This is a genomic window from Nocardioides humi (genome assembly GCF_006494775.1).
Lineage (GTDB): Bacteria > Actinomycetota > Actinomycetes > Propionibacteriales > Nocardioidaceae > Nocardioides > Nocardioides humi.
In genome coordinates this window covers 4616345-4674015 of the sequence record NZ_CP041146.1, presented here as the reverse complement: position 1 = coordinate 4674015, position 57671 = coordinate 4616345, and the positions used below count along the sequence as shown (strand labels likewise).

Below are 57671 nucleotides of genomic sequence, written 5' to 3'. Positions count from 1 at the left end.
TGCCCGGGGCCGGCGCCCGGCCCGGAGCGGTCCAGGGAGGAGTCCAGCCGCGCCATGTGCAGCGGGGCGACCGTGCCGAGCAGTGGGGGCGCGGGCGCATCGGGGACCGGTGCGGACGGCCGGGCCAGCGGCAGCTCCGCCGGAAAGTCGGGCGGGAGGTCGGGCGGGAGGTCGGGCGGGAGGTCGGGCGGGAGGTCGGGCGGGAGGTCGGGCGGGAGGTCCGGCGGGAGGTCCGGCGAGAGGTCCGGCGAGAGGTTGGGCGAGAGGTTGGGCGGCGGGGTGGTTGCGGGCGCGACCTCCGGGGCTGTCGTCGCCCGGCGCTGCAGCGGCAGGCTGCTGGGCCGGGACGGCACCACCACCTCGGTGAACCCGTCGGCGCCGGGGCGCTCCCGCGCCGGGGCCGGCGGCATACCCACGGCGCTGGCCGGTACCCCCGGCAGCGGCGGTCCCAGGCCGATCCGTGGCCGGCCGGCGCCGGGCGCTGCGACGGGCGCTGCGGCGGGCGCTGCGACGGCGCGCTGGACCGGCATCGGGACCGGCACCGGGTCGGACGCCGTGGTCGAGAGGGTGGTCGAGAGGGTGGTCGAGAGGGCGGCGGAGGGGGCGGCCGACGAGGCCAGTGTCGCGGTCTCCGTGGGCTCCTCGCCCGGCGGGGACTCGGCAGGCACCTCGGGTGGGGGCGCGCCCGGGCCGAGGGTCGGCGTGGGCGGCGGGTGGGCGGCGGGGTGGGCGGCGGTGCCGCCGAGCGCTCGGGGGCGACGGCGGCGCGCTGCACCAGCGGCAGCGCCGCCGTGCCGGCGGTGGTGAGCGGGCGGGGTCCGGGCGCGGCCGGCAGCGGCGCGGGGCCGAGGACCCGCAGCGGCACGACCTCCACGGCCACCGACCGCTCGACGCCGGGCTCCCGGGCCGGCTCGGCCTCCACCGGCTCCGGCGGCACCACGGCCAGCCCCGACAGCCCCGACAGCACCGGCGGCACCGACAGCACCGGCGGCTCCTCCTCCGTCGCCGCGCGCTGCACGGAGCGCTGGGCCACCGGCCGGGCGGAGGGTCGCCGCGGCGGCAGGGGCAGCTCGGGGAACGGGCGGGTGTCGAGGAAGGGCGTGCCGAGGCCGGCGCCGTCGGCATCGATCAGCCCGCCGGGCGCGGTGTCGGTGACGGCGTGGGTCATCGCCCCGGTGAAGCCCGGGGAGGACCAGCTGCCCGGCGCGAAGTCGCGGCTCAGGGTCGGCATCGCGGTGGCGACCTGGCGTTGGATCGGCGGCAGGAAGGCCCACCCCATCGGGGCGGGCGCCGGCGGGGAGGCGGGAGCCGCCGCGCCGGCGGCCGGCGGCGACGCGGCGCCGGGCCCGCGGCGCCAGGGCCAGGACCAGCCCATGGGTCAGCGCTCCTCGTTCAGCCGGTCGTTGATCGCGCCGATCTCGTGGACGAAGCGCAGCCGCTGTCCGTGCTCCAGGTCGAGGATCGCGTCCGGCGGCCAGTGGAAGTGGTAGGCGACGTACGAGACCTCGGCGTAGATGCGGTCGGCCCCGTACGTCACGATTCCCCCAGGCGCCCACCTGCGAGGTCGACCGCGAACCGGTGGTCGCAGGACGGGCACGTCACGGCCGCGCGGGTGTGACCCTCGGCGTTGATCCGCCGGTAGAAGTCCTGCAGGAACGCCACGTCGCTGGCGAACATGCTCTCCACGACCTGGGCGTTGACGACGGGCACCGAGCCGAGCCGGGTGATCACCCGGCCGAGCAGGACGACGGTCGTGAACGCGGCGTTCTCCTGCACCCGGGCGTCGTAGAGCGGCAGCAGCTCGTCGCGGGCGGTCGCCAGCCGCATCGTGCCCTGGCGGTGGGTGACGCCCTCCGCGTCGACGTACCCCCGGGGCAGCTCGAACTCGAACTCCGTGCGCAGCACCGGTTCGTGCGTACGTCGCGCGGCCGCCGCCTCCCCTTCGGGGTCGGCGAGTGCGGGGCCGCGCTGCATCAGGACACCGTCACTTCGTCGAAGCAGACCGTGAACTTCTCGGTCGCCTGCTCGGCGGCACCGGCCTTGAGCTCGTTGACCTCGACGCTGCGCACCCAGCAGTTGGTGAAGCTGTAGGTCTTGATCGGCGAGCCCTGGTAGTCGGTCACCACGACGGACGCGGTCTTGCGGGAGCCGGCGACGTCGCCCTCGGACACGGTCTTGAGCCAGTCCGTGACGGTCTTGGAGTCCGTCAGGCCGCGGGTGACGGTGAACTCGCCCGGCTTGGCCCGGCCGATGAGCTGGCGGACGACGTACTTGCCGTCGCTGGTCTGCTGCTTGAGCTCGATCTTGTCGACCTCCTGCTTGAGGCCGCTGACCTGGTTGACCTTGGGGATCTGGATCCCGTCGATGGTGACGATGAAGCCGTTGGCGGCCGCACTGTCGAGGCTGTCTGCGAGGGCCATGCTGGTTTCCTACCTACTCTGCTACGAGGCTGGTGCCACCGGAGAACTGGGACAGCTGGAAGACGACGAACTCCGCCGGCTTCACGGGCGCGACGCCGATCTGGCAGACCACCTGGCCGGCGTCGATGCCCTCCGCGGGGTTGGTCTCGTCGTCGCACTTGACGAAGAAGGCCTCGTCCGGCGTGGTGCCGAACAGGGCGCCCTTGCGCCACTCGTTGACGAGGAAGGCGCTGATCGTGCGCCGGATCCGGGCCCAGAGCTGGTGGTCGTTCGGCTCGAACACCACCCACTGCGTCCCCATCAGGATCGACTCCTCGAGGTAGTTGAAGAGCCTGCGGACGTTGAGGTAGCGCCATTCGGCGTCGCTGGACAGGGTCCGTGCGCCCCAGACCCGGACGCCGCGGCCCGGGAAGGAGCGGACGCAGTTGATGCCCACCGGGTTGAGCAGGTCGTGCTCGGCCTTGGTGATCGTGGTCTGCAGTCGCAGCGCACCGCGGACGACCTCGTTGGCGGGCGCCTTGTGCACGCCGCGGCTGTCGTCGTTGCGGGCCCAGATGCCGGCCATGTGCCCCGACGGCGGGATGAACCGGTTGGACCCGGCCGTGGGGTCGAAGACCTCGACCCACGGCCAGTACATGGTGGCGAACTTGGAGTCGAAGCCGGCCTGGTTGACCCGCCAGTCGTGGACGCCCTGGGCGTTGAGCCCCGGCGGCGTGTCGAGGATGGCGACCCGGTCGCCCATCAGCTCGCAGTGGGCGATCATGCCGAGCTGCACGGCCTTGAAGGTGTCGAGGTCGATCGCGCCCTGCTCGAGCGCGGCCGCCAGGTCCGGGGCGGCGACCATGGTGATCTCGTCGACCGCCTCCAGCCCGCCGAACCCGGTCCGCTGGGCGACGTCCCCGATGTAGTCGGACCCACCGAGGTTCTCCGTCGTCGGCGGCACCGGCTCGGGCTCGGGCGCGACCAGCTCGAGGCTGCCCTGCCCGATCGGCGTCAGCGCGCTGCCCTGGGAGGTCTCGGTGAGGTTGATGACCTTCGAGGCCGTGTTGACCTTGGTCGCGACGTTGTTGTCCGCGCCCTTGGTGGTGACGTTGTCGTAGGTCTCGGTCGGCTTGCCGTCGAGCTTGACCACGAGCTTGAACTCGTCGTCGGGCGGGCTGTCGCCGCCCGCGGGCTCGACCGACAGCTCGATCCGCTTCTCGGCCTGCGCGCCCTTGGCGATCGCGGTGACCTGGTAGCCGCCGAGCTCGGCCTGCTTGGGCGGGGTGATCGCCTTCGGCGCGGTCCCGTTGCCCTTCGAGCTGTTCGGCGCGATCCGTACGACGAAGCAGTTGCCGCCGCCGTTGAGGAACCAGCCGTAGACGGAGTGGGCGAGGTACGAGCTCTCGACGAACTCACCGAACGCGTCGGTGAATTGCGACCAGTTGGACACGAGGACCGGCTCGTTGACCGGCCCCTTGGCGGCCAGACCCACGAAGGCGGCGACCGATGTCCCCACACCCTCGATGGGCCGGGTGCCCGCCGGCATCTCCTCGACGTAGACGCCGGGAGAGAGGTAGTTCGGCATGCTGCCTCCTGAGCAGTTGGACTGCTCCCAGCCTCGTCACCTCGCTGTGGTGGCGACAGGTCTGCGAGGTCGCCCCCGGAGGAAGTCTCCGGTGCCCGATCGTGCAGGGACGGGCAGGAGCGCGGTCAGTCCGGGAGCTCCTCTTCTTCTTCGGCCGCCTCCCGCTGCACCGGCGCCGGGGCGCCCATCACGGCCTCGGCGTTCGCGGACGCCTCCCGCTCGAACCGGTCGGACGGGTCGCTGACCGAGACCCCGCCGCCGACCGGCGTTCCCTCGACCGGCCCGTTGCGCTGCTGGACGACGTGGGTGAGCTCGTGCGCGAGCAGGGTCCTGCCCGCCGTGGAGGACGGATCGTAGGCGCCGCGCTGGAAGACGATGTCCGAGCCGACCGTGTACGCATGCGCGCTGACCGAGCGGGCCGAGCTGTCCGCCGCGGCGTCGGTGTGGACCCGGACGTCGGAGAAGTCCTGGCCCATCCGCGCCTCCATGTCCGCGCGCACCTCGGTGTCGAGCGCGCTGCCTCCGCCGCCGACCACCTCCTGGACCGGTGGGGCGTCGTCCTCCATCAGCTGCGCGGTGGCCGCGTTGCCGGCCGTCCGCTGGAGACCGATCACGCCGCGTGGGCCGGCGACGTCGAGCCGTCCGGCCGCGGCGGCCTTGGCCAGCAGCGGATCGGGCTCGGGCTGTCGGGTACGGGCGGATGCGTCGAGCTCGGGTTCGGCGTCGGCATGGGCGTGGTCCATCATGACGACCTCCCTGGGTGTGGTCCTGCCACCCTGCCGGGCGCCCGGGGCACCTGCCAGAGCCCGCAGCGCACCCGCACGGACCGATCGTCTGCCCGATCGGGCAGAGCTCACTGCTCGCCCGTCCGCATGAGCACCCTAGGCGGCCGGGCCGGCCTGCCCGCACCGTGGGGACCATGACCAGGCGCCGCCATGCACCGGAGGACGACCTGCAGGCCGACCCGCCCCTGCAGGCCATCCCGCTGACCACGCGCGGGCACGCGCACACACCGGACAATCTGCACGGGCTCGGTGCCCTCGCGGGCAACCGGGCCATCTCCACGCTGCTGGGCGGGCGGGCCGCAGGCCCCGTCCTGCAGCGTGCCGGGGAGGTCGACTCCATCGCCAACGAGGGCGCGATGGAGCTGTCCAAGACGAACTGGCCCACCAAGGTGGAGCTCCAGATCGGCAACGACCGCGACATGTCGATCGCCGAGTCGCTGCTCAGGCAACTGCGCGAGGACCAGCCGAAGATCGTCAAGGGCGTGGCGGCCGCCTCCATCCACCAGGACTTCAGCGTGTCCAACCTCGGCAACCGGCTGGTGGGCCGGGACAACCCCCTGGCGATGGCGATCCCCATGGAGGCGGTCGGCATCAACGCGTCGCTGATCACGGATCTCGAGCTGTACCTCGCCCATGCGGGTCCCCAGAACACCGCGCTGTCCAACTTCAAGGGCCACTACTCGAGCCTGATGTTCCAGGAGGCCCGCCTGGAGGCCGTGGCGCAGCAGTTCGCCGGCACGAGCCTGAAGGACGTGACCGACGAGGCGGGAACGGCCGGGGTGGTCGAGAACGCCGTGGGCGCGAGCGGGAACGCGACGGAGGACCTGCGCCAGACCTACGAGCAGCTCCAGTCCGACCCCCGCGTCGCGGACGCGCAGCGGGCGCTGCAGGCCGCGACCGGCAAGTACGAGGCCCTGGCGCCGGCGCTGGCCGGCGCGTCGGCGAGCCGGACGAAGACGGCCACCACGCGCAACACGGCGGCGGTCACCACCCGCAACACCAAGACGGCCGTCGAGGCGATGCAGGCCAAGGCCAAGTTCGAGGCGGCGAAGAAGAAGCTCGACGAGGTCGACAAGGCGGCCGAGGCCCTCGCCGGGATCGGCGGGGCGGGCTCCGAGGCGGCGGTCAAGGCGCTGGGCGGGCCGGAGGCGGCCGCCGGGGTGATCGGAGGCCTGACCGAGCTGGGCCTCGGAAAGGGCGGGGATCCCCTGAAGGACCTGTCCAGCGATCAGCTGAAGCTGCTCGGCGTCGGCGCCAAGGGCGTCAAGGCCGCCATCACCGGCGCCGGGAAGGGAGGCCCCCACGGCGCGGTCGTCGAGGTGGTCAAGACGCTGGTCGTCGAGCCGGCCAAGGAGGCCGGCAAGGACATCCTCGCGAAGATGAACGCCGCCTACGGCTACGTCGACGAGGCCACCCAGGCCGAGCAGGACGCCAAGGCCCAGGGAGCGGTCCAGGAGGCGGGCACGCTGGACGCGTACAAGGCCGCTCTGAACACCGAGCGGAACGCGACGACCGCCTACGTCGACGCGAACAACAACTACTGCGAGCAGCTGCTGTCGGTCGCCGGGACGAAGGCGGCCGCCACCGAGGCCTTCACGATGCTGTCCGACGCGATCATGGCGGCGGCCGCCGCTCGCGGCAAGGGCGGGCAGGGGAAGGCGCTCACCGAGATGCTCTCGTTCCTGCGCGAGGTGGAGGCGTTCGTCGTCCAGGCGAACCTGGTGATCGAGACCGGCGAGCGCGAGCTCACCGAGCACCCGGAGCAGGCGGCGGCGTCGGGCGAGGAGGATCCGAGCGGGATGACCGCCGAGCGGAAGGCGCTGCAGAAGTGGGACGGCCGCTACCACTACGTCGTGCACGAGTTCCAGGCCACCAACTACAAGGGCGAGCGGCAGACCCACTACGGCGCCCAGCAGGTCTGGTTCTCCATCCGCTCCTTCGACATGGGCATGACCGAGGCCGAGGCGAGCGGGATCGGCTCGGTCGACCGCGGTCCCAACTCGGTCCGCTCGGTCGTGCCCGACATCCTCACCAAGGTCCGCGTCCAGCGGGCCCGCGCGGAGTCACTGCGGGCCCAGATCATGACCCGGGTGTTCGGCGGCTGAGCCGCTCGCGCGATCGGCGCAGCTAGGGCGCCTCCTGCACCAGCGACCAGTAAGGCCCGAACTCCGACTCCAGGCAGAGCCGGCCGAGCTTGCGGTACTCGCGGTGCACGGCGCCGATGACGTGCGCCATGGCGATCACACCGGCGTCCGCGGCGGCGAGGTAGGCGGCGGTGACCGATGCGGCGCGGATCGAGCCGCCGGCGAGCTCGAAGGCGCGGGCCAGGAACTCGAGGTCGAGGTCGGGGTCGCGGCGTACGGCGCGGCCCAGGCAGGCGTCCCACAGCGCCCGGCGGCCGGCCTCGTCGGGGAGCGGGAAGTCGACGGCGATGTCGAGGCGGCGGGTGAAGGCGTCGTCGATATTGGCCCGGAGGTTGGTGGCGAGGATGATCAGGCCGTCGAAGGACTCCATCCGCTGCAGCAGGTAGGCGCTCTCGACGTTCGCGTAGCGGTCGTGGGCGTCCTTGACCTCCGAGCGCTTGCCGAAGACGGCGTCGGCCTCGTCGAAGAGGAGGACGGCGTTGACGCCGGCCGCCGCGGTGAAGATCCGCTCGAGGTTCTTCTCGGTCTCCCCGACGTACTTGTCGACGACGGTGGCCAGGTCGACGACGTACAGCTCCAGCCCGAGGTCGTGGGCGATCACCTCGGTGGCCATGGTCTTGCCGGTGCCGGAGTCGCCGGCGAAGAGGGCGGCGACGCCGATCCCCCGCCCGCCGCCGGGACGCATCCGCCACTCGCCGAGGACCCGCTCGCGGTGGCGGGCGCGCAGCGCCACCTCCTCCAGCGAGCGCAGCACCGGCGGCGGTACGACGAGGTCGGCCCAGGTGACGGCCGGGTCCACCCGGCGCGCGAGCCGGTCGAGGGCGGCGCCGTTCTCCGAGCGGGCGCCACGGATGACATGGGTCGCGGTCAGGCGTCCGCCGTCGGCGGCGGCCTGGAGGCGCGCGGAGCGGGCGGCGCGCAGGACGTCCTCGGGACGCAGCCGGAACTGGTCGGCGGCCGCGAGGACGTCGCCGCCGACGCCCCCGCCGAGCGCGAACCGCCACATCTCCCGGCGCTCGGCGGTCGTGCTCTCGGGGACCCGCAGCTGCAGCACCGGCTGGGGTGCGCACGCGGGGTCCCAGGGCCGGTCGCCCACCACGACGAGGGGGCGGGGCTCGGCGGCGAGGTGGCGCAGGACCTGCGGGTGGTCGGGCAGCACGGCGGCCGGGCCGACGACCAGCCCGGCGCCGGAGAGCCGGGCCTCCCGGGCGGCCACCCGGGCGAGCCGCCCGGGGTCCGGCTGCCGCGCCAGCATCCTCAGGTCGAGGTGGAGCGCCCGGTGGCCGGTCAGCCGCAGCGCCTCGGCCGCCAGCGCCCGGCCGGACCCGGTGGGCGGCTCGCGCAGGTAGACGAGGACGGCGTCCGCCTCCAGCGCCCGGGTCAGCGGCGCGGGGTCGCCCCAGGGCACGTCGGTCCCGTCCATCAGCACGGGCGCGAGCGCGGCGTCGACCGCGTCGTCGCCGAGGAGATGGGCGACCACCCGGTCCGGCACCCGCACCGCGCGACCGCCGAAGGGCCGGTCCGGGTCCTCCAGCTCCACCAGGGAGCCCGTCACGAGCGGGCCGTGGAGCAGCCGGGCATGGCCCTCGGGCGTCCCCAGGGGCACGCCCGCGAGCTCCAGCGCCAGCGCCGCCGACGGGCGACGGCGGCTGACGTCGTCGTTGAGGTAGCCGAAGAGGCCCTCGAACCGCGGGTCGACGTCGGCGGCCATCGCGACGAGCAGCAGCTCGACGTCCACCTCGTCCAGGCCGAAGACCGCGGCCAGGTCGCGCAGCCGCAGCGCCACCCCGGCCTCCTCGGCGGCGTCGGCCGCGGCCTCGACGGCGGCCGCCCGCTCCGAGTCCTGGTCGGGCAGTCCGGGGCGCGAGCCCGCCAGGAGCCGGTCGACGGCGGCGTCGTCGAGGTAGAGCCCGCGGAACGGGTCGTCCGGCGCCGGGTCCCCGGCCCGGCGCAGTCGCACCAGCGCACGCACCCGCTCCTCGACGACCGCGAGCCGGCCGAGGACGTGCGCGACGCTCTGGCGCGGCGTCGACCGGGACGTCGACCGGGACGTCGACCGGGGTGGGGACATCGGGGCCTCGGCGCTCATCGGCCGCGGACCCGGGGCCGGCCCTGGGCGGTGAGCCGCCTCGCGGCCTCGGCGGTGGGAGGCGGCGGCACGTGCCGCTGTCGCTGCGTGTCGGCGCCCCCGCCGACCAGGTCGGTCGCGTCGACGACGATGCCCTCCTGCACCGGCGGTCCGGCCGGGAAGGCCCGGCCGGTCCAGGTCGGGGCCAGGACGACCAGGTCCAGGGAGGGCTTGAGCTCCCCGCCCAGCGCCGACCACACGTCGGCGAAGGCCCGGTCCTCCGGCGGCGGCAGGCCCACCGTGACCCGGACCGACTCCCCGGGCTCGGCGAGCGGGCCGACGACGAGCTCGTCGGGCAGCGCGTCGTACCTCAGGAAGGTCGCGAGCAGCGTGTCGAGCAGACGGTGCTCGTCCTCGGGGCGCTGGGTCCACGCGGTGACCAGGTAGCTGAGCTTGAAGAAGCGGGGAGCCGGCTTGCGCACGGTGACCGCGCCGGAGTCGGGATCGCGCTCCTCGAGGTAGCCGGCGGGCCGACGCTTGAGGTCCTCGCGGATGTCGTACAGGTAGAGGTTGACCGTGGGCGTGTTGCGGCGGGCGGCCCAGTCCTTGGTGGGCGCGTCGAGCACCACGTCGATGTCGGGGCCGATGGCGCCGCCGCGCACGATCGACCGGACGGCCTCGTCGACCTCGGAGATCATCTCAGCCCCGTCCGACGAGGTCGGGCGGCGCGAACGAGCGGAGTACGACGAGCAGCCCGCCCTCGACGGGGGTGAACTCGTCGGTCTCGCTGGTGGCCGTCAGCAGCCGCTCCCCCAGCTGGTCGCGCCGGACGATGAACACCGGCAGCCGGACGGTGCCGTCGGCGGCGACGGTCAGCGAGCCCTGGTCCAACGCGATCCCCGCGCTCCAGGCGAGCGTCACCTTGGTGCCGGGCGGCAGCCGCTCGCCGTACACGAGGACGGCCTGGCCGGGACGGGCGACCGCCGGGACCACCCGCACCGTCGGCTGCAGCACCGGCAGCTCCACCCTGGCGCGGTTGTTGGCGAGGTTCGGGTCGCGGGTCGTGGAGGTGACCTCGGCACGGATCCTGCCGGTGTCCTCGGTCGGCGTCCCGACCGTCACCCGGAACCGCAGGTCCGTCCCCGGTGCCAGGTCGCCGAGCAGACACAGCGTGCCGGTGACGACGCAGAGCGGGGTCGGGGTCTCGCCGGGCTCCACGGCAGGGACGGTGGGCTCGACGTGGCCGGGCCAGGTGACCGTGAGCCGGACGCCCTCGGCGGTGTGGGCGGCCAGGTTGAGCACCCGGACCACCGCCGTCCGGTGCCCGCCGACGTAGCCGGTGGCGGCGTCGAGGACGATCTGGACCTGCAGGTCGGGGGTGGCGCCGACGGCGTACGGCGCCCGGGCGGTGTTGTTCGACAGGTCCGGGTCCACCGACACGCTCGCGACGGTCGCGGTGACCACGCCGGCGGTCACCGGGTCGGGATGCCGGAAGCCGACCACGTAGGTGCGCACCTCGCCCGGCGCCAGCTCGGCGAAGGCGCATCCGGAGCCGTCGGCCGCACAGCCGCTCGGCGGGCTCGTCGCCGTCGCCGTCGCGCCGGCGGAGAGGGTCGTGGCCAGGGTGACCGCGCGGGCGACGGCGGGCCCGTGGTTGGTCACGGTGACCGTGGCGGTCAGCGGCGCGCCGGTCTCGCCGGGCGTCCCGGCGACGGTGACGGCGACGCCGACGTCCGCCGCGCCGTAGGGAGGGTTGTACGCCGGCTCGGTGTCGGGTCCGCGGCTGTCGGTGACCTGGCGCCACGCGTCTCCCTCGGGCGTGATGGCGTAGATCGTGCGGTGGTCCGGCTGGCCGACCGGCTGGCCAGCGAAGGCGATCTCGCTGCCGTCGGGCGACCAGGCGGGATCCTCGGCGGACTCCAGCTCGTAGCGGCTCGGCGTGGGTGCGCCGTCGTCGAAGCCGGTGACGACGTGGAAGTCCTCGGGGACCCAGGTCGGGTCGTCGCCGGCCAGGTCGGGACCCGCGGGATCGAGCCGCAGGGTGCGGAGGCTGCCGCGGTCGACGTAGGCGATGGTCCGGCCGTCCGGCGACCACGCGGGCGAGCGGCCGTCGACCCAGCAGCCGTCGAAGCAGGTGTCGAGCGCGACGCCGTCCCCGCCGGGGTCGAGCGGATCGAGGATCCACAGGATCGGCGCCGCCGGATCGAGCGGGCCGCCCTGGCGGCGGGCGCCGTCGAGCGGCTGGTCGTCGAACCAGCTGGCCGACCGGCCGACCATGATCCAGCGGCCGTCCGGGGACCAGGTGGGGTGCCGGTCGATGCTCTCCTCGCCGCTGACCCGGACCAGGGCGCCGGTGGCGACGTCGAGGACCCAGACCTTGGCCGCGCTGCCGCCGCCGGCGCGGACGAACGCGATCCGCCGCCCGTCCGGGGACCACACGGGGCTGCTCACCGTGGTGGCGTCCTGGGCGGGCAGGAGCACGTCGGCGCCCGTGCCGTCGGCGGCGGCGACCATCAGCTCCCGGCTCCCGCGCACGTACACGAGCCGCTGCCCGTCGGGCGAGTACGACGGACTCGACTCGTCGTACGGCACGCCGTCGTCGCGGTACTCGTCGACCAGGACCCTGCGGTCGGCGCCGTCGAGGGCCAGCACGTCGCTGACCTCGCCGCCGCGCAGGCCGTAGGACTCCACGGGATTGGGCACGTAGAGACCCTCGCCGCGGACCGTGACCACGACCGCGCGGCGCGGATCGTCCTCGGTGGCGAACGGGTCGGTCCAGGCGGCGTGGCTCTCGGCCACGCCAGGGGCGCCGGCGACCACCTGGATGTCGTCGGGCGAGCCGACCCGGGGTCCGTCGGGGAGGTCCGCGTCGGCGAGATCGGCCACCCAGACGTCGCCGTACGGGTCCGTCATCGTGGTGGTGAACGCGATCGCGTCGGCGTCCACCCGCGACGACCAGGCGGGCTCGCTGCCCTGCGGCCGGACGATCCCGGCGTCCGCGGCGAACAGGTCGCGCACCGGGCCCACCACGCCGCCCGGGGCGATGCCGACGACGGCGATCGACCCGTCCTCCCGGAACCGGGTGGTGGTGAAGGCGACCCAGTTCATCTCGTCGTCGGCGACCACCATCGCGGCCGGCTGCGTCTCGGCGACGTCGGGCGTCGGGTCGAGCAGGACCGGGTCGCCGACGTCGACGGTGGTCGAGCCGTCGTCCGGGTCGCGCTGCCACTCCGCCGCCACCATGGCCAGGTCCGGCAGCTCACCGGGCTCGGCGCTGCTGAAGACCAGGTCGCCGTCCGCCAGCCAGGTCGGCCACTGCTCGTCCCGGTCGGGGGTCTGGGTGATGTTGATCGTCCGCCAGGTCGCCGCACAGGTCGTCGGGGCCGCGGCCGCGACCGGGCCGCTCGCCCAGCCGGGGGCCGGCCGGTTGACGCCGCCGCCCGACGAGACCGGAGGGGAGACGGCGACGTAGATGTCCCAGCTGCCCTCGGCGTCGGAGGCGAAGGCCACCGCGGAGGCGGTGTAGGTGCCCGTGTCGCTCACCAGCGCCAGCACCTTGCTGACCGGGTGGGTCTCGACCGCCGAGTCGCCGGGCGTGTCGCAGGTGACCCGCTGCGGCGGGCCTGTGGCGGCGTGGATGTAGACGTCGCCGTCCGCGGACTCGCGGGTGCTGACGTAGGTGGTCCCGAGGCCGCCGACCGAGGCCTCGCCCTCGTGCGCCACGGTCGAGAACGGCGGCGGCGGGCAGGGCGAGCAGCCGTCGCTGGTGCCGCCGGGCTGGTCGAAGGACACCTCGTCGAGCGCGTCGCGCTCGTCGGTGAAGCCGATGCGTACGTCGGGCTCCGGCGCGGCCAGCGCGGCCAGCGCGGCCGGCGCGGCGGCGGGAGCGGCGGATGCGCTCGGCGGGGCGATGGGCGCGGCGGGCGCCGCGCCCGGCACGAGCGCGGGGAGCAGGACGAGCTGGGCGAGCGCGACCGCGAGCACCAGCGCCGGTGCGCGTCTCCTGGCCTGGATCAAGGCCACCTCCTCGTCGTACTGACTCGATCCTCACCGCGTGCCGGAGCGGACCGGGGCGGCGCAGGGGTCACCGATCGGGCAGCGGGTCCCGACCGATCGGGCAGGCGCACGGCTCAGCCGGCTCAGATGAAGCCCTGCCGCAGCGCGTAGGCCACGGCGTGGGAGCGGTTGCGCAGCTGCAGCCGCGTGGTGACGTCGTGCAGGACGTTCTTCACGGTCCGCTCCGAGTAGGCGAGCTGGGAGGCGATCTCGGTGGTGTCGCATCCGTCGGCGACCAGCCGGAGCACCTCGATCTCGCGGGCGGCCAGGCCGTTGAACGCGATCCCGCGCGGGCCGAGCACGCCGCGCTGCAGCGCGCCGACCTGGTCGAGCAGCCGGCCGAGCAGGTCGGGCGGGACGGTCCCCTCGTTGCGGTCGGCGGACAGGATCGCGGCGACCAGGCGGTCGGCGCTGGCCTCGGGCCGGCGCAGCACGCCGACCACCCCGGCCTCGACGACATTGACCAGGTCGGCGTTGTCGAGGTCGCCGACGACCAGCACGGTCCCGCACGGGACGTCGTCGCGGCGCAGGCGGCGCAGCAGCCGCACGGTCTCGTCGTCGACCCGGTCCGCCACGACGACGGCGACGGCGACCGGCTCGGGGTCCTCGGGCGGGACGATGCGGACTTCGGGACGGGGGCGGAGGTGGCTGACCACCCCGGCCCGCAGAATGGGGTCGACGGCATGGACCTGGACCCTGACGTGGCGGCTCATCGATCACTCCTGGGGGCTGGTTCGAAGGCCGCGGGAGCAGCGACCGGGGCCAGCCCATCAGGGCGCACTCTCCGGGCACTCAACGCCGACTCAACGGGCAGGGCCGGTTGCCCGGAAGTCCACCCGTCCGCCCTCGGGACGGGCGCGTCGCGGCCCTAGCGTCGCAAGGGTGACGACGACTGCCAGCCTCGACTCCCCCACCATCCGGCTCGACCCGGGCGCCGAAGCCGTGATCCCGATCCAGATCAGGAACAACGGCTCCGTGGTCGAGGGGTACGACATCACCGTGGTCGGCTCCCCGGGCGCCTGGGCGACCGTCGAGCCCGCCCAGGTGTCGCTGTACCCGGGCACCACGACGACGGCGACCGTGACGTTCAAGCCGCCCCGCTCGGCGGCGACACCCGCAGGCGAGCAGCGGTTCGGCGTCGTGGTGACGCCCCGGGACAACCCGGCCGAGGCCGTCGTACCCGAGGGCACGATCGAGATCCTGCCGTACCTGGAGACCACCGCCGAGCTCGTGCCGCGCACCTCCCAGGGCCGGCGCGGCCGCCACCAGGTCGCGATCGACAACCGGGGCAACGTGCCGGTCAACGTGCTCGTGCGCGCCCACTCCGACGGCGAGAAGCTGCGGTTCCGGGTCGACCCCACCGGCCTCGCCATCCCACCCGGCGAGGCGCACTTCGCCAAGGTCCGGGCCCGGGCCCGGCGCCGGATCTGGCGCGGCCAGCCGGTGACCCACCCGTTCGTCGTCGAGGTCGCCCCGGAGCACAGCACGCCCGTCGAGCTCGACGGCACCTACGTCCAGACCCCGGTGATCCCGAAGTGGCTGATCTGGCTGCTCCTGGGCCTGCTCGCGCTGCTGACCGCCCTGGTGCTGCTGTGGTTCACCGTGCTCAAGCCGGTCATCGAGTCCCAGGCCCGGGAGGCCGCGGAGGAGGCGGCCGCGGCCGCCGAGCAGGCGGCCGGCGAGGCGGCGAAGAACGCCGAGGCGGCCAACGGCGCCGCCACCGACGCCCAGAGGTCGGCCGACCGGGCCGACGAGGTCGCCGGCCAGGACCCGCCGCCGCGCCAGCTGGTCACCAACGAGACCCGGCGGCTCCACGTGATCACCGGCGGGTCCGATGCGGACACCTTCCCCCTCACCTCCGACGGCGTCTTCCGGGTGAGCGACGTCGTGCTGAGCAACCCGCAGGGCGACTTCGGGCGTGCCCAGCTGGTCGTCGACGGGGTGGTCCAGATGGACGTCGCCCTGGAGAACTTCCGCGACCTGGACTTCCACTTCGTCTCCCCCGTCGTGGCCACCGAGGAGATCGCGCTGCGCGTCACCTGCCGTACGCCGGGCACCCCGCCCGACGCACCCCCCGCCGCGACCTGCGACGTCTCCACGCTGGTCGGCGGCGAGCTGTCCGTCCCCGCGCCCCAGTAGCGACGGGGCAGGTGGTGGGGGCGCTGTAGGAATCACCACTTCAGCGGTGAAACTGGCACTTCTTGCCCGTTGCAACGGGCAAGAAGTGAGGGAATCGCCACTGAAGCGGCGATTCCCGCACCCTCACCGACTCCGCGAGCGGAGCAACTCAGCGCTTTCGCCGACGACACCGAGGGAGGCGAGCACGGCGCGGTAGGCGCGCCAGGCGCGCTCGGCGGCGGCGAGGTCGCCGGTGGCCTCGTAGGCGCGGATCAGCAGCCGCCAGGACGCGTCGCGGCAGGGCTCGATCTCCAGGCTGCGCTGGAGGGCGGCGGCGGCCTCCTCGGGGCGGCCGGCGTGGAGGTGCAGGTCGCCGAGCAGCGCGGCGGCCTCGCAGGCGCGCACCTTGAAGCGGTCGCGCACGGCCACCGCCCACTCGGCGGGCCCGTCCTCGGGGAGCACGTCGCCGGCGTACAGCTCCAGGGCGCGCTCCAGCGCCGCGACCGCGGCGTCGGACTCGCCCGCGGCGCGGCTCTCCTCGGCGACCCGGACGTGGTGGGTGAAGTCGACGAGGTCGGCGGTGGAGCCGGGCGGCAGCAGCAGCGCGTAGCGGTCGCCGTCGCGCACCAGGAACCGGCTGGCGCCGCGGCCGACGCCGGGCTCCAGGGCGGTGCGCAGGCTCGAGATCGACACGTGCAGGTTGTGGGTGCCGGAGCCGTAGTCGAGCTGCGGCCACAGCGCGTCGATGATCAGCTCGCGGTGGACCTGGCTGCCGGCGTCCAGGGCGAGCATCCGCAGCAGCTCGCGCGCCCGGGGCCGGACGCCGCGGAAGGTGGGGACAGCGCCGTCGACCCGGACCGAGAAGCCGCCGAAGCAGCGCACCTCCAGCGGCGCGACCCGCTCCTCCGCCACGACCGCCGGCCGCGGTACGGCGCCGGCGCGGAGCCCGTCCCAGGGGGCGAGGTCGAAGCCGGCCGCGGCGGCCTGCGCGGCGGCGTCCGCCACGAGGCCGGCGTCGTCGCGCAGCGTGCCCAGCACGCCCCAGGCGGCGGCCAGCGCCCCGGGCACCTGTGCGGAGTGGGCGAACGCCACGGCCATCTCGGCGTCGCGCAGCGCCTCGGGGAGGTCCGCGCGGGCGGAGGCCACCGCGAGAGCGGTGCGCGCCCACGCCTCGAGGGCGGGTACGTCGAGCGCCCGGCAGCGGCCGGCGAGGTCCTCGCACTCCGCCACGGCGTCGCGCTGCGCGACCAGTCCGCGCAGCACCCGGACGCCGGCGAGGAGGAGGGCGCCCCAGGGGTCGGCGGTGGCGTCGGCCTCGCGGATCCGGCGGTCGACGGACGCCGGGTCGGCCAGCCCGCCGGCGACCCGCACCAGCCAGGGCACCCCGGCCCGCTCGGCCTCGTCGACCAGCCGGTCGGCCCGGGACGCGTCGGGGTCCAGGAGGGTGTCGAGCAGCCGCAGCACCAGGCCGCTGCGCCCCTCGGACCCGTCGCCGCACAGCTGCCGGGCGGTGACCAGGTCGCCCGCGACGGCCGCGGCCACCGCGTGCAGCACCTGGCCGTCGGCCCTGCGGCCACCGCGCGCCGGGTCCGGGCTGCGGAGGACGGCCCGGAGCTGCTCGAACCAGCAGTCGCCGGGCTGGACGTCGCCGGCGGTCCACACCCGCAGCACGTGCTGCAGCCGAGCGACGAGCCGGGCGCTGCCGTCGGGGAGCTGCGGCGTGGCCGGGTCCGCGACGGCCCCGCCGCCCTCGGCGAGCTCGCGCGCGGCGTCCTCGAAGCGGCCCTCCCGCACGCCGCGGACCGCCCGGGCCCGGCGGGACCAGCGCTCGCACAGGCCCCAGGCGTCGGCCCAGGACAGGTCGGGGTCGAGCAGGACGTCGGCGCCGTCGGTGGCGAGCACCGCCTCGGCGGCGGCCAGGTCCCCGGCCAGCACGAACGCCCGGACGGCGGCCGCGGGCCGGCCGTCCGCGAGGTTCGCGCGGGCGCAGCGGCGCACGTGCTCGACGAAGGGGCCCTCCCCCAGGACGTCGCGCAGCTCCTCGAGCAGATGACGCCGGATCACCTTGGGCAGGACGTAGCCGCCGGCGACCGGGCGCAGCGTGCCGTGGCGGGCGAGATCGCGCAGGGTGCCGCCGCACGGCCTCCCGGTCAGGTCGGCGCACCGTCCCGGGGTGAGCACCTCGAGCGGCGAGGCGAGCCGGAGCAGCTCCACGTCCGCGGAGGTGTGCTCGCCGAGGGCCTCGGCCACGACCGACGCCATGGCGAGGTCGACCTGGGCGCCGACGTGGTGCAGCGCCTCGCGGCGCGCGGCCGGGCCGGCGTTGCGCGTGGCCTGGTGGAACAGGTGCACCGCCGCGGCGAGTCCGTCGGTCCGCTGGGCGAGCGACCAGGCGTCGTACCCGCTCAACGGCTCCTGGTAGACGTCTGCGAACAGCCGCTCGATCTCGGGGGTGCGCAGCCGCAGGTCCTCCGGGCCGACGAGCAGGCTGGGGAACTCCGAGCGGGCCAGGTGCAGGCCCGGCTCGCGTCGGGCGGCCACCACGACCCGGGCGGTGCTCGCGTCGAGGAGGTCGTCGACCAGGGCGGCGACCTCGGGGGTGTCGAGGTGGTGGAAGTCGTCGACGATGACGTACGGCGTGCCGTCGTACTGCGCGAACCGGGTGATCAGCGTGTCCCGGTCGCCGGCCCGTGGCCGGCTCGGGTCGAGGACGTGGAGCGCGCCGGCGAGTCCCCGCACCGTCGCGTCGAGGGGGTCCTCGGGCCGGGACGCCACACGCAGCCAGGCCACGTCGAGGCCGGCGTCGCGGGCCCAGTGCGCCAGTGCCGTCGTCTTCCCCGTGCCGGTCGGCGCCACGACGGCGCTGATCCGGTGCTCGGCGAACGCGGCGAAGACCCGGTTCAGCCGGTCCCGGACGAGGCCGGGCGCGATCGGCGTGCCGACGACCTCGCGGCGCACCGCGGGCCGGGGCGCGCGGCCCGGCAGCACCACGCGGTCGGCGCGGTCCGGGGCGCGTGGGACCGGGACCACGGCGCCCGGCGGCGCCGTCTCCGGTCTGCGGTCGGTTCGAGTGTCGGGCACCCGAAGCCCTCCTCGTGCAGGTCTGGACGACCGGTCGGCACCAGCGACCGGTCCGGCTCCCCGAGCGTGACACCTTTCGGGGGCGAGCGATACAGGGGTACCCCTACTGTTCGTGGCGGGGTGGCCCGCACCGGCCCGTCGCGGCTCAGACCGCGCACGGCGCGGCGAACTTCAGTCCCGGCACGTAGCGCTCCCACTCGGCCGTCGTCAACGGCGTGCCGGCGTACCCGCACAGCCGTACGGCGACGGCGACCGGGTCGGTGTCCCACACGTATCCGATCGCCCCTCCCCCGCCCGCGATGAGGACGTCGGCCACCGGCGACGCGGCGACCGCCTGCACCGAGCCGGGTCCCGGCCGCAGGGTCGCGGTGAGGGTCGGCGTGGCCGGCTCGGTCACGTCCCACAGCCACACGGCGCCGTCCGCGGCCGCGGCCACGCTCCGCCCGTCGCGGGTGAACGCGACGGAGTTGACGTACCCGTGCGGCCCCCGCAGCGGCCGGCCGATCCGGCGCGGGTCGGCGGGGTCGCGCAGGTCGTAGAGGCGGATGGTCTCGTCGTCGCTGCCGATCGCGACGGTCCGGCCGTCGGGCGCGAACCCGATCGCGTGCACGAAGTTCTCGAAGTCGTCGATCTCGGCGGTCAGCCGCGGCGCGGCCGGCGCTCGGACGTCATAGAGGTACGCCGACCGGTCGCCGCTCGCGGCGATCAGGGTCGCGCCGTCGGGGCCGAAGGCGACGTCGAGGACCCGGTCGGCGGCGTCGGCCAGGGTGGCCAGCAGCCGGGGTGAGCCGGGGTCGGCGACATCCCACAGGGTGAGCGTCGCGTCGTCGCCGGCGACCGCGAGCAGGGTGTTCCCGGGCGCCCAGGCGACGCTCTGGATGAGCGTGTCCGAGGCGGTGAACCGGGCCAGCAGGTGGGCCGCCGCGGGCTCCGCGACGGCCCACAGCTGCACCTCGCCGGTCCCGGTGCCGATCGCGACCAGGCTGCCGTCGTCGCTCAGGTCGGCGCGGCTGTTGAGCAGGACCTCCTCGTCGGGCGAGGCGATGCCGCCCAGCAGCACCGGCGCCTCCCGGTCCGCGACGTCCCAGACCTGCGCGCCGCCGCCGTACCCGACCAGGAGCCGGCGGCCGGCGGCGGCGTGGTCGAGGGTGCCGATGGTGCCGTCCACCGGCGGGAGCGACGGGCCCGGGCGGCGCCACAGCCGGAGGTAGCCGTCGGGCGAGCCGAACAGCACCTGGTGGCTGTCGCCGACGTAGAACAGCGAGGTGACGGGGGTGGTGTTGTCGAGCAGCGCGACCTCGGTGCGGGTGGCGAGGTCGAAGACGCGCACCGTCGCGTCCGAGCTGCCGGCGCCGATCTCGGTCCCGTCGGCGCTGAACTCGACGTGGTTGATCTGGGCGTCGAAGTCGCCGAACGGCTCGCCGTCCGGCCGCAGCCCGTCCGGGCCGACCCGGAACAGGTGCACCATGCCGTCCTTGGCGCCGACGGCGAGGGTCCGCCCGTCGGGGCTGAAGTCGACGGCGGGTACGGCGTTCGCGGTCGTGCCGCCCGGACCCAGGATGCCGACGGAGACCTGGTGGGCCGGACGGTCCGTGGCCTGGGGCGCGGTGGCGTCCCAGAGCCGGACCAGCCCGTCGCTGCTCGAGGTGGCGATCAGGGTGCCGTCGGGGCTGAAGTCGGACCAGTGCAGGTAGCCGCCGAACCCGCTGATCGGGCCGAGCGCGGTGGCGGTGCCGTCCGGGGCCAGCCGCCAGCGGTAGGCGATGTCGTCCTTGGTGCTCGCGACCAGCTGGCTGCCGTCGGGGCTGAACCGCATGCCCTCGACGCCGGGCGCCTCCAGCGCCTGGTCCAGCAGCCGCGGACTCGCCGGGTCGCCGATGTCGACCAGCCGCACGCTGTCGCCGGTGCCCCCGATCGCGACCAGCCGGTCGTCGGGGCTGATCGCGACGCCGTACAGCTGCTCCTCGGCGTCGACGACGACCGAGCCGAGCTCGGGGGTCGACCCGTCCGGGCGGACGGCGAACAGGCGCAGCCGCCCGTCCACGTTGCCGGTGGCGATCAGGGTGCCGTCGCCGGAGATCGCCAGCGACGCGGGCCCGGTGGGGACGGCGATCCGGGTCACCGGCGCCCGGGTGGAGACGTCGAGCAGGACGGAGCGGGCCTCGACGGTGGGCGCGATCCGGTAGCTCGCCAGCGCCAGCTGCTGGGCGAGCGCCGGGTCGACCGTGGTGAGCGCCCGCGCCTGGATCGCGACCTGACGGGACTCGGCGGCGGCCCGCTCGCGCTCTGCGGCGCGGGCCGCGTCGTTGGCGTGGCCCCGGCTGATCACGGCGAGCAGGGTGGCGCCGAGGGCCAGCACGGCGAGCACGGCGACGGCGACGAGGAGCTGCTGGAGCCGGCGGGTACGCCGCAGCAGGCCGGCCGCCTCGGCCTCGGTCGCCGCCTGGCTGGCGGCCAGGAACTCCCGCTCGAGGGCGTTGAGCGACTTCGGCCGGTCCGGGTCCGCGGCCCAGGTCCTCGCGGCCTCCAGCCGCGCGCCGCGCCACAGGATGCCCGGGTCGCGGCCGGCCTGCTCCCACGCCTGCGAGGAGTCGGTCAGCTGCCGGTGCAGCCGCAGCCCCTCGCGGTCGCGGTCGATCCACTTCTGGATCCGCGGCCAGGCGGTGAGCAGCGCCTCGTGGCTGACCTCGACGGTGTCGGCGTCGGCGGTGACCAGCCGGGCGGCGACGAAGCGCTCGAGCACCTCGGCCGCGAGGTCGTCGTCGGCCTGCGGGTCGACCAGCTCGTCCCAGCCCACCCGCCGTCGTACCGTGAACCCGCCCTCGTCGGCGGTCAGCCGGAGGAAGAGCGAGCGGGCGACGCCCTTCTCCTCCGGGGTGAGCCCGTCGTGGATCTCGTCCGCCGACTGGGCCACCGCGCCGCTGATCCCGCCGGCCGCCTCGTAGTCGGCCAGGGTGACCTGACTGCGCCGACTGCGCTCCCAGGTCGCCCGCAGCGCGTGCGAGAGCAGCGGGAGGGCTCCCGGGTCGTGCGCGCCGAGGTCGTGCTGGCGCGGGGCGACGTCGCCGAGCAGCCGGACGACCAGGTCGGGGTCGAGCGTCACGCCGGCCTGCCGGGCGGGCGCGGTCACCGCCTGGCGCAGCTGGTCGGGGCTCATCGGCCCGACCACGACCTGCGCGTCCTGCAGCACCGGCACCAGCGCGGGGACCCGGGCCGCGGCGGCGTAGAAGTCGGCCCGCAGGCCGAGCACGACCAGGACCCCCGGCGGCGGCGTGGTCAGCAGGTCGACGAAGGCGTGCCGCTCCGCCTCGTCGCGGCACAGGGTGAACAGCTCCTCGAGCTGGTCGACGACCACGAGGACCTGCCCGCCGCCGGCCAGCGCGCGCGCCAGGGCCGGGCGATCGCCGGGCGTGACCAGGACGAACCGCCATTTCCCCGGAAGCCCGCCGCCCATGACCGCGGGGATCACGCCGGCTCGCAGCACCGAGGACTTGCCGGAGCCGGACGGGCCGACCACGGCGACCGTGCCGCCCGTCGCGATCCGGCTGCCGAGTGCCCCGACGATCTCCGTGGTGAGGTCGTCGCGGCCGAAGAACCAGGCGGCGTCCTCGGGCTGGTAACTGTCCAGGCCCTTGTACGGCGCGTCCTGGCCGGCCGCGCGCAGCGACGGCGTCCAGCGCAGCCGCTCGATCGCCTCCTGCCACGACTGGTGGTCCTCGATGCCCAGCGCGGTCAGCACCGCCTGGAAGGGCCCGAGGTGGGTCAGGTTCGGCAGGTGCCGGCCGCTGAAGTATCCGCCGACGGTGCCGGTGGGGACCTCGGCCGCCCGGGCGACCTCCCGGACCGTCATCCGAGCGCGCTGGCGAGCCGCCGTCAGCGCCTCGGCGAGGTCGGTCCGGGTGGCGATCCGGGTCGGGTCGGGCGCGGCGTCGTACACGGGGCCTATCGCATCGTGCCCGGCGCGATCAGGCAACCGATCCCGGGCGCTCGGGCTGTACGGACCCTGTTCGGACCCTCGCCGAACGCTTCCGCACCGCGCCCGGGCACGGTGTGCTGGGACGGCCATGACCGCGACCGCAGACTCCCCCGACCTCGCCCGGTCCGACGCCGCCGACCTGGTCGCCGCGCTCTCCGCGCGGGAGGCGGACGTCCTCGCCCTGCTCGCGAACGGGTACTCCAACCGCGGCATCGGCGCCGCCCTCGCCCTGTCCGAGCGCACCGTCGAGGCGTACCTGACCACGATCTTCCAGAAGTTCCGGATCGAGCACGCCCCCGGGACCAACCGCCGGGTGCTGGCCGCCCTCGTCTACCTCGACTATCTCGACGGATCACTGGGGGTGTAGGACTGGGGCATGAGCACCGCGCCCAGCGAGGAACCGTACGACGTCGTCCTGCTCGTCGAGCAGGCACTGACCGCCGCCGATGCCGCCCAGGTGCGCGGCCTGCACCAGGAGCTGGACGACGATCCGACGATCGAGGTCCGCTACCACGTGCTGCTGCCGATGGCCGACGCGGCGGCCGCGGTCGAGGCCTCCCTCGGGGTCATCGGGGGCGCCGACCTGATCGCCCCACCGATCACCCCGTCGCCCGACGAGATCGAGCGGCTGCGCTCGGAGTACCGCGACCAGGCCGACCGCGACCTGGCGACGACCCGCGAGATGCTCGTGGCCGCGGGCGCGATCATCGGCGGTGTCGCGATCGTGACGGAGCCGCCGGTCGACGCCCTCATCGGCAAGGTCCGGGAGGTCGACGGCCGGGAGGCGATCATCCTCACCCGGCCGCACCTGGTCGCGGAGTTCTTCCACGTCGACTGGACCTCGCGCGCCCGCCGCAAGCTCGGCGTGCCGATCCTGCACCTGCTCGAGCACGAGGAGGGGTAGCGCCGGGCGTACGGACCTTGTTCGGACCCCGCCCGTGCTCTTCCACGGGGTCTACCGCTGCGCTTCAGTTGCCCCTGGGTGGCTCCCACACGCCTGCTCCCCCGAAGAGGAGCGGAAACGACATCCGTAGGGTGCCCCACCAGCCGACGCACGAGGGGGAACCCGATGGGACCGTACAAGAGAACCGGCCGGCGCATGGCCGCGGCGCTGGCCGCGCTCGGGATCGGGCTCGCCTCGGGCTCCATCGTGACCTCGCCCGCAGCCCGCGGCGCCGAGACGCCCCCGCCGCTCGTCGGCGCCTGGGGGACCGAGGGCACCGGCCCCGGACAGTTCGCCGGTCCCGTGGGGGTGGCGGTGGACGACGCCCAGAACGTCTACGTCACCGACCCGGGCAATCATCGCGTCCAGAAATTCACCGCCAGCGGTCAGCTCATCACCTCCTGGGGAACCAATGGCACCGGCCCCGGACAGTTCGCCAGCCCGATAGGGGTGGTCGTGGACGACGCCCACAACGTCTACGTCACCGAGCTGGGCAATCATCGCGTCCAGAAATTCACCACCGACGGCCAGCTCATCACGTCCTGGGGAGCCAACGGCACCGGCCCCGGACAGTTCGAGTCGGCCCGCGGCATCGCCGCCGACGCGAACGGCAACGTCTACGTCGCCGACACCAACAACGATCGGGTCCAGAAGTTCACCGCCGACGGCCAGTACCTGACCTCATGGGTCGTCGCTGGAGCGAGCGGGATCGCCGTCGACCCGAAGGGCAACAACCTCTACATCGCCGACTGGGACAACAGCCGGATCCACAAGTTCACCACTCTCGGTCAGCCGGTCGGAGTCTGGGGCGGCGGTGGCACCGGACCCGGACAGTTCGCCGAGCCGTTCGGGGTCACCGTCGACATCGACGGCGACGTCTACGTCAGCGACTACGGCAACGGGCGTATCCAGAAGCTCACCGCGGACGGTCAGCATCTCGCCTCGTGGGGAACCAGCGGCAGTGGCCCCGGACAGTTCGACGAACCTGAGGGGGTCGCGGTCGACCGGCTGGGCTACCTCTACGTCGCAGACGCGGGCAACCGCCGGATCCAGCGGTTCAAGACGGCCGAGACCGGCATCTGCCGCGGCGTCGAGGCACTCGTGATCCGGGGCACCGCGGGCAAGGACAAACTGGTCGGGACCCCCTACGCCGACATCCTGATCGGCGGCAAGGGCAACGACGTCCTCAAAGGCAAGGGCGGAAACGACTGCCTCTACGGCGGCCCCGGCAACGACAAGCTCGTCGGCGGACCCGGCAACGACCTCCTCGTCGGCGGCAAGGGCAACGACGTACTCAAGGGCGGACCCGGCCGCGACCTCCTGAAGGGCGGCAAGGGCAACGACAGGCTGATCGGTGGCAAGGGCAAGGACAAGCTCAAACCCGGCCCCGGCCGCGACACCGTCCGCCAGTAGCGGACCGACGGATCGACGCTGCGAGGTCCTGGGTCAGGTCCCCTCGACCCGGTTGCCCTGCTCGTCCCAGTGCTCGGCGACCTTCTTGCTCGGCTGCACCCGGGGCGGCTCGCCCGGCATCTTGGGGTAGTCCGGCGGGTAGTTGAGCTCGCCCTCGCCGTCGGCGACCTGCTGGTCCCACAGGTCGAGCAGCGGCTGGAGTGAGTACGACCTGTCGTCGATGCCCGCCCAGGGGTCGCCGTCGGCCATCCGGTCGGGACGGTGAAGAGGTTGAAGTCCCGGGGGTCGGTCACGCCGGCGAGCTCCGACCACGTCATCGGCGTGGAGACGGGGGCGCCGGGCTGGGGCCGCAGGGAGTACGCCGAGGCGATGGTGCGGTCGCGGTTGTTCTGGTTGTAGTCGATGAAGATCCGCTCCCCCCGCTCCTCCTTCCACCAGGCAGTGGTGACCTGGTCGTCGCGGCGGGCGAGCTCGCGGCCGAAGGCGATGGCGGCGTGCCGCACGTCGGTGAACTCCCAGCGCGGCTCGATCCGCACGTAGACGTGCACGCCGCGGTTGCCGGAGGTCTTCGGGTGGCCCACCATGCCGAGCTCCTCGAGCAGCTCGCGCGCCACGCCCGCGACCCGGACGGCGTCGGCGAAGGTGGTGCCGGGCTGGGGGTCGAAGTCGATGCGCAGCTCGTCGGGGTGGTCGACGTCGGGCCGCCGGACCGGCCAGGGATGGAAGGTGAGCGTGCCCATCTGGGCGCACCAGACCGGCACCGCGATCTCGGTCGGGCAGATCTCCTCGGCGGTGCGGCCCGAGGGAAAGGTGATCTCGACGGCCTCGAGGTAGTCGGGCGCGCCCTTCGGGACGCGCTTCTGGTAGAAGCCTTCGGCGTCGTTGTCGCGCGGCCCGGTCGCCAGCCGGAAGCCCTCCCGGACCCCCGACGGCCACCGCTCGAGCGCCGTGGGTCGCTCGCCCAGGGCCCGCATCAGGCCGTCGCCGACCGCGACGACGTACTCGGCCACCATCAGCTTGGTGACCTCGGGCGTGCGCTCGGTGGCCTCGTAGATCACCCGGTCCGGGCTCGACACCCGGACCTCACGGTCGCCTGCCTGGACCATCGCCGCCGGGGTCTTCGCCATGGCACGACCCTATGCGGGGTCAGGCCCCGTCGGCGGGCTCCAGGCTGAGGCTGATCGAGTTGATGCAGTAGCGGTCGCCGGTGGGCGTGCCGTACCCGTCGGGGAAGACGTGGCCGAGGTGCGAGCCGCAGTTGGCGCAGCGCACCTCGACCCGCTTCATGCCGTGGGAGTCGTCCTCGAGGTACTCGATCGTGTCGCTGATCGGCTGGTAGAAGCTCGGCCAGCCGCAGCCGGAGTGGAACTTCGTGTCGGACTCGAACAGCTTGGCCTGGCAGGCCTTGCAGCGGTAGACACCGGTGGTCTCGGTGTCGGTGTACTCGCCGGTGAAGGCCCGCTCGGTGCCGGCCTGGCGGAGCACCTGGTACTCCTCGGGAGTGAGCTCGGCGCGCCACTCCTCGTCCGTCTTCTCGACCTCGTATGCCATGTCTCCGAGCGTACTCAGCGTGTCACGCGGCGAGGCCCGCGACCGGCATCCCGGCGCCCCGCCAGGCCGCGAAGCCGCCGACCACGTCGGTGGCCCGGTGGATCCCCAGCTGCCGCAGGGAGTCGGCGGCCAGCGACGAGGTGTAGCCCTCCTGGCACAGCACGATCACCCGGCGGTCGTACGACGCCTCCGGGAGCCGCGCGTCGCTGCGCGGGTCGAAGCGCCACTCGAGCACGTTGCGCTCGACCACGAGGGCCGGGAGCCAGCGGGCGACCTCGCCCTCCCGGGCGCGCTGGGCGGCCGGGCGGATGTCGACGAGCACCGCGCCGAGGGCGATCAGCTCCTGGAAGGCGGCGCGGGCGGTGATCCGGTCGAGCCGGGAGCGGGCGGCAGCGAGCATGGCGTCGATCCCGTCGTACCGAACGGGGGCGAGGGTGCTCACCACTCCTCCCCCGCGCGCTCGACGCCGAGCGCCTCGAGCCGGTCGCCGCGGAACCGGAACCGGGTCATCGTGGTGAGCCGCGGCGAGTAGGCGTGCAGGGACAGCGCCGGCCGCTCGGTGGCATTGCGTACGTCGTGCGCGTACCCCGCCCCGAACGCCTTGCCGTCGCCGACGCCGAGGTCGACCAGCTGCAGGCCGCCGTCGAAGGTGTGCTCGGTGAGCCGGCCCTCGAGGACGGTGAAAGCGCCGGACGACGAGCCGTGGTCGTGCCAGTCGGTGGCGGCGCCGGCGGGCCAGGAGATCAGCCAGAGCTCGTAGTCGTCGGTGGTGAGCAGACGGATCCACGACCGCTCGAACGGGTCGTGGTCGAGGAGGTGGAGGAGGTCGGGGTCGGCGGCGTGGTCGCGCACGACCTCGAGCAGGGGCAGGACGGCGAGCTGGGTCATCGGAGGTTCCTCGGGGTTGTCGGTGCTGGATCGGAGCGGGTGATCAACAGCAGCGACAACACAGCCCACCGGCACGCCAGAAGGCCTGCGCGGGGTGCGGGGAACCGGTCATGTCCCCAATAGTGCACTAAGTCGATAGACTTTTCAAAGTACGGCGTGTCGCGGCACGCCCCGAGGTCAGGGGAGCCGCTCGATCAGCGCCGCGGCCTCCACCCGGCGGCCGGTGTAGAACGGCACCTCCTCGCGCACATGACGGCGGGTCTCCGAGCCGCGCAGGTGCCGCATCAGGTCGACGATCCGGGTCAGGTCGTCGGCCTCGAAGGCGAGGATCCACTCGTAGTCGCCGAGCGCGAAGCTCGGGACGGTGTTGGCGCGCACGTCCGGGTAGTCACGGGCCATCTGGCCGTGCTCGGCGAGGAGGCGGCGACGCTCGCCGTCCTCGAGGAGGTACCACTCGTAGGAGCGGACGAAGGGGTAGACCGCGACATAGGAGTGGGCACGCTCGTCGGCGAGAAACGCCGGCAGGTGGCTGCGGTTGAACTCCGCCGGACGGTGCAGCGCCATCTGCGACCAGACCGCCGCGAGCCGGGCGCCGAAGGCGGTCCGGCGCAGGCGATGGTAGGCGTCCTGCAGCTGGTCGCTGGTCGCGGCGTGCCACCAGATCATCAGGTCGGCGTCGGCGCGCAGGCCGGCGACGTCGTACAGGCCCCGGACGACGACGTCCTCGGCGGCCAGCTCGGCGAGCAGCGCCTCGATCTCGGCGGCCTCGCTCTTGCGGACGACGTCGTCGGCGCCGAACGGCTCCTCGAGCCGGAACACCGACCACATGGTGAAGCGGATGGTGTCGTTGAGCTCGTTGATCTTCGCCGCGTTGGTCTTGAGGTGCGCCTGGGGGTCGGTCATGCCCCCATTGTGCCGGTCAGCAGCTCGCTCACCGCACGCTGGGCCGAGCCGACCGTGGCCGGGATCCCGACGCCGTCGTACGCCGCCCCGCAGAGCGCGAGCCCGGGGACCTCCGCGACGGCGGCGCGGACCCGGGCGACCCGGGCGGCGTGGCCGACCCAGTACTGCGGCAGGCCGCCGCCCCAGCGCTGGACGACGGCGTCGACCGGTGCGGTCGTGACACCGGTCGCGGCAGCGAGGTCGGCCAGGGAGGCGCGGACCAGCGCGTCGTCGGGGACCTGCAGGGTGGCCTCCTCGCCGTACCGGCCCAGGGACGTGCGCAGGACCAGCAGCCCCTCCCCCGCTGCCCGGACCCAGTCCCACTTGGCGAAGGAGAAGGTCGACGCCTTGACCCGGCGGCCGTCGACCGGCGGGACCAGGAAGCCGGAGGCGCCGGTGTCGAGCGCCTCGGCGACGCCGGGGTCGGTGGCGCGGAAGGCGAGGGTGACGAGGGCGACCGAGGCGTAGGCGATGCCGGCCAGCTCGCGCGCCGCGGCCGGGGCGAGGTCGTCGAGCAGCCGGGCGGTCGGCGCGGCGGGAGTGGCCAGGACGAGATGGGGGGCGGCCTCGTCGCCGGCGGGGGTCGTGACCACGAAGCCGGCGGCGGTACGACGCACGGCGGTCACCGGGGCGTCGTACCGGATCTCGGTGGAGTCGCGGTCCCGCAGGTCCGCGTCGAGCGCGGCGGGCAGCCGCCACATGCCGCCCTCGACGCCGGCGAACACGGGCGGCGCGCCGGCGGGGGGTGCCGGCAGGGTGGCCGCGGGGCGTGCGAGCAGGTCGAGGAGCTGGGGCGCGGCGGAGCGGGTGGAGATGCGGCGGGCCTGGCCGGCGTACACGCCGCCGAGGAGCGGCTCGACCAGCCGGTCGACGACCTCGTCGCCGAACCGGGCGCCGACCAGGTCTCCGACGGACACATCGCCGTCGGGGTGCTCGGGGCCGCCGGCGCGGGCGGCGGCCAGCCCGGCCTCGGACAGGATCCCGGACGCGGCGAGCTGGTCGAGGTCGAGCGGCGCGCCCATCAGGGTGCGCGGCAGCGGGCGCAGCGCGTCGCGGGTCCAGACCCGGGACGTGGCGGCGGTGGGATGGGCGAGCGGCAGGCCGAGCGCGGTCGCGAGCGCCGTGCCCTCCGGGCGCCGGTGGAGCATCGCCTCCGCGCCCACGTCCACCGTCACGCCGGCGACGTCGCCGCCGCGGAGCTTGCCGCCGGGACGGTCGGTCGCCTCGAGGACGAGGACGTCGAGTCCCGCCTCGGCGAGCGCGCGGGCGGCGGCCAGGCCGGCGATCCCCGCCCCCACCACGACCGCCCGGCTCATGTCGTCCAGCCTAGGAGTGCGCTACGCCTGGGTAGCGACCCGGTCCTCCAGCAGCGACGCCGAGACGTCGCCGGTGACCCCGCGCGCGACGGCCGCCCGACCGACGACGAAGACGTAGGCCAGGAACACCGCCTCGGCGAGGATGCCGATCGCGATCCGCGCCCAGGTCGGCAGCGGCGACGGGGTCACGAACGCCTCGATGATGCCGCTCACGAACAGGCACACCGCGAGGCCGAGCGCGACCGTGACCGCCGTCCGCCCGGCGCGGGCGAGCGATCCCGCGCGCGACAGCTGGCCGGGCTCGATCCACGACCAGAACAGCCGCAGCCCCACCCCGCCGGCGACGAAGACGCAGGTGAGCTCCAGCAGACCGTGCGGGATGATCAGGCCCCAGAACAGGTCGCCCCGGTCGTGGCGCATCATGATCGAGCCGATGATCGCCAGGTTGGCGATGTTCTGGAACAGCAGCCACAGCACCGGCAGGCCGAGGATCCCGAGCGCGATGCACAGGGCACTGACCCAGGCGTTGTTGATCCACACGTGCGTGGCGAAGGCGCTGGCCGCGTTCTCGCTGTAGTAGCTCTCGAAGTCGTTGTTGACCAGCTGGTCGACCTCCTGCGGCGAGAGCAGGCTCTGCTCGACCTGCGGGTGCTGCCCGAGCCAGATCATCATCACCGCCGTGACCAGGACGTTGCCCGCCACGCAGCCGAGCCACCACCACCGCAGCTCGTAGAGCGCCGCCGGGAACCGCTCGGTGAAGAAGCCGACCAGCCCGCGCCAGCTCGGCACCCGCGCCGCCAGCATCGCGATCCGCGCCCGCCCGAGCAGGGACGACAGGTGCGCGACCAGCTCGCCGTCCGGCGCCGAGGTCCGTACGACGGACAGGTGGGTCGCGACCTGCTGGTACCGGTCGACCAGCTCGTCCGCCTCGGCCCCCGTCCGCCGCCGCTGGCGCACCAGCTGGTCCAGCCGGATCCACGAGCGCGAGTGGGCGGCCACGTAGGCGTCGAGGTCGATGCGCGGCACGGGGCCGAGGCTATCTGGTCGCCTATCTCCGGCGCGTCGGCCGTGCGCGAGCTGTAACACGTTGTTGGGCACTGTGGCAGCCACGCCCCCGCTGTAACACGTTGTTCGCTGCTCTTTCCGCCCTGTCACCGCTGTGGCATCCCCGCACAGGCCCCTTTCTGCGATGTCTTGGGGCGGGTAGAGCAGCGAACAACGTGTTACAGAGGGAGAGGGGCACGTAGAGCGGCGGACAACGTGTTACAGCGGCCCGCCGTAGGCTGCACCCGATGTCCACCTCCGACTTCGCCACCGTCACCGCCGACGACCTCGTCACCGGCGAGGGCGTGGCGCTCGACCTGCCGGCCGCCTCCCTCGGCCTGCGGATGGCGAGCGGGCTGATCGACGTCCTGGTCACCCTGGTCACGCTGGTGGTGCTGTTCGTGGTGCTCACGCTCGCGGCGGCACCCGCCGCCGACGAGGCGCTGTTCGGGGCGGCGGCGGTGCTGACGTCGGTGCTGGCGTTCCTGGCGCTGCCGACGGCGCTGGAGACGCTGACCCGCGGGCGGTCGCTGGGGAAGCTGGCGCTGGGGCTGCGGACCGTGCGCGACGACGGCGGGCCGATCAGCTTCCAGCACGCGCTGGTGCGCGCGCTGATCGGGTTCGTGGAGATCTACGCCTTCTCCGGTGCGCCGGCGTTCTTCTCGATCATGCTCAGCACCCGCGGGAAGCGGCTGGGCGACTACGCCGCCGGCACGTACGTCGTGCGCGAGCGGGTGCCGCTCCGGCTGCCGCACCCGCCGTACCCGCCGCCGCAGCTGGCCGCGTGGGCCCGGCGTACCGATCTCGGGACCCTGCCGACCGGCACCGCGCTCGCCGTCCGCCAGTTCCTCGGCCGGCTCCCCACCCTGGACCCGGTCTCCCGCGACCGGGTGGCGCGCACCCTGCTCGCCGACGTGCTCCCCCACGTCGCTCCGCCCCCGCCGCCCGGCGCGCCGCCGGAGCTGGTGCTGATGGCGGTCGTCGCCGAGCGCCGGGAGCGCGACCTGGCCCGGCTGCGCCGCGACGACGAGCTCCGCAACCGGCTGCTCGCCGAAGGCCCTCCGCCGCAGGGGTGAGGCATCCGCCCGCTGGGTAGGTTGGGCGTCATGACGCAGGTCAACGAGTCGCAGGCCTTCACCACCGGCCGCACCCGGCGCACCCCCGCCGGCCCGAGCACGCCGCTGACCGCCGACGAGCTCACCCGCGCGACCGAGGCCATCGGCAAGGTGTCCGACGCGTTCTCCAGCCGGGTCGTGGGCCAGCACCGGGTGCGTACGGCGCTGCTGGTCACGCTGCTCTCCGAGGGCCACGTCCTGCTCGAGAGCGTCCCCGGGCTGGCCAAGACGCTGGCGGCGTCGACGCTCGCGCAGGCGGTCAGCGCCCGGTTCGCGCGGATCCAGTGCACGCCGGACCTGCTGCCCAGCGACATCATCGGCACCCAGGTCTACGACCCGCGCCGTCACGAGTTCGAGACCCAGCTCGGCCCGGTCCACGCCAACTTCGTCCTCCTCGACGAGATCAACCGCGCCAGCGCGAAGACCCAGTCGGCGCTGCTGGAGGCGATGCAGGAGCGGCAGACCTCGATCGCCGGCACCATCCACCCGCTGCCCGACCCGTTCATGGTGCTGGCCACCCAGAACCCCATCGAGGAGGAGGGCACCTACGTCCTCCCCCACGCCCAGATGGACCGGTTCCTGCTCAAGGAGATCGTCGACTACCCCACCGAGGACGACGAGCTGATGGTCCTCGAGCGGATCGACGACGGCACCCTGGGCCAGCACATGACCGACGTCGCGGCCGTGGTCAGCCCCCAGGAGATCGCCGAGCTGCAGGAGCTGGTCCGCCGGGTGTACGTCGACCCGGCGATCCGCCGCTACATCACCGCCCTGGTGCGGGCGACCCGCGACGTCACCGGCCTGCTCGGGCCGGACCTCGGCAACTACGTCGAGATCGGCGCCAGTCCGCGCGGCTCGATCGCGTTCTTCCAGGCGGCACGGGCGATGGCGGTCGTCCAGGGCCGCCACTACGTCATCCCGGAGGACGTCCGCGAGCTGCGGCACAGCGTGCTGCGGCACCGGCTCCACCTCAGCTTCGAGGCGCTCGCCGACCGGGTCCAGCCCGAGATGGTGATCGACGCCGTCTTCCGCGCGGTGCCGACCCCCTGAGCCGGCCATGACCGCCCACCTGACCCGGATCAAGTCGCGGCTCTCGATCCACGCCCACCGCAAGGTGCGGGGGCTGCTCGAGGGCGAGTACGCCGCGATCCACGCCGGGCGGGGCATCGACTTCAACGACCTGCGCGAGTACGTCCGCGGCGACGACGTGAAGGACATCGACTGGAAGGCCTCGGCCCGCAGCCGCCAGCTCCTCGTCAAGCGGTACGTCGCCGAGCGCAAGCACACCGTGCTGCTGTGCGTCTCGACCGGGCGCAGCATGGCCGCGCTCGCGGGCGTCGGCAGCGCCGCCGTACCCACCTCGAAGCGGGAGCTGGCCGTCTTCGTCGCCGGGGTGACCGGGTACCTCGCCGTGCAGCACGGCGACCTCGTCGGCCTCGTCCACGGCGACGCCGCCCGCCGGCACGTCTCGCGCCCGGGCAGCGGCGAGCTCCACCTGGAGCGGCTGCTCGGCACCGTGCACGACGCGATCGGTCCCGAGGGCCCGCCCGGCGACCTCACCGCCCTGCTGCGCCACGTGGTGCGCACCATCCGGCGGCGCACCATCCTGCTCGTCGTCACCGACGAGCCGGCGGTCACCGAGGAGCAGGCGATGCTGCTGCGGCGCCTCGCCGCCCAGCACGAGGTGCTCTACCTGACCGTCGGCGACCTCGACCCCACCACGCCCGTGATGGCCGGCCAGCGGCTGCTCGACGTCGACGCCGGCGCGGAGGTGCCGGCCTGGCTGCGCCGCGACCCGCAGCTGCGGCGCGAGCTGGCGACGCTCGTGGACGACCAGGCGCTGGAGATGCGTCGTCGGCTCGACCAGCTCGGCATCGTCCAGGAGCAGGTCCGCGACCTCGACGGTGCGGTCACCGCGGTCTTCCGCATGCTGGAGAGGCACCGCCATGCCCGCCGTCGCTAGCCTGGTCCTGGCCGAGCGCGTCCTCGCGTCGACGGGGGAAGCAAGCTTCCGAAGCGCCGCTCCCGCCGCGCTCCCGGCCCGGCTGCCGGCCCGGCTCCGCGCCGACCTCCCGGAGGAGTTCTCCGGACCCGTCGGGTACGCCGACCGGTGGCTGTGGATCGCGCTCGGGCTCGCCGTCGCGCTGGCCGTCTACTACCTGCTCGCCTGGTGGCTCACCCGCCCGCCCCGGCCGCGGACGGTCGCGCGCGCCGGCGTGCCCCTGCCCGACGTACGCCAGGAGCATCTCGCCCGGATCGACCGGATCGACGCGCTCGTCCGGTCCGGCGAGCTCGCGCCGCGCGACGGCCACCAGCAGCTCAGCGAGGTGGTCCGCGACTACGTCGCCGCCGTCACCACGCTCCCGGCGCGGACCATGGTGCTCGCCGACTTCCGCGACCGCGCGCCGGCCGCGCTGGTCGAGGTGATCGAGCTGGTCTACCCGCCGGAGTTCGCGCCCGACGACGCCGTCGCGCGCGACCTGTTCGACACCGCCGCCGAGCGCGCCCGCGGACTGGTCGGCGACTGGAGCGCGGCCTGATGTGGGACAGCGACACCACCACGTTCCGGTGGCCGTGGCTGGCGCTGGCGCTCGCCGCGCTGGTGCTGCTGCTCCTCGTGCTCTGGCTGCGGCCCTGGCGCCGCCCCACCCGCACCGGTGCGGCGTACGTCGCCCATGCCGCGCGGCTGCGGGGCCTGCCCCGCTACCGCACGCTCGTGCGGCGCCAGGTCGTCCTCGGCGCCTGTCTGACCCTGGCCGCGCTGGTGGCCTGCTCGGGCGCGGTCGTCCTGGCGGGCCGGCTGCAGCAGCGGCAGACCCTGTCCCAGGAGGACCGCACCCGCGACATCGTGCTCTGCCTGGACTCCTCCGGCTCGATGGCCGAGGTGGACGCCGACGTGCTGCGGGAGTTCCGCACCATCATCGCCGGCCTGCGCGGTGAGCGGATCGGGCTGACGATCTGGAGCGGCGCGGCGATCACGGTGTTCCCGCTGACCGACGACTACGAGTACGTCCTCGAGCAGCTCTCCGCGGCGGAGAAGGCCTTCGCGTCCGGTGACGTCTACAGCGACGACTACGCGATCTTCACCGCCGGCACGGTGCTGGACTGGGACGTCCAGTCCCAGCTGGGCGACGGGCTCGCGTCCTGCGTGCAGCGCTTCGACCGACGCGACGAGGACCGCAGCCGCGCGATCGTGCTCGCCTCCGACAACGAGCCGATCGGCGCGGGCATCTTCACCGTCCCGGACGCCGCCGACTACGCCCGCGAGCAGCGCGTCGTCGTCCACGGCATCGCCGCGCCGAAGACGGCCGAGCGGCCCGCCGCCGTCGCGCAGTTCCGGGACGCGATGGCCACGACCGGCGGCACCTTCTCGCTGCTCGGCGAGGACGGCAGCACCAGCACCGTGATCGACGCCATCGCCGACCTGGAGGCGAAGCCGATCAAGCGGCCGCCGCTGGTCCAGGTGCTCGACCGGCCGCGGCTCGGCACCGTGGTGGTCGGCATCGGGCTGGTCGGGATGGCCGTGCTGTGGGTGCTGCAAGGGGTGCTCGTCCTGCGCGACCGCGGGCGGGCCTCGGGCGACGGGGAGGCGAGCCGATGAGGCCGGCCACCGCCACCGCGCTGGTGCTCGCCCGCCGGATCGGGATCGTGCTGCTGTTCGTCGTCATCCTGCTGCGCCCCGGCTTCGGCCGGGCCGACGTACCCACCCAGCTGGCCGACATCGACGTGGTCGTCGTCGTCGACCGGACCCGGTCGATGGCGGCGCTCGACTACGACGGCCGCCAGCCGCGGATCACCGGCGCCAAGGCCGATCTCGCCGCGCTCGCCGAGGCCCTGCCCGGGGCGCGCTTCGGGATGCTCGCCTTCGGCACCGACGCCCGGGTGGTGCTCCCCCTCACCTCCGACAGCGCGGCCTTCGGTGCGGCGGTCGAGACGCTCTACCTCGAGCGTCCCAAGGACGGCATCGGCTCGCGCGCGGACCGTCCGGTGCCGGAGCTGACCGACCTGCTGGAACGCGCCGCCGAGAAGGCGCCGCAGCGGCGCCGGATCGTCGTCTACGTCGGCGACGGCGAGGACACCACGAGCGAGGGCCGGGACCAGTCGTACGGCGACGTCGACGAGCTGATCGCCGGCGGCGTGGTCCTCGGCTACGGCACCACCCAGGGCGCGCCGATGCCGCAGGACGAGGACCTCGGCAGCGCGCTCGGCTACGTCCAGGACCCCGAGACCGGCGACACCGCGGTCTCGAGGGCCGACCTCGACAACCTCGAGAAGATCGCCGACGAGCTCGGCGTGCCCTTCGAGCACCGCACCCGCCCCGGCGGGCTCGACGACGTCGTGGAGTCGTTCCGGGCGTCGTACTCCGACGGGGAGGGCGGTCACCGCCGCCCCGCGAAGAACGACCTGACCTGGCTGGCCGGCGTCCTCCTGCTGGGCCTGCTGCTGCTCGAGCTGCACGCCGGCTGGCGGGCCGTCTGGACGTCCCGGCACGTCCTGGCGCCGGCAAGCGCGGAGCGGCCGGACCGCCGGAAGGAGGCCGTGCGATGACCTCGCGTCCCGACCGGCCCGCCAACCCGCGGCGACGCCTGCGGCTGGTGCTGCTCCTCGCCGGCCTGCTGCCGGCGCTGCTGCTGGCGGCGTACGCCCTCAAGGTGACGCTGATGCTGCAGGGCAACGCCTCGGGCCGCGACGCCTTCGACCGCGGCGACTACGACGCCGCCGCCGCGGACTTCGCCGGCACCCGCAGGCTGAACTGGCTCGAGCCCTGGATCGCCGCCTTCGACGAGGGCACGGCCGACCACGCCCGGGAGCGGTACGACGACGCGATCGCCTCCTACGAGGCCGCGCTGGAGGACGTCCCGCAGCGCGACGAGTGCACGGTGCGGATCAACCTCGCCCTCGCCCACGAGGCCGTCGGCGACGCGGCGCTGGCGTCCGGCGCCACGGACGCGGCGGTCGAGTCCTTCCAGGCCGGCATCGACGTCCTCGCGGCCGGCGACTGCCCGACCGACTCCGGGCGCGGCGAGGAGCAGTCCGCCGACGCCGCCGCGGTCGACAAGCGTCTGCGGGAGAAGCTGGCGGAGAACCAGCAGCCCGAGGAGCCCCAGCCGCAGCCCGACGAGCAGCCCCAGCCCGACGACCCCGGCAAGTCCGACCCCCGCCGCGACCGGCTGGACGAGCAGAACCAGCGCGGCCTCGAGCAGCGCCACGACGACCAGAACCTGTACGACGACGAGGACTACAGCCGTCCCGACGCCTGGTGACGCCGCCGTTTCTTCATCGGCAGCGCGCGCGGCGTCCTGCCCGCTGTAACACGTAGTTCGCCGCTCTCAGCGCCGTATCACCTATGTTCCATCCCCGTACAGACGCCTTTCCTCGATGTCTTGCGGCGGGTAGAGGGGCGAACTACGTGTTACAGCGCCGGCGGATCAGCGCGCGCGCCGCCGACGACGCCGCCGTCTCCGCAGCACCGCGATCCCGAGCAGGACGCCGAGCACGGCGCCGACCTGCTTCCCGTAGCTCCTCAGCAGCACCGGCAGCACGGCCGACCCGAGATCCAGCGCGTCGTCGTCCACGGGGGCTGGCTGTGGTGCCGCGCCCCATGCGTTTTCGTCGCGATCCGGCTCATCCGACGACGAATTCGCATGGGGCGTCGTCGAGACCGACCCCGCAGCGGGAGCCTCGGAGGCGAGCCGCTGCTCGAGGCAGGACACGAACTGGCCGAGCAGCTTGTCGGAGACGTCCTGCATCACCCCGCGGCCGAACTGGGCGGGTTTGCCGGTGATGGCGAGGTCGGTGAGCACCTCCACCTGGGTCGCGTCGCCCCCGTCGCCCGACGACGCCGTCATGGTGACGGTGACCTTCGCGCCGGCGGTGCCGTTGCCGCGCTTGTCGCGGCCCTTCGCGTCGACGACGAACCGGCGGCCGGCCTCGTCGCGCTCGACGAACTTGCCGGAGCCGGCGTACACGAGGGCGATCGGGCCGAGCTTGACCTTGCAGGTGCCCTCGAAGGTCGGCGCGCCGTCCTCGTCCTCGCCGACGGCCGTGACCTGGGCTCCGGGGAAGCACTCGGCGAGGGCGCCGATGTCCTGGAAGTGCGCCCAGGCCGCATCGACGGGCGTCGGGACCGTGAAGGAGTGGCTGAGGTCCAAGATCAGCCCCTGCCCGCCGCCGCGAGCACGGCCCGCCGGGTGAGCACGGTCGCGAGGTGCCGGCGGTAGTCGGCGTCGCCGTTGAGGTCGCTGGGCGGGCTCGTACCCTCGGCGGCCAGCGCGGCGGCCGCCGCCACGCCCTCCTCCGTCGCCGGTACGCCGGCCAGCGCGGCCTCCGCCGCCCGCGCCCGGACCGGCGTCGAGCCCATGTTGGTGAGGCCGATCCGCGCCTCGGCGATGGCGTCGCCGTCGAGCCGGACCGCCGCCGCGACCGCGACGATCGGCCACTGGTGGGCGATCCGGACGAACTTCTCGTACGCCGCCCCCCAGCCGTCGTACTTGGGGACGTGGACGGCGACCAGGATCTCGTCGTCGGAGATCGCGGTCTCGAACAGGTCGACGAAGAAGTCGGCCGCGGCGATCTCCCGGGTGCCGCCCGGGCCCTGGACGACGAAGGTGGCGTCGAGGGCGAGCGCCGGCGCCCCGAGGTCGCCGGCCGGGTCGGCGTGGGCGAGGGCACCGCCGAAGGTGCCGCGGTGGCGCACCTGCGCGTCGGCGAGATGGGTGATCGCCTTGCTGATCAGCAGCGCGTGCTCGTGCACGAGCGGGTCCTGCCCGACGTCGTGGTGCGTGGTCATCGCGCCGATGGCGAGGTGGTCGCCGGCGTCGCGTACGCCGCGCAGCGCGTCGATCCGGCCGAGGTCGATCACCCACTCCGGGGCGTTGAGCCGCATCCGGAGCACCGGCAGCAGGCTCTGGCCGCCGGCGATGATCTTGGCGTCGTCGCCGTGCTCGGCGAGCGCGGCCAGCGCCTCCTCGACCGAGGTCGGCGCGACGTACTCGAAGGCTGCGGGGATCACTGGGCTGCTCCTTCCGACTCGTCGAAGTGGGGGGCGGCGGCGCCGGTGGTCTCCCCGCCGGGCGAGCCGTCCCGGATCGCGCGCCAGACCCGCTCCGGGGTGCAGGGCATCTGCACGTCGTGGACGCCGTAGGGGCGCAGCGCGTCGACGACCGCGTTGACGACCGCCGGCGTGGACGCGATCGTACCGGCCTCGCCGACCCCCTTGGTGCCCAGGGAGTTGGTCGTGGACGGCGAGGTGGTGTGGTCGAGCTCGAAGCTGATCGTGTCGGCCGCGGTGGGCAGCAGGTAGTCGACGAACGAGCCGGTCACGAGGGTGCCGTTCTCGTCGTACACCGCCTCCTCCCACAGCGCCTGCGCGATGCCCTGGACCAGCCCGCCGTGCACCTGCCCGGACACGATGAGGGGGTTGATGACGATTCCGATGTCGTCGCAGCAGACGTACCGGCGCAGCCGCACCTGCCCGGTCTCGGTGTCGACCTCGACCGCGCACAGGTGGGTGCCGTGGGGGTAGTTGAAGTTGACGGGGTCGTAGGTCGCCTCCGCGTCGAGCGACGCCTCCACCCCGTCGGGCAGGTTGTGCGCCGCGAAGACGGCGGTCGCGATCTCGGTGATCGCCATGCCGGCGTCGGTGCCGCGGACGGTGAAGCGCCCGTCCGTGAACTCCAGGTCGTCGGCGGACGCCTCGAGCAGGTGCGCCGCGACCGGCCGCGCCTTCTCGATCACCTTGTCGACGGCCCGCACCAGGGCCTCGCCGCCGACCACCAGGCTGCGGGAGCCGTAGGTGTCCAGGCCCTTGTGGGAGACCTGGGTGTCGCCGTGCAGGATCTCGACGTCCTCGAAGGGCACGCCGAGCCGGTCGGCCACGATCTGGCTGAACGCGGTCTCGTGCCCCTGCCCGTGGGCGGAGGCGCCGGTGACGATCTCGACCTTGCCGGTCGGCAGCATCCGCACCTCGGCGTGCTCCCAGCCGCCGGCGCCGTAGTTGAGCTGCCCGAGGACCCGCGACGGCGCCAGGCCGCACATCTCGGTGAAGGTCGAGACGCCCAGGCCGAGCTGGACCTTGTCGCCGCGGGCCCGGCGCTCGGCCTGCTCGGCGCGGAGGGCGTCGTACCCGAACATCTCCTTGGCCCGCGCGGTGGCGGCCTCGTAGTTGCCGGAGTCGTACTCCAGCCCGGCGACCGTGGTGAACGGGAACTCCTCGTGCGTGATCCAGTTCCGCTCCCGGATCTCGAGCGGGTCGACGCCGACCTCGGCGGCGAGCTCGTCCATCAGCCGCTCGACGGCGAAGGTGGCCTCCGGCCGGCCGGCACCGCGGTAGGCGTCGGTCCAGGTCTTGTTGGTGAGGACGTTGGTGGTCTGGAACTGGTAGGCCGGGAACTTGTAGATCGCGTTGAACATGAACGCCCCGAGCACCGGGACGCCGCCGCCGACGATCGCGACGTACGCGCCGAGGTCGGCGAGCAGGTCGACCTTGAGGCCGGTGACGTGGCCGTCCCTCGTCGCCGCGAGGGTGAGCCGCTGCCACTGGTCGCGGCCGTGGTGGGCGGTGAGCAGCGACTCGCTGCGGGTCTCGGTGAACTTCACCGGCTTCCCGAGCCGGCGGGCCACGGCGAAGGCGATCATCTCCTCCGGCGTCTGCTGGAGCTTGCCGCCGAAGCCGCCGCCGACGTCAGGCGCGATCACCCGGATCTTGGACTCCGGTACGCCGGTCGTGGCGGCCAGCGCGAACCGCAGGATGTGCGGGATCTGGGTCGCCGACCACACGGTGATCTGCTCGCCGGTGGGGTCGACCACGACGCTGCGCGGCTCCATGAACGCGGGGATCAGCCGCTGCTGGCGGTACTCCCGCTCGATCACGATGCCGTTCTCACGGGCCTCCGCGATCGCGGCCTCCACGTCGCCGCCGGTGCCCGCCTCGGCGGAGTCGAAGCGCCACACGGCGCTGACGTTGGTGCCGAGGTCGGGGTGGGCGATCGCGCCGCCCGTCTCGTGGGCGGTGGCCGCCTCCTTGAGGTCGAGGGCGGCTGGCAGCTCCTCGTAGTCGACCTCGACCAGCTCAGCCGCATCGCGCGCCTCGGCGGCGCTGCGGGCGACGACGACGGCGACGGTCTCGCCGGCGAACGCGACCCGGTCGGTCGGCATCGGCACGTGGGCGGGGGTCACCTGGTCGGTGACCACGGGCCAGGCGTTGATGCACACGCCCTGGCCCTCGCCGAGGTCGGCGCCGGTGTAGACGGCGACGACATTGGGGCTCTGCCTGGCCGGTTCCGCGTCGATGCCGGTGATCCGGGCGTGCGGGAACGGGCTGCGCACCATCGCCAGGTGCAGCATGCCCGGGAGCGTGATGTTGTCGGTCCACCGCGTGCGGCCGGTGATCAGGCGCTGGTCCTCCTTGCGCCGGCGGTCGCGGCCGATCTCCTGCTGCGCCGCGGGCTCCTGGGTCGCGGTCATGCCGTCACCTCCTCGCCGGCGGTCGTCGTACCGGCGGCGTGCTGCACGGCCCGGACGATGTTGTGGTAGCCGGTGCAGCGACAGAGATTGCCCTCGAGGCCGAGCCGGATCGCCTCCTCCGACGGGCTGGGGTTCTCGGCGAGCAGGTCGACGGTCTGCATGATCATGCCGGGCGTGCAGAACCCGCACTGCAGGCCGTGGCACTCGCGGAAGGCCTCCTGTACGGGGTGCAGCCCGCCGTCCTCGCCGGCCAGTCCCTCGATTGTGGTGACCGCAGCCCCGTCGGCCTGCACGGCCAGCACGTTGCAGGACTTCACGCTCCTGCCGTCGAGGTGGACCGTGCAGGCGCCGCAGTTGCTGGTGTCGCAACCGACGACGGTGCCGGTCTTGCCGAGCTTCTCCCGCAGGTACTGCACGAGCAGCATCCGGGGTTCGACGTCGTCGGCGACCCGCTGGCCGTCGACGGTGAGGCTGATCCGGGTCATGACGCTCCCAAGGGCCGAGGGATCTGTGACCCGGTTCACACTAGGGACGTCTGGTTGGTGCCCGGTTGGCGCGACCCGGCGCATCCTTACCCGCCAGAGACGCTGACCCGGCGCGTCCTTACCTCGCTCAAGGTAAGGATGCGCCGGGTCAGCGCGAAATCTGGGCCACGATGCGCCGGGTCAGCGCGATTTCCGGGTCAGCTTGTGCCGGGTCAGCCCAGGTCGACGATGGCGGCGACGGGACCGCCGCCCTCCGGGCCCTGGTGGGCGGCGGAGACGGAGACGAAGACGGCCGGGTCACCGGTGACCGCGGCGGTGACGCCGCCGACGCAGGACTTGATCTGGCGGTGCCAGTGCACGTCGGAGTCGTCGAGCATGGCGTTGCGGCGGCCGCGGACCTCGCCGTTCTGGGAGGCCTCGCACTTGAGGAAGACGTTGACCAGGCGGCCGTCGAGGTCGGAGGTGTGCGGGCGCTCGGGCAGGTCGAGGCCGGCGTCCTTGATGGCGTTCCAGATGCCGTCGGCGTCGAGCGCGTCGTTCATGACCGAGTGGCCGATCCGGTAGCGGCCGCCGACGCCCTTCGCGTTGCCGACGACGACGATCTGGGCCTGGTCGAGCTCGACGCCGGAGGAGCAGGAGGCGACCGAGGAGTAGAGGTCGCGGTTCTTCATGACGTCCGCGTCGGTCGGCATCTCGATCTCGCCGAGGGCGACCGCGATGCCGAGGCCGGTGACGCCGTTGGAGAGGTCCATCGACTCGTGGGTGTGCTCGGTCCAGACCTCCTTGCCGCGGCTGTGCGCGTCGCGGATGGTGTGGATGGTGAGCAGCGGCGTCTTGGTCTGGACGTAGTGGACGTCCGCCGGGTCGGTGATGCCGGCGCGCTCCATGGCCACCTTCACGCCCGCGGCGACCTTCTCGATCATCGCGACGTACCCGATCTCCTCGGGCAGGATCGGCTCGCTCATCGCGAAGCCGACGGTGAGGCGCTGCTCCTCGCGGCTCGGGTCGTCCTCGGCGACGTCGACCGTCGCGAAGATCGTGGCATGGGGGCTGATCACGCCGTCGGTGCCGCCCGACCAGACGATCGGGACCTGCTTGACCTGGTCGGCCGGGGCGCCCTTCTCCACGAGCACCTCGCGGAAGGCGCGGTCGGCGATGATCCGGGTGTAGTCGTTCACCCCGCCGTTGCCCTCGGTCTTGCCGATGATCGCGATGACGCGGTCGGCCTTGAAGACGCCCTCGTCGATGAGCTTGGCGAGCTCGGAGGCGTCGGCGACGGAGTGGATCGGGACCTTGCGGACCTCGATGGCAGAAGGCATGGTCAGGTTCCTTTCGGGTTCTTCAGTTGGGGGTGACGATCGTTCCGGCGCGGCCGTCGGCGGCCGCGAGGATGCTGCCGAGGTCGGTGATCACGCCGCGCCGGCCGGACTCCGCGACGAAGCGGCAGACCGCGTCGACCTTGGGGCCCATCGAGCCGCCGGCGAAGTGGCCCTCGGCGGCGTAGGACCTCATCTGGTCGAGCGTGACCTCGCCGATGTCGCGGGCCTCGGGCGTGCCGAAGCCCAGGACGGCGTGCGCGACGTCGGTGGCGATGACGAGGAGGTCGACCTCGATCGCCTGGGCGAGCAGCGCCGCGCCCAGGTCCTTGTCGATGACCGCCTCGACGCCCGCGAGGGTGCCGTCGGGACGGCGTACGGTGGGGATCCCGCCACCGCCGTTGGCGATGACGACGAACCCGGCCTCGACCAGGGCGACCGCGGCCGGCGCGTCGAGGACCTCCAGCGGCTCGGGCGAGGCGACCATCCGCCGCCACCCGCGCTCGCCGCGGTCCTCCCAGGTCTCGCCGTGCTCGATCATCGTGCGCGCCTCGTCGGCGGGCAGGTAGCGGCCGACCGGCTTGCTCGGCTTCGCGAACGCGGGATCCGCCGCGTCCACGCGGGTCCGGGTGACCAGGGCTGCCGACGGCCGCGCGACGCCGCGAGCGGCGAGCGCGCCGTCGAGGGCGTTCATCAGGATGTCGCCGAGGGTGCCCTGGGTCTGGGCGCCGCACCAGTCCAGCGGGACCGGAGGTACGACGGTCGCGGCCAGCTCGTTCTTGACCAGCAGGTTGCCGACCTGCGGCCCGTTCCCGTGGGTGATCACGACGTCGACCCCCGCGGCGACCAGGTCGGCCACGGCCTCCATCGCCTCGGTCGCGGCCGCGATCTGGTCCTCCGGGCGGGCCTTGCCGTCCGGAGACGTCATCGCGTTGCCGCCGAGCGCCAGCAGGATCCTCATGCTGCGAACCTAGTGAGCCCGATCACCGTCGTTCATCGTGAGGAACAGCCAACGTGGCCGGAGAAGGCTGGCAACACCTGCCAGCGGCCGCTCACCGTGCGAGATCCCGGGCCAGCACCTGCTCGACCGAGGCGGGCGCCCGGTCCAGCAGGGCGCGCAGCGGCACGCCGCCGGTGGGCAGGCCGTGCGCGTCGTAGTAGTCGAACATCGCGCGCAGCCAGGGATGCACGTCGTCGCCGGCGGGCACCCGCCGGGCGGCGACGCCGGCCGCGGCGGCGACGTCGGCGACGCTCACCAGCGCCGGCCCACCGAGCTCGTACGTCGCCCCGGCGTGCTCGCCGCCGGTCAGCACCACCGCGGTCGCCGCGGCGACGTCCTGGAGGTCGACCATCCCGAAGAGGGTGTCGACGGCGTAGGGCACCTCGACCACGCCGGACGGCCGGGCGGAGCGCACGGCGGGCAACAGGTTCTGCACGTACGCGCAGGGCTGCAGGATCGTCCAGGCCAGGCCGGAGCGGCGGACCAGGTCCTCCGAGACGGCCTTGCCGAGGTGATGCGGCATGGCCGGGGCGTAGGGCGAGGCCACCGAGTGGTAGCCGACCCGGCCGACGCCGGCCTCGGCCGCGGCGGCCAGCACCGCGGCGACGTACGACGGTTCGTCGGGGTGCAGGTTGGGGGCGATCACGTGGACGGCGTCGGCGCCGGCCAGGGCGGCCGGGAGGTCGTCGAACGCGGCCCGGCCCAGCGGGCGCGTCGCCACACCCGTCCGGGCCAGGGCCGCGCCGACGGCACGGCCGGTCTTGCCGGATCCCCCGAGGATCGCGACCTTCACGGCGTTCCCCTGATCCTCAGAGCACGTCCACCGCGGCCGCGGCGGCGCCGCCCGACAGGGTGCTGTAGCCGGGTCCCCGGTCGAAGAAGACGTCGTCCTCGACGGGTGCCGGGCGGCCGGCCCGCTCGGTCGCGGTCGCCGCGGCGTCGTACCCGAGGGTGTCGTCGTCGAGCGACCCGGTGAGGACCACGCCGTAGTCGGCGAGCGCGGCCTCCGGGGAGACCTTGCGCCACACGACGTCCCGGACGACGAGCTCCGGGTCGCGCGCGAGCGGGTCGCCCCAGCCGCCGCCGCCGGTGGTGCGGATCCGGATGGTCTCCCCCGCCACGACCGGCTCGGCGTCCGCGAGGGCGTCGACCTCGCGCTCGTTCGGGCCGCCCGGGTCGACGGTGACCTGGAACGGCTTGCCGGCCTTGCCGCCCTTGACGCCCCAGCAGGCGAGGATCGAGCGGTCGGCGATGGACATGAAGTGGGCGTCCTTGAGCATCCGGATGTGCTTCTCGTAGCCCAGGCCGCCGCGGAACCGACCGGCGCCGCCGGAGTCCATCGCGAGGCTCAGCGACTCGACCACGAACGGGAAGCGCGACTCGGTGAACTCCGTGGGCAGGTTCCGCGAGTCCGGGACGACGTGGATGGTGTCCTCGCCGTCGGCGTAGTAGCGGCCGCCGGAGCCGCCGCCGAGCACCTCGCGCATGAGGTACGAGCGGCCCTCGAGGTCCTCGCCGTAGACGCCGGTGTAGCGGATCGTCTCCTGGTCGGCGGGCATCCGGCCGTCGACCGCCTTGGCGATCACGCCGGCCAGGACGCCGAGCAGCCGCAGGATGACGAAGGTCCGGGCGTTGGTCGGCGCCGGGAAGATCGGCGTCAGCAGCGTGCCCTTCTCCGGGAAGCGCATCTCGATCAGCGGTACGACGCCCTCGTTGACGTCGAGCTCGGCCATCCGCTCCGGGGTGTCGGCGAGGTTGCGCAGGATCGGCGCCAGCCACTTCTTGAGGAAGACGCCGTCGGAGTAGTCGCCGCAGTGGTTGATCGGGCCCTTGGCCTGCGGACCGGTGCCCGCGAAGTCCAGGATCAGCCGCTCGCCCTCGGGGTCCTCGGCCGCGGTCCGGGTGAGGGTGATCCGCTGCGTGTGCAGCTGCGGGTCGTCGACGCCGTCGTGCTCGGCGTAGTCCTCCCAGGTCCAGGTGCCGACCGGGATCTTCGAGAGGATCTCGCGCCGGTAGGTCTCGGTGGACCGGTCGATGACGGCGTCGAAGCAGGCCTCGACGGTCTCGACGCCGTAGCGGTCGAAGAGCTCGCCCAGGCGGCGCGCGCCCATCAGGCAGGCCGAGCACTCGGCGTCCAGGTCGGCCGCGAGCGACTCGGGCATCCGCGAGTTGCGGGTCATGATCGTCAGCGCCGCGCGGTTGGGCACACCGGCGTCCCACAGCTTGATCGGAGGTACGGCGAGGCCCTCCTCGAACACGCTGGTGGCATGCGAGGGCATCGATCCCGGCACCGCGCCGCCGATGTCGTCGTGGTGGCCGAAGGCCTGGATGAACGCGACGACGCGGCGCTCCCCCTCCGGGCCGGCGAACACCGGGACGGTGACGCACAGGTCGGGGAGGTGGCCGATGCCGCCCTCGGAGAGGTAGACGTCGTTGTGGAAGAAGACGTCGCCCTCCTGCATCTCCTCGATCGGGAAGTCCCGGGCGACCGGGTGCACGAGCGCGGAGTACGAGCGGCCGGTGAGCTTGCGCAGCAGCCGGTCGTGGATGCCCGCACGGAAGTCGTGCGCGTCGCGGATCATCGGGCTCCGCGAGGTGCGCGCGATGGCGGTCTCGACCTCGTGCTCGACGGCCGCGAGCGAGCCCTGGACGATCTCGACGAGCACCGGGTCGGCGCTGCGGCCGGCGTCCTCGGTCAGCGTGCCGAAGGGGAACTGGGTCGGCGCGCGGTGCGAGGTGATGTCACCGTCGTGGGTGAAGGTGCGGGGCGCGGCGGGGTTCTGGACAGAGACGGTCTGGCAGCTCAGGCACATGTCAGCTCTCCTCCGAGCGCGTCACGATGATGTTGGCGTAGTCGTCGACCCGGGCGGTGAAGCCGGGGTGGATGGGCACGGTCGAGCCGAACTCCTCGATGATCACCGGGCCGGTGAGCACCTGGCCGGCGGGCAGGTCGGGGCGCCAGAAGACCGGCGTCTCGACGTACCCGGCGTCGGCGTCGAAGCAGACCGAGCGCGACCCCGTGGACTGGGGCTCCGGCCGCTCCGCGTCCGCGCGGAGGATCTCCGGCCGCTTGATCGGGCCGACGCCGGAGACGCGGAGGTTGACCACCTCGACCTGCTGCGAGGCGTCGCCGGAGAAGTCGTAGCCGTAGAGCACCCGGTGCTCGGCGTGGAAGCGGTCGGCGACCGCGGTCAGCGTGTCCGCGGTGACCGGGCCGTCCGGTACGCCGACCCGCACCTCGAAGGCCTGGCCGAAGTAGCGCACGTCGGCGGTCCGCACGAAGACGTGGTCGGCCTCCGCGAAGCCCTCCTTGCTCAGCGCCTCCGCGGCGCGAGCGGTGAGCACGTCGTACTCCCGCTGCAGGTCGGCCGGGTCCAGGTTCTCCTGGAGCGCGACGTGGGTCTGCACGTAGTCGTTCTTCACGTCGACGGTGAGCAGGCCGAAGGCCGAGACGTTGCCGGGGTTCGGCGGGACGAGCACGGTCGGGACGTTGAGGATGTCCATCAGCCGGCACAGCAGCAGCGAGCCGGAGCCGCCGAAGGTGGTGAGGGTGAAGTCGCGGACGTCGAGGCCGCGCTTGACGGTGACCTGGCGCAGCGCGTTCGCCTGGTTCCACGCGGAGATCTCCAGGATGCCGGTGGCGCAGGCCTCGGCGGAGATGCCGAGCTTGCCGGCCAGCTGCTGGATCGCCGCGCTGGCCGCGTCGACGTCGAGCGGGATCTCGCCGCCGAGCAGGTGGGGAGGGATCCGGCCGAGGAAGACGTGGGCGTCGGTGATGGTGACCTCCGTGCCGCCCTTGCGGTAGCAGATCGGGCCCGGGTCGGCGCCGGCCGAGTGGGGGCCGACCTTGAGGGTGCCCTCGGGCGAGAGCCACGCGATCGAGCCGCCGCCCGCGCCGACGGTGACGACGTCGATCATGGGGATCTTGGACGGGTAGACGCCGACGCTGCCCTCGGTGGTCAGCGTCGGGTCGCCGTCGATGACGACGGAGACGTCGGTCGACGTGCCGCCGCCGTCGGAGGTGAGGACCTTGTCGAAGCCGGCGACCTTGGCGATCAGCGCCGCGCCCAGCGCGCCGGCGGCGGGACCGGACAGGACGGTGGTGATCGGCTGGTGCACGACCTCGTCGGCCGAGAGCACGCCGCCGTTGGACTTCATGACGTAGAACGGGATGGTGCGGCCGCTCTGGGTGGCGAGGCGGTCCTTGATGTTGGTGACGTAGCGGCTCAGCTTCGGCTTCACCGCGGCGTCGACCAGCGTGGTCATCGAGCGCTCGTACTCGCGGTACTCGCGCAGCACCTCGCTGGAGATGGACACGACCGCGTCGGGGTGCTCCTCGGCGAGGATCTCGCGCATCCGCTCCTCGTGCGCCGGGTTGGCGTAGGCGTGCAGGAAGCAGACGCCCAGCGTGTCGATCCCCTTGTCCTTGAACCAGCGGGCGGTACGCCGGGCGGCGTCCTCGTCGAAGGGGCGGATCTCCTCGCCGGTGAAGTCCAGCCGGCCGCCGACGCCCTTGACCAGGTCGCGCGGGACGATCCGGTCCGGCTTCACCCAGAAGTAGGAGTTGCCGTAGCCGTCCGGCACCGACTGCCGGGCGATCTCGAGCATCGCCTCGTAGCCCTCGGTCGTGATGAACCCGAGCGCGTCGACCTTGCCCTCGAGGAGCTGGTTGGTCGCGACCGTGGTGCCGTGGCTGACGGCGACCACGTCGGCGAACTCCGCCCCCGCGATCCCGAGCACCTTGTCGATGCCCGCCAGGAACCCGTCGGCCGGGTTCCCCGGCGTGCTGGGGGTCTTGGTGGTGACGACCTCCCCGCTGTCCTCGTCGAAGGCGACGACGTCGGTGAACGTGCCGCCCGTGTCGATGCCGATCCTGATCCGCCTCGCAGTCATGGCTCACATTCAAGTGAGCCGCGTCGCTTCGCACGACGGCATCATCTGCCGAGGGATGTGCCGGTCGTGGGCAGATGTTGCCTGCCGCCTACGACGGGAGCCGTGCGCGCTGCCGGTAGCCGCTCGGGCTGACGCCGTACTCGCGCTTGAACGCGGTGCTCAGCGCGAACGGTGTGCTGTAGCCGACCTGCCGCGCCACCGTCTCCAGGGTCGCGCCGGGATCGGCGAGCAGGTCGGCCGCGAGGGCCAGCCGCCACCGGGTCAGGAAGGTCATGGGCGGCTCACCGACCAGCCCGGTGAACCGCCGGGCGAGGGCCGCTCGCGACACCAGCGCCCGGCGGGCCAGCTCCGCGACGGTCCACGGACGGGCGGGCTCGCCCTGCATCGCCCGGAGCGCGGGCCCGACGACGGGATCGCCCTGGGCGGCGTACCAGCCCGGCGCGGCGGACTCCGGGCGGGAGAACCAGGCCCGCAGCGCGGCGATCAGCAGCAGGTCGAGCAGCCTGTCGAGCACCGCGTCCTGGCCCGGGGCGGACCGCACGATCTCGGCGTCGAGCAACGGGATCAGCGGGGAGCCGAGCTCGGCCTCGCTCACCACGCACAGCGGCGGCAGCGCCCGGAGCAGGCGACCGCTGACCTCGCCGTCGAGCAGGTAGGACCCGGTGAGCATCACGGTGTCGGGCTCACGGCTGTTGCCCCAGCTGCGGATCCCGAGGTCGTACTCCTCGGTGAGGCGCCGCCCGTCGGGCGCCGAGCACTCCTGCCCGGGCCCGATGATCGCCGTCACCGGCGTCGTCGCGGCGTCGGCCACCGTCCAGTGCTCGGCGCCGCGGGCGATCACCACGTCGCCGGGGTGCAGGGGCAGCGGCGGCGCGCCGTCGGGCAGCGCCCACGCCGTACCGGTCACGATCGCGGTCAGGCTCAGCGGCACCTCGTCGGCGATCCTGATCGCCCACGGGGCGCCCATCAGGCACCGCACGAGGAACGCTCCTCGGGCCCGCGGTCCGTCCAGCAGGGCCGACAACCCGTCCACGGGTCCCCACCGTAGACGATCGCGTATGCCGCTGCGCCGCCGCGCCATGGCCGGACGGCGCCCGTGGCGCTGGGATCGAGACATGAACACGCTTCGATCGGCCGTCCTCGTCGCCGCCACCGTCGCCGCCGGCCTCCAGGCCGGCACGTACTACATCTGGGCGTGCGCGGTCATCCCCGGGGTGGCCCGGACCGACGACCGCACCTTCGTCACCACGCTCAACCACATGAACCACGCCATCGTGAACCCGGTCTTCCTGCTGACCTTCCTCGGCGCGCCGCTGCTCGCGGCCGTCGCCGCCGTGCTGGCCGCGCCGTCGAGCCGGCCCTGGGTCCTCGTCGCGCTGGCCCTCGCCATCGCGACCCTCGTGGTCACCTTCGCGGCGAACATCCCGCTCAACGACGCGCTCGACGCCGACGCGGCCGACCCCGCCGCGGCCCGCGCGGCGTTCGAGACCGCCTGGCAGTGGTGGAACGGGCTGCGGGTGGTCACCGCCACCGGCGCCCTGCTGGCCCTCGCCGGCGCGCTGCTGCGAGCGTGACCGCCTCAGCGCGTGGCCAGCTCCTCGACGGCCAGCGCGACCTCCAGCAGCCGCAGGTCCGCGCCGTGGGGCGCGACCAGCTGGACGCCGACGGGCAGGCCGTCGGACGTGGTGCCGAAGGGCACCGAGATCGCGGGGCAGCCGGTGACGGTGACGAAGTACGCCGAGCGCATCCAGTCGAGGTAGGTCGCCATCGGCTGGCCGTTGATCTCGGTGGGGAACTCCTGGTCCGCCGGGAACGGCGGGACCTGGGAGACCGGCAGCACCAGCACGTCGTGGTCGCCGAAGAACGACCGCATCGTCTCCGAGAGCGCGGTGCGCCGGGTGTAGGCCCGGGCGACGTCGGCGCCGGTCAGGGACTCGCCGGCGCGGATGTTGTCGGCGAGGGACGGCTTGAAGGCGTCGGGATGCGCGGCGAGCAGGGACCCCAGCTTGGCCTGGAAGTGCCAGGCGCGCAGGGTGCGGAAGGTGTCCTCGGCCGGTGCCAGGTCCGGGTACGCCGACGCGACCCGCGCCCCCGCAGCGGCCAGCGACGCACCCGCCTGCTCGACGACCGCCGCGACCTCGTGGTCCACCTCGAGCGCTCCCCCGAGGTCGACGCTGAGCGCGACCCGCAGTCCGGACAGCGAGGCGGCGACCGGGGCGGCGAAGGCCGAGCCGGGATCGCCGAGCGCCTGCGGCGCCCGGGGGTCGGGACCCGCGAGGACGGACAGCAGCAGGGCCAGGTCCCCGACGTTGCGGGCCATCGGTCCGCCGACGGAGGTGGTCTCCCACTGGTTGTAGAGCGGCCACTCGGGGACGCGACCGAGGCTGGGCCGCATGCCGACCACACCGCAGAACGAGGCGGGGTTGCGCAGCGAGCCGCCCATGTCGGAGCCGTCGGCGAGCGGGACCATGCCCGCCGCCAGCGCGCAGGCCGCTCCCCCGCTGGACCCTCCCGCGGAGCGGGTGGGGTCGACCGGGTTGAGGGTGGTGCCGAAGACCTTGTTGAAGGTGTGCGACCCGGCCGCGAACTCCGGCACGTTGGTCTTGCCGATCGTCACGGCGCCGGCGGCCCGGACCCGCTCGACCAGCAGCTCGTCGCGCTCGGGCACGTGGTCGGCGTACAGCGGGGAGCCCCAGGTGGTGCGCCAGCCGGCGACCTGGTGGGTGTCCTTGAACGCGAACGGCAGGCCGTGCAGCGGCCCGACCTGCGTACCCGAGGCGAGCGCCTCGTCGGCGGCCGCCGCGCCCTCGCGGGCGCGCGCCTCGTCGAGCGAGACGATCGCGTTGAGCCGCGGGTTGCGCTCGGCGATCCGGGCCAGGTGGAGGTCGAGCAGCTCGCGTGCGGAGATCTCGCGACGGCGTACGGCGGCCGCCTGGTCGCGCGCGGTGGAGTCGACCGAGAGCGAGGAGCTCATCGGCGGCGGCCCAGCAGCCCGCCCACGATGACGCCGGCGAGCACCAGCGCGCCGCCGACGAGGACGCCGGTGAGGAAGGAGTCCCCGCCGACCGCGACCGACGGGCGGCCGGCGGCCTTCGGCGCGGCCGCGTAGACCGGCGCGCCCTCGGCCGAGACCGACTCCACGGGAGCGCCCGCGGCGGCCTCGGCGGGCAGCCCCTCGGCGATCACCTTCTCGACGTTGCCGAAGAACTCCGCGGCCATCCGGCGCGAGACGCTGGTCAGCATCCGCTGGCCGACGCCGCCGATCATGCCGCCGACCACGGCGTCCGCGTCGTACGACAGGACGGTCTGGCCCTCGGCGCCCGCGAAGGTGACCAGGACCGTCGCGTCGATCGTGCCGGGCGCGCCGGCGCCCTTGAGCCTCATCGTCAGGCCCTCGCCCGGTCGCAGGTCATCGAGCACGCACGACCCCGAGTAGGTGCCCTTGATGGCCGCGACGCCGGCGCTGACGGTCATCGCGTAGGCGTTCTCGCCGGTCGCCTCGAGCTGCTCGCAGCCCGGGATCGTCGCCACCAGCACCCGCGGGTCGAGGATCGCCTCCCAGACCTTCTCGACGGGTGCGCCGATGGTGTTCTGACCGCTGATCTTCACTTCGACTCCTGGGCGACATGGGGGCGTGGGCCGCCCGGAGCGCGAACAGCTCCGACGGCGAGATGGGCATGGCGGTGATGGGCAGCCGCTCGGCGTCCTCGATGGCGGCGGCGAAGGCGGCGGACCCGGGGATCACGCCCGCCTCCCCCGCGCCCTTGATGCCGAGCGGGTTGAGCGGAGACGGGGTCTCCAGGTGGTCGATCTCGATGCTGGTCGGCACCTCGGTGACGTAGGGCATCAGGAAGTCCATGAACGAGGCGTTGAGCAGCTGGCCGGACTCGTCGTAGGCCATCCGCTCGTAGAGCGCGCCGCCGACACCCTGCGCGACGCCGCCGTGGATCTGGCCCTCGACGATCATCGGGTTGATCAGGTGGCCGCAGTCGTGGACGACGGCGTACTGGAGGATCCGGATCTCCGCGGTCTCCACGTCGGTCTCGACGATCACGGCGTGCATGCCGGAGGCGAAGGTCGAGCGCGGCGGCGAGTAGAAGTCCTTGCCCTCCAGGCCCGGCTCGTCGTCCTCGGCGACCGGCGGCTTGCCGGGGTCGCCGACGCTGAACTGGGTGGCGGCCTTGGACGCCTCGTCGAAGGCGTAGCGCAGCGGGTTGGAGAGCACGGCGACGGTGCCGAGCGGGATCGAGCTGTCGGTGCCCTTCACGCTCACCACGCCGTCGACGATCTCGAGGTCGTCGACGTCGGCCTCGAGCGCGTCGGCCGCGATCCGCAGCGCCTTCTCCTTCGCCCGCTTGGCGGCGAGGTGGATCGCGGAGCCGCTCATCACCGCCGCGCGGGAGGCGAAGGTGCCCACGGCGTACGGCATCCGGCGGGTGTCGCCGGTGGTGATCTCGACGTCCTCGAAGCGCACGCCGAGCTCGTCGGCGACGATCTGCGCGAAGGCGGTCTGGTGGCCCTGGCCCTGCGAGGTCAGGCCGGTGGCGACCTTGACCTTGCCGGAGGTCTCGATGTGGACGTGCGCGCCCTCGTACGGGCCGACGCCGGTGCCCTCGACGTAGCAGGCCAGCCCGATGCCGACCCGCTTGCCCTCCGCGGCCCTGGCCTCGCGGAAGTCCTCGAAGTGGTCCCAGTCGACCAGCTCCTTGATCTTCTCGAGCATGGCCGGGTAGTCGCCGGAGTCGTAGGTGAGATCGCGGCCGTCCTGGAAGATCAGCCCGTGCTCGTAGGGGAACTCGTCGGGCTGGATGAAGTTGACGGCCCGCACGTCCGCGCGGTCCTTGCCAAGCTCGGCGGCGATCGCGTCCATCGTCCGCTCCATCACGAAGCAGCCCTGCGGCCGGCCCGCCCCGCGGTAGGGGGTGACGATGACGGTGTTGGTGTAGAGCGAGTCGAACTGCACGTGGTAGGCGCCCGGCTTGTACGGGCCGAGCAGCTGGGTGGAGGTGATGATCGGGACGATCAGGCCGTACGGCGTGTAGGCGCCGTGGTCGTGCCAGAACCGCACGTCCAGCCCGAGCACCCGGCCGTCGTCGTCGAAGCCGACCTCGACGTGGTGCAGCTGCGCGCGCTCGTGGGCCGAGGAGATGAAGTGCTCACGGCGGTCCTCGGTGAACTTCACCGCCCGGCCCAGCCGCTGGGCGGCGAGCGGGACGAGGAGCTCCTCGGGCCACGGGTGGTTGATCTTGACGCCGAAGCCGCCGCCCACGTCGGGTGTGATGACGTCGACCCGGCCGAGGTCGAGGCCGAGCTTGGCGGCGACCGCGGCGCGTACGCCGGTGGAGGTCTGGGTCGAGGACCACACCTGCAGCCGGCCCTGGTCGGGGTCCCAGCGCGCCACGACGCCGCGGCCCTCCATGGGCATGCAGGCGCTGCGCTCGATCTGGAGGTCGAGCTCGAGCCGGTGCGGGGCGGCGGCGATCGCTGCCCTCGCATCGCCATTGGCCTGCTCCATCCGGGCCGCGACGTTGCCGGGCACGTCGTCGTGGACGAGCAGGTCCCCGGCGCGCGCGGCCTCGATGCCGACCACGGCGGGCAGCGGCTCGTACTCGACCACGATCCGCGCGAGGGCGTCCTCGGCGACGTACCGGTCCTCGGCGACGACGAAGGCGACCGCCTCGCCGACGTAGTTGACCTCGTCCCTCGCCAGGGCGTACTGCGTGCGGCCGTGGGTCAGGGTCGGGTGCGGGATGAGCAGCGGCAGCGGCTCGGCCATCGCGCCGTCGAGGTCGTCGTAGGTCCACACGGCGTGGACGCCCTCGAGATCGAGGACGGCGTCCACGTCGATCGAGAGGATCCGTGCGTGGGCGTGGGGGCTGCGGAGCACGGCGGTGTGCAGCGCGTCGGGGGCCACGTCGTCGACGTAGCGCCCGGTGCCGCGCACCAGCCGGTCGTCCTCGACCCGCTGGACCTTCGCGCCCATCATCTTGGTCGTCACGACGCCTCCCCGCTCTCCCGGGCGATCTCGGCGGCACGGCACACGGCCTTGACGATGTTCTGGTAGCCGGTGCAGCGGCACAGGTTGCCGGCGACCATGTCGCGCGCCTCGTCCTCGGTGGGCTCGGGGTTCTCGGCGATGCCGGCGGTGATGGTGGTGAGGAAGCCCGGCGTGCAGAAGCCGCACTGCAGGCCGTGGCACTCGCGGAACGCCTGCTGCACCGGGCCCAGCTCGCCGTCGGGCCGGGCCAGGCCCTCGACGGTGGTGATGTCGTGGCCGGCGGCGGAGACCGCGAACATCAGGCAGCTGCGCATCGGCTGGCCGTCCACGAGGACGGTGCAGGCGCCGCAGACGCCGTGCTCGCAGCCGACGTGGGTGCCGGTGAGGCCGAGATCGTGGCGCAGCGCGTCGGACAGCAGCCGCCGGGCGGGAACGGCGACGTCGCGGTCGGTGCCGTTCACCTTGAGCCGGATCTCGTGCTGGTGCTCGCTCATCGGGTTCCCTCCGCCCGCGCGCGGGCGTCGTCGTGGGCCGCGGTCAGGACCCGCGCGGTCAGCACCGTGGCGAGGTGCGCGCGGTAGTCGGCCGTGGCATGGATGTCGGTCTCGGGGTCGAGCTGCTCGAGCGCGGCCGCGGCCGCGGCGGCCAGGGCGGGGGCGCCGATCGAGCCGCCGAGCGCCTCGGTCAGGTCGACCACGGTCGGGATGTCGGACACCGAGAGGTAGCCGGCCTTCGCGCTGACCACCCGGTCGCCCTCGACGGCGACCACGGCCGCGACCCCGCACATGGCGTAGTCGCCGTGCCGGCGGGCGATCTCCTCGAAGGCGACGCCGCTGCCGGCGGGCAGCGCCGGGAAGAAGGCCTCGACCGCGATCTCGTCGTGGTGGAGGCTGGACTCGAGCGGGCCGACGTACAGCTCCGCCGCCGGGATCGTACGACGACCGCCCGGCCCGGCCGCGTCGAGCGAGCCCTCCAGCAGGCGCAGCACCATCGGCATCTCCGCCGCCGCGTCGGCGTGGACCAGGGAGCCCACGGTGGTGCCGCGGTTGCGGATGGTCGCGTGGGCGACGTTGGCGAGCGCGAGCGGCACGAGCGGCTGCACGCGCGCGACGCCGGGGTCGGCGAGGACCTGCGCGTGCCGCGCGAGCGCCCCGATCCGGACGCCGTCGGCGTCGGCCCGCACGTGCCCGAGGCCGGGCAGGTCGTTGATGTCGACCAGGACCGCCGGCGCGGCCAGCCGCATCGAGAGGAGGGGGACGAGGCTCTGGCCCCCGGCGAGGACCTTGGCCTCCGGGTGCCCGGCCAGGGCCTGGAGGGCTTCCTCCAGGGTCCCCGGCCGGACGTAGTCGAAGGGTGCGGGCTTCACAGCCTCTTGGTCACCTCGCCCGAGCCCAGGTCCGCGTTCCGCCCCTTGACGAGGTGGAAGAAGACGATGACGAGGATGGTGCCGAGGGCGATGCCGCCGAGCTCGAAGTCGTCGGTGACCTTGAGCGTGACGCCGCCGATGCCGGCGATGATGCCGCCGGCGAGGCCGACCATGTTGACCGGGTTGCCGAAGTCGACGTTGTTCTCGACCCAGATCTTGGCGCCGACGAGGCCGATCATGCCGTAGAGCACGACGGTGATGCCGCCGAGGACGCCGCCGGGGGTCGCGTTGACGATCGCCCCGAACTTCGGGCACAGGCCGAGCAGGATCGCCACGGCTCCGGCCACGTAGTAGGCCGCGGTCGAGTAGACCTTGGTGGCACCCATGACGCCGATGTTCTCGGCGTACGTCGTGGTCGGCGAGCCGCCGAAGAGGCTGGCGAACGCGGTCGCGGCGCCGTCGGCGCCGATGGCCCGGCCCATGTACGGGTCGAGGTTCTCGCCGGTCATCTCGGCGACCGCCTTGACGTGACCGGTGTTCTCGGCGATGAGGGCGATGACGCCCGGCAGCACCAGGAGGATGAAGGTCAGCGAGAAGCTCGGGCCGTGCACGACCGAGACGCCGTCGGCGAGGTCGCCGCTCGGGAAGCCGATCCAGTCGGCGGCCTTGACGCCCGCCCAGGAGACGCGGTCGTGCTCGACGGCGTCGGGACCGGTCGGCAGGACCGAGGTGATGGTGCCGAACAGCTTGTCGGCGACGAACGACACGACGTACCCGAACACGAGGGCGAGGAAGACCGCGATCCGCGACCAGAAGCCGGGCAGGAGCACGGCGGCGCAGACCATGAACGCCGCGGTGGCCAGCGCGATCCACTGGTCCTGCGGCCAGTAGACGCCTGCCACGACCGGAGCCAGGTTGAAGCCGATCAGCATGACCACCGCACCGGTGACGGCGGGCGGCAGGAGCTTGTTGATCAGGCCGGAGCCCGCGAAGTGCACCGCGACGCCGACCGCGGCCAGCACGACACCGGCGATGAAGATCGCGCCGGTCACGTCGGCCGAGTCACCGCCCTGCGCACGGATCGCGGCCACACCGGCGACGAACGAGGCGCTGGTGCCGAGGTAGCTCGGCACCTTGTTGTTGCAGATCAGCAGGAAGCCGATCGTGCAGATGCCCGAGAACATGATGGCGAGGTTCGGGTCGAGGCCCATCACGATCGGGAACACGAACGTCGCGCCGAACATGGCGACGACGTGCTGTGCTCCCAGGCCTACGGTCCGACCCCACGGGAGCCGTTGGTGCGGCGCGACCGGTTCGCCGGGCGCCGGGTCGACTACCTCCCACTTGAACATCGACATGCTGAGTCCTCCTGATCTGGGGCTGCTCGTCTGGGGCTGCCGAGACTCACCAACCTATTGAGGGCGAGATCACACCTCACTGGCCACTTTCGCCAAAGGATCCCGGGAGACTGCTGTCGGAAGTTGCCCGCGATTCCGGGCCTGTTCATCAGGCCGTCATCGACCGGGTCACCCGCCGGATCAGCGGCGGGGTCACCGGCTGACGACCTCGAGCACCTTGAGCGCGACCGCGACGTCGAGGCGCAGGTTCTGGTCGGAGGCGACCGGGCCGAGCAGCCGCTCGAGCTTCCCCACCCGGTAGCGCATCGTGTTGTAGTGGAAGAACTGGGTCCGCGCGGCCTCGGCGACGTTGAAGTTGGTGTT

The 57671-nt window shown here is 73.6% G+C and carries 47 protein-coding genes and 2 pseudogenes (2 of these 49 running past the window's edge); 13 read left to right on the top strand and 36 right to left on the bottom strand.

All coding sequences use genetic code 11. The features are described from left to right. From FIV44_RS22570 to FIV44_RS22550, 6 genes are all read right to left on the bottom strand, one after another. On the bottom strand, positions 1-668 hold the start of the coding sequence (locus FIV44_RS22570; RefSeq protein WP_141006404.1) for a hypothetical protein. 796 nt of this gene lie to the left of the window's left edge; only the first 668 of its 1464 coding nucleotides appear in the window; the start codon lies at positions 666-668; its stop codon lies beyond the left edge, outside the window. A 710-nt stretch (positions 669-1378) separates the two neighbouring features. Next, positions 1379-1537, bottom strand: coding sequence for a DUF6760 family protein (locus FIV44_RS34180; protein ID WP_344113140.1), 159 nt, complete (start codon positions 1535-1537; stop codon positions 1379-1381). Further along, the gene (locus FIV44_RS22565; protein WP_141006403.1) at positions 1534-1974 is read right to left on the bottom strand and encodes a hypothetical protein; all 441 of its coding nucleotides are present in this window, start codon (positions 1972-1974) and stop codon (positions 1534-1536) included. Before FIV44_RS22565 ends, FIV44_RS34180 begins: the two co-directional genes overlap by 4 nt. Beyond that, positions 1974-2420, bottom strand: a complete 447-nt coding sequence (locus tag FIV44_RS22560) for a phage tail protein (RefSeq protein ID WP_141006402.1) — start codon at positions 2418-2420, stop codon at positions 1974-1976. The genes FIV44_RS22565 and FIV44_RS22560 overlap by 1 nt, the downstream gene beginning before the upstream one ends. A gap of 13 nt (positions 2421-2433) precedes the next feature. After that, positions 2434-3987, bottom strand: coding sequence for a phage tail sheath family protein (locus tag FIV44_RS22555; RefSeq protein ID WP_141006401.1), 1554 nt, complete (start codon positions 3985-3987; stop codon positions 2434-2436). A 125-nt stretch (positions 3988-4112) separates the two neighbouring features. Then, a complete protein-coding gene (locus FIV44_RS22550) occupies positions 4113-4733 on the bottom strand; it encodes an eCIS core domain-containing protein (RefSeq protein WP_141006400.1) in 621 nt (206 codons plus the stop codon). Positions 4734-4906: 173 nt separating this feature from the next. Here FIV44_RS22550 and FIV44_RS22545 point away from each other — a divergent pair, with 173 nt between their 5' ends. Then, entirely contained in the window at positions 4907-6877 is a 1971-nt protein-coding gene (locus FIV44_RS22545) for a hypothetical protein (protein WP_141006399.1), read from the top strand. A gap of 22 nt (positions 6878-6899) precedes the next feature. Here FIV44_RS22545 and FIV44_RS22540 read toward each other — a convergent pair whose 3' ends face one another. The 4 genes from FIV44_RS22540 to FIV44_RS22525 form a co-directional block, all read right to left on the bottom strand. Continuing rightward, positions 6900-8987 (bottom strand): ATP-binding protein, encoded by a 2088-nt coding sequence (locus FIV44_RS22540; RefSeq protein ID WP_141006398.1) that lies wholly within the window; start codon positions 8985-8987, stop codon positions 6900-6902. Between the two features lie 14 nt (positions 8988-9001). Then, positions 9002-9682: a Pvc16 family protein gene (locus FIV44_RS22535; RefSeq protein WP_141006397.1), complete on the bottom strand. Its 681-nt coding sequence runs from the start codon at positions 9680-9682 to the stop codon at positions 9002-9004. Between the two features lies 1 nt (position 9683). Continuing rightward, on the bottom strand, positions 9684-13007 hold the full coding sequence (locus tag FIV44_RS22530) for a DUF11 domain-containing protein (protein ID WP_141006396.1): 3324 nt from the start codon (positions 13005-13007) through the stop codon (positions 9684-9686). A gap of 116 nt (positions 13008-13123) precedes the next feature. Further along, the gene (locus tag FIV44_RS22525) at positions 13124-13753 is read right to left on the bottom strand and encodes a helix-turn-helix transcriptional regulator (RefSeq protein WP_141006395.1); all 630 of its coding nucleotides are present in this window, start codon (positions 13751-13753) and stop codon (positions 13124-13126) included. A 169-nt stretch (positions 13754-13922) separates the two neighbouring features. Between FIV44_RS22525 and FIV44_RS22520 the strand changes: the two genes are divergently transcribed. Beyond that, complete coding sequence (locus FIV44_RS22520; RefSeq protein WP_141006394.1) at positions 13923-15179, top strand: COG1470 family protein; 1257 nt, start codon at positions 13923-13925, stop codon at positions 15177-15179. A gap of 123 nt (positions 15180-15302) precedes the next feature. Here FIV44_RS22520 and FIV44_RS22515 read toward each other — a convergent pair whose 3' ends face one another. Together FIV44_RS22515 and FIV44_RS22510 are read right to left on the bottom strand one after the other, a co-directional pair. Then, complete coding sequence (locus tag FIV44_RS22515) at positions 15303-18239, bottom strand: AfsR/SARP family transcriptional regulator (protein ID WP_141006393.1); 2937 nt, start codon at positions 18237-18239, stop codon at positions 15303-15305. A 145-nt stretch (positions 18240-18384) separates the two neighbouring features. Continuing rightward, positions 18385-22176 (bottom strand): nSTAND1 domain-containing NTPase, encoded by a 3792-nt coding sequence (locus FIV44_RS22510; protein WP_181410764.1) that lies wholly within the window; start codon positions 22174-22176, stop codon positions 18385-18387. 127 nt (positions 22177-22303) lie between these two features. On the opposite strand from FIV44_RS22510, the gene FIV44_RS30780 reads away from it, so the two are divergent. The 3 genes from FIV44_RS30780 (at position 22304) to FIV44_RS22495 (ending at position 24571) form a co-directional block, all read left to right on the top strand. Further along, a complete protein-coding gene (locus FIV44_RS30780) occupies positions 22304-22582 on the top strand; it encodes a LuxR C-terminal-related transcriptional regulator (protein ID WP_181410763.1) in 279 nt (92 codons plus the stop codon). A gap of 9 nt (positions 22583-22591) precedes the next feature. Further along, positions 22592-23119, top strand: coding sequence for a hypothetical protein (locus tag FIV44_RS22500; RefSeq protein WP_141006390.1), 528 nt, complete (start codon positions 22592-22594; stop codon positions 23117-23119). A gap of 165 nt (positions 23120-23284) precedes the next feature. Beyond that, complete coding sequence (locus FIV44_RS22495) at positions 23285-24571, top strand: hypothetical protein (RefSeq protein ID WP_141006389.1); 1287 nt, start codon at positions 23285-23287, stop codon at positions 24569-24571. A 311-nt stretch (positions 24572-24882) separates the two neighbouring features. On the opposite strand, the pseudogene ligD reads toward FIV44_RS22495, so the two are convergent. The 7 genes and pseudogenes from ligD to FIV44_RS22460 form a co-directional block, all read right to left on the bottom strand. Next, positions 24883-25545: pseudogene (ligD, locus tag FIV44_RS34175) on the bottom strand (non-homologous end-joining DNA ligase LigD); the annotation flags it as partial. A 172-nt stretch (positions 25546-25717) separates the two neighbouring features. Then, on the bottom strand, positions 25718-26122 hold the full coding sequence (msrB, locus tag FIV44_RS22485) for a peptide-methionine (R)-S-oxide reductase MsrB (protein WP_141006388.1): 405 nt from the start codon (positions 26120-26122) through the stop codon (positions 25718-25720). Positions 26123-26144: 22 nt separating this feature from the next. Beyond that, positions 26145-26564, bottom strand: a complete 420-nt coding sequence (locus FIV44_RS22480; RefSeq protein ID WP_246086561.1) for a rhodanese-like domain-containing protein — start codon at positions 26562-26564, stop codon at positions 26145-26147. Next, entirely contained in the window at positions 26561-27010 is a 450-nt protein-coding gene (locus FIV44_RS22475) for a cysteine dioxygenase (protein ID WP_141006387.1), read from the bottom strand. The genes FIV44_RS22480 and FIV44_RS22475 overlap by 4 nt, the downstream gene beginning before the upstream one ends. A gap of 177 nt (positions 27011-27187) precedes the next feature. Continuing rightward, positions 27188-27913, bottom strand: coding sequence for a hydrogen peroxide-dependent heme synthase (hemQ, locus tag FIV44_RS22470; RefSeq protein WP_141006386.1), 726 nt, complete (start codon positions 27911-27913; stop codon positions 27188-27190). Next, the gene (locus FIV44_RS22465; protein WP_141006385.1) at positions 27910-29268 is read right to left on the bottom strand and encodes a protoporphyrinogen/coproporphyrinogen oxidase; all 1359 of its coding nucleotides are present in this window, start codon (positions 29266-29268) and stop codon (positions 27910-27912) included. Before FIV44_RS22465 ends, hemQ begins: the two co-directional genes overlap by 4 nt. A gap of 21 nt (positions 29269-29289) precedes the next feature. Then, entirely contained in the window at positions 29290-30294 is a 1005-nt protein-coding gene (locus FIV44_RS22460; RefSeq protein ID WP_246086560.1) for a stage II sporulation protein M, read from the bottom strand. A gap of 266 nt (positions 30295-30560) precedes the next feature. On the opposite strand from FIV44_RS22460, the gene FIV44_RS22455 reads away from it, so the two are divergent. The 7 genes from FIV44_RS22455 to FIV44_RS22425 are packed head-to-tail and all read left to right on the top strand — an operon-like array spanning position 30561 to position 36691. Continuing rightward, positions 30561-31388 carry an RDD family protein gene (locus FIV44_RS22455; RefSeq protein ID WP_141006384.1) on the top strand — a complete coding sequence of 276 codons (828 nt, stop codon included), beginning with the start codon at positions 30561-30563 and terminating at the stop codon, positions 31386-31388. A 30-nt stretch (positions 31389-31418) separates the two neighbouring features. Further along, complete coding sequence (locus tag FIV44_RS22450) at positions 31419-32477, top strand: AAA family ATPase (protein ID WP_141006383.1); 1059 nt, start codon at positions 31419-31421, stop codon at positions 32475-32477. Between the two features lie 7 nt (positions 32478-32484). After that, positions 32485-33390, top strand: coding sequence for a DUF58 domain-containing protein (locus tag FIV44_RS22445; protein ID WP_141006382.1), 906 nt, complete (start codon positions 32485-32487; stop codon positions 33388-33390). Continuing rightward, positions 33374-33967 (top strand): hypothetical protein, encoded by a 594-nt coding sequence (locus FIV44_RS22440; RefSeq protein ID WP_141006381.1) that lies wholly within the window; start codon positions 33374-33376, stop codon positions 33965-33967. Before FIV44_RS22445 ends, FIV44_RS22440 begins: the two co-directional genes overlap by 17 nt. Further along, positions 33967-35028, top strand: coding sequence for a VWA domain-containing protein (locus FIV44_RS22435; RefSeq protein ID WP_141006380.1), 1062 nt, complete (start codon positions 33967-33969; stop codon positions 35026-35028). Before FIV44_RS22440 ends, FIV44_RS22435 begins: the two co-directional genes overlap by 1 nt. After that, complete coding sequence (locus tag FIV44_RS22430) at positions 35025-35975, top strand: VWA domain-containing protein (RefSeq protein WP_141006379.1); 951 nt, start codon at positions 35025-35027, stop codon at positions 35973-35975. The genes FIV44_RS22435 and FIV44_RS22430 overlap by 4 nt, the downstream gene beginning before the upstream one ends. Then, the gene (locus tag FIV44_RS22425) at positions 35972-36691 is read left to right on the top strand and encodes a hypothetical protein (RefSeq protein ID WP_141006378.1); all 720 of its coding nucleotides are present in this window, start codon (positions 35972-35974) and stop codon (positions 36689-36691) included. Before FIV44_RS22430 ends, FIV44_RS22425 begins: the two co-directional genes overlap by 4 nt. Positions 36692-36856: 165 nt before the next feature. On the opposite strand, the gene FIV44_RS22420 is transcribed toward FIV44_RS22425, so the two are convergent. From FIV44_RS22420 to FIV44_RS22375, 10 genes are all read right to left on the bottom strand, one after another. Next, complete coding sequence (locus FIV44_RS22420) at positions 36857-37579, bottom strand: SRPBCC family protein (protein WP_141006377.1); 723 nt, start codon at positions 37577-37579, stop codon at positions 36857-36859. Between the two features lie 2 nt (positions 37580-37581). Further along, entirely contained in the window at positions 37582-38439 is an 858-nt protein-coding gene (locus FIV44_RS22415; protein ID WP_141006376.1) for an FAD binding domain-containing protein, read from the bottom strand. Further along, positions 38436-40892, bottom strand: coding sequence for a xanthine dehydrogenase family protein molybdopterin-binding subunit (locus FIV44_RS22410; protein ID WP_141006375.1), 2457 nt, complete (start codon positions 40890-40892; stop codon positions 38436-38438). The genes FIV44_RS22415 and FIV44_RS22410 overlap by 4 nt, the downstream gene beginning before the upstream one ends. Beyond that, entirely contained in the window at positions 40889-41377 is a 489-nt protein-coding gene (locus FIV44_RS22405) for a (2Fe-2S)-binding protein (protein WP_141006374.1), read from the bottom strand. The genes FIV44_RS22410 and FIV44_RS22405 overlap by 4 nt, the downstream gene beginning before the upstream one ends. 212 nt (positions 41378-41589) lie before the next feature. Next, a complete protein-coding gene (bar, locus tag FIV44_RS22400) occupies positions 41590-42696 on the bottom strand; it encodes a barbiturase (RefSeq protein WP_141006373.1) in 1107 nt (368 codons plus the stop codon). A 22-nt stretch (positions 42697-42718) separates the two neighbouring features. Next, the gene (locus FIV44_RS22395; protein WP_141006372.1) at positions 42719-43654 is read right to left on the bottom strand and encodes a carbamate kinase; all 936 of its coding nucleotides are present in this window, start codon (positions 43652-43654) and stop codon (positions 42719-42721) included. Between the two features lie 91 nt (positions 43655-43745). Further along, the gene (locus tag FIV44_RS22390) at positions 43746-44486 is read right to left on the bottom strand and encodes an SDR family oxidoreductase (protein ID WP_141006371.1); all 741 of its coding nucleotides are present in this window, start codon (positions 44484-44486) and stop codon (positions 43746-43748) included. 16 nt (positions 44487-44502) lie between these two features. Further along, on the bottom strand, positions 44503-46506 hold the full coding sequence (locus FIV44_RS22385; protein WP_141006370.1) for a hydantoinase B/oxoprolinase family protein: 2004 nt from the start codon (positions 46504-46506) through the stop codon (positions 44503-44505). A gap of 1 nt (position 46507) precedes the next feature. Next, a complete protein-coding gene (locus FIV44_RS22380; RefSeq protein WP_141006369.1) occupies positions 46508-48586 on the bottom strand; it encodes a hydantoinase/oxoprolinase family protein in 2079 nt (692 codons plus the stop codon). An 88-nt stretch (positions 48587-48674) separates the two neighbouring features. Continuing rightward, positions 48675-49619, bottom strand: coding sequence for an AraC family transcriptional regulator (locus FIV44_RS22375; protein ID WP_141006368.1), 945 nt, complete (start codon positions 49617-49619; stop codon positions 48675-48677). Between the two features lie 82 nt (positions 49620-49701). Here FIV44_RS22375 and FIV44_RS22370 point away from each other — a divergent pair, with 82 nt between their 5' ends. Next, entirely contained in the window at positions 49702-50160 is a 459-nt protein-coding gene (locus tag FIV44_RS22370; RefSeq protein WP_141006367.1) for an anthrone oxygenase family protein, read from the top strand. Positions 50161-50165: 5 nt separating this feature from the next. Here the strand turns inward: FIV44_RS22370 and FIV44_RS22365 are convergent, their stop codons facing one another. The 7 genes and pseudogenes from FIV44_RS22365 to FIV44_RS22335 all read right to left on the bottom strand — a co-directional run. Next, positions 50166-51560: an amidase gene (locus tag FIV44_RS22365; RefSeq protein WP_141006366.1), complete on the bottom strand. Its 1395-nt coding sequence runs from the start codon at positions 51558-51560 to the stop codon at positions 50166-50168. Further along, a complete protein-coding gene (locus tag FIV44_RS22360; protein WP_246086559.1) occupies positions 51557-52123 on the bottom strand; it encodes an SRPBCC family protein in 567 nt (188 codons plus the stop codon). Before FIV44_RS22360 ends, FIV44_RS22365 begins: the two co-directional genes overlap by 4 nt. A 118-nt stretch (positions 52124-52241) precedes the next feature. Beyond that, positions 52242-54569 (bottom strand): annotated as a pseudogene (cutA, locus tag FIV44_RS22355) (aerobic carbon-monoxide dehydrogenase large subunit); the annotation flags it as partial. Between the two features lie 11 nt (positions 54570-54580). Then, positions 54581-55078, bottom strand: a complete 498-nt coding sequence (locus tag FIV44_RS22350; protein WP_141006364.1) for a (2Fe-2S)-binding protein — start codon at positions 55076-55078, stop codon at positions 54581-54583. Continuing rightward, the gene (locus FIV44_RS22345) at positions 55075-55950 is read right to left on the bottom strand and encodes an FAD binding domain-containing protein (RefSeq protein ID WP_141006363.1); all 876 of its coding nucleotides are present in this window, start codon (positions 55948-55950) and stop codon (positions 55075-55077) included. Before FIV44_RS22345 ends, FIV44_RS22350 begins: the two co-directional genes overlap by 4 nt. Continuing rightward, a complete protein-coding gene (locus tag FIV44_RS22340; protein ID WP_219996138.1) occupies positions 55947-57308 on the bottom strand; it encodes a uracil-xanthine permease family protein in 1362 nt (453 codons plus the stop codon). The genes FIV44_RS22345 and FIV44_RS22340 overlap by 4 nt, the downstream gene beginning before the upstream one ends. A 192-nt stretch (positions 57309-57500) precedes the next feature. After that, positions 57501-57671, bottom strand: partial view of a PucR family transcriptional regulator gene (locus FIV44_RS22335; RefSeq protein ID WP_141006362.1) — the end only. Its footprint extends 1059 nt past the window's final position; 171 of the gene's 1230 nt are visible here — the last part of the coding sequence; its start codon lies beyond the right edge, outside the window; its stop codon occupies positions 57501-57503.

Bases quoted from the DNA above. Each gene is read 5' to 3' on its own strand.
- FIV44_RS22565 (WP_141006403.1), bottom strand. From the start codon at position 1,974: ATGCAGCGCGGCCCCGCACTCGCCGACCCCGAAGGGGAGGCGGCGGCC.
- FIV44_RS22560 (WP_141006402.1), bottom strand. From the start codon at position 2,420: ATGGCCCTCGCAGACAGCCTCGACAGTGCGGCCGCCAACGGCTTCATC.
- FIV44_RS22555 (WP_141006401.1), bottom strand. From the start codon at position 3,987: ATGCCGAACTACCTCTCTCCCGGCGTCTACGTCGAGGAGATGCCGGCG.
- FIV44_RS22550 (WP_141006400.1), bottom strand. From the start codon at position 4,733: ATGATGGACCACGCCCATGCCGACGCCGAACCCGAGCTCGACGCATCC.
- FIV44_RS22545 (WP_141006399.1), top strand. From the start codon at position 4,907: ATGACCAGGCGCCGCCATGCACCGGAGGACGACCTGCAGGCCGACCCG.
- FIV44_RS22540 (WP_141006398.1), bottom strand. From the start codon at position 8,987: ATGTCCCCACCCCGGTCGACGTCCCGGTCGACGTCCCGGTCGACGCCG.
- FIV44_RS22535 (WP_141006397.1), bottom strand. From the start codon at position 9,682: ATGATCTCCGAGGTCGACGAGGCCGTCCGGTCGATCGTGCGCGGCGGC.
- FIV44_RS22525 (WP_141006395.1), bottom strand. From the start codon at position 13,753: ATGAGCCGCCACGTCAGGGTCCAGGTCCATGCCGTCGACCCCATTCTG.
- FIV44_RS30780 (WP_181410763.1), top strand. From the start codon at position 22,304: ATGACCGCGACCGCAGACTCCCCCGACCTCGCCCGGTCCGACGCCGCC.
- FIV44_RS22500 (WP_141006390.1), top strand. From the start codon at position 22,592: ATGAGCACCGCGCCCAGCGAGGAACCGTACGACGTCGTCCTGCTCGTC.
- FIV44_RS22495 (WP_141006389.1), top strand. From the start codon at position 23,285: ATGGGACCGTACAAGAGAACCGGCCGGCGCATGGCCGCGGCGCTGGCC.
- msrB (WP_141006388.1), bottom strand. From the start codon at position 26,122: ATGGCATACGAGGTCGAGAAGACGGACGAGGAGTGGCGCGCCGAGCTC.
- FIV44_RS22475 (WP_141006387.1), bottom strand. From the start codon at position 27,010: ATGACCCAGCTCGCCGTCCTGCCCCTGCTCGAGGTCGTGCGCGACCAC.
- hemQ (WP_141006386.1), bottom strand. From the start codon at position 27,913: ATGACCGACCCCCAGGCGCACCTCAAGACCAACGCGGCGAAGATCAAC.
- FIV44_RS22465 (WP_141006385.1), bottom strand. From the start codon at position 29,268: ATGAGCCGGGCGGTCGTGGTGGGGGCGGGGATCGCCGGCCTGGCCGCC.
- FIV44_RS22455 (WP_141006384.1), top strand. From the start codon at position 30,561: ATGTCCACCTCCGACTTCGCCACCGTCACCGCCGACGACCTCGTCACC.
- FIV44_RS22450 (WP_141006383.1), top strand. From the start codon at position 31,419: ATGACGCAGGTCAACGAGTCGCAGGCCTTCACCACCGGCCGCACCCGG.
- FIV44_RS22445 (WP_141006382.1), top strand. From the start codon at position 32,485: ATGACCGCCCACCTGACCCGGATCAAGTCGCGGCTCTCGATCCACGCC.
- FIV44_RS22440 (WP_141006381.1), top strand. From the start codon at position 33,374: ATGCCCGCCGTCGCTAGCCTGGTCCTGGCCGAGCGCGTCCTCGCGTCG.
- FIV44_RS22435 (WP_141006380.1), top strand. From the start codon at position 33,967: ATGTGGGACAGCGACACCACCACGTTCCGGTGGCCGTGGCTGGCGCTG.
- FIV44_RS22430 (WP_141006379.1), top strand. From the start codon at position 35,025: ATGAGGCCGGCCACCGCCACCGCGCTGGTGCTCGCCCGCCGGATCGGG.
- FIV44_RS22425 (WP_141006378.1), top strand. From the start codon at position 35,972: ATGACCTCGCGTCCCGACCGGCCCGCCAACCCGCGGCGACGCCTGCGG.
- FIV44_RS22410 (WP_141006375.1), bottom strand. From the start codon at position 40,892: ATGACCGCGACCCAGGAGCCCGCGGCGCAGCAGGAGATCGGCCGCGAC.
- FIV44_RS22405 (WP_141006374.1), bottom strand. From the start codon at position 41,377: ATGACCCGGATCAGCCTCACCGTCGACGGCCAGCGGGTCGCCGACGAC.
- bar (WP_141006373.1), bottom strand. From the start codon at position 42,696: ATGCCTTCTGCCATCGAGGTCCGCAAGGTCCCGATCCACTCCGTCGCC.
- FIV44_RS22395 (WP_141006372.1), bottom strand. From the start codon at position 43,654: ATGAGGATCCTGCTGGCGCTCGGCGGCAACGCGATGACGTCTCCGGAC.
- FIV44_RS22385 (WP_141006370.1), bottom strand. From the start codon at position 46,506: ATGTGCCTGAGCTGCCAGACCGTCTCTGTCCAGAACCCCGCCGCGCCC.
- FIV44_RS22380 (WP_141006369.1), bottom strand. From the start codon at position 48,586: ATGACTGCGAGGCGGATCAGGATCGGCATCGACACGGGCGGCACGTTC.
- FIV44_RS22370 (WP_141006367.1), top strand. From the start codon at position 49,702: ATGAACACGCTTCGATCGGCCGTCCTCGTCGCCGCCACCGTCGCCGCC.
- FIV44_RS22365 (WP_141006366.1), bottom strand. From the start codon at position 51,560: ATGAGCTCCTCGCTCTCGGTCGACTCCACCGCGCGCGACCAGGCGGCC.
- FIV44_RS22350 (WP_141006364.1), bottom strand. From the start codon at position 55,078: ATGAGCGAGCACCAGCACGAGATCCGGCTCAAGGTGAACGGCACCGAC.
- FIV44_RS22340 (WP_219996138.1), bottom strand. From the start codon at position 57,308: ATGTCGATGTTCAAGTGGGAGGTAGTCGACCCGGCGCCCGGCGAACCG.